Source organism: Natranaerobius trueperi, assembly GCF_002216005.1.
Classification (GTDB): Bacteria; Bacillota; Natranaerobiia; order Natranaerobiales; family Natranaerobiaceae; genus Natranaerobius_A; species Natranaerobius_A trueperi.
This window is the reverse complement of record NZ_NIQC01000002.1, coordinates 1-57,671: the sequence shown is the minus strand read 5'-3', so window position 1 is coordinate 57,671 and position 57,671 is coordinate 1. Positions and strand designations below refer to the sequence as shown.

Below are 57,671 nucleotides of genomic sequence, written 5' to 3'. Positions count from 1 at the left end.
ATCGGTGATAAAGTTATAATACAAAAAGCAGGAGATATTATACCTGAAGTTGTTTCAGTAAAAAAACAAGAGAGACAAGGAACAGAAGAAAAGTTTCAATATCCAAAATCGTGTCCTGTGTGTGAATCCACAGCAAAAAGAATTGATGATGAAGCCGTTCTTAGATGTGTAAACCCTACATGTCCTGCACAAGCAAAAGAAAAAATTATTCATTTTTGTTCTAGGGATGCTATGGATATTGAAGGACTTGGAACCAAAGTAGTCGAAAAGTTATATTCTGAAGGTATAATAAAAGATGTAGCTGATCTTTACTTTATTGAATCAAAAGACCTTTTGCAACTTGAGAGGTTTGGTGAAAAGTCAGCTAACAATTTGATTATTGCTATTCAATTGAGTAAACAAAACCCATTAAATAGGTTACTTTATGGTCTAGGTATAAGATTAGTTGGTAAACGTGCAGCACAGATATTAGCAAGTGAATTTAAAGATCTAGAAGTTATCAAAAATGCTACTAAAGAAGAACTTGTATCTATTAGAGATATCGGAGAAAAAATGGCAGAGAGTATTGTAGAATTTTTCAATTTAAAGAATACAGAAGTTTTGCTAGCTAGATTGAAAGAGGCTAGTGTAAACTTTACAGAATTAAATGAAGCACACGAGCAAATAGATGATAATGAATTTACCGATAGAACGGTAGTTATTACTGGAAACTTCGAAAAACACAGTAGAAAAGAATTAACTAGTATGTTAGAGCAAAGGGGTGCAAAAGTTACTGGGTCAGTAAGTAAAAACACTGACTTTTTATTGGTTGGTAATAACCCTGGTTCTAAGTATGATAAAGCAAGAGAGCTAGGTGTAGATATTTTAGATGAAGAGAAGTTATTAGAAAAATTAGAGAGAGAGTAATTTAGTCAGGAGGTGACCTTTTTGAAAGTTACTAAGGAAGATGTATATCATGTAGCTAAATTAAGTCAGCTAGAAATTGATGAAAACGAAGTGGAGATGTTTAAAGATCAGCTTTCTCAGATTCTAGACTGGCAAGGTAAGCTTGATGAGCTAGAGTTAGAAGGGCTTTTCCCTACAGTCCATGCTCTAAATATGAAAAATGTAACAAGAGAAGATAAAGAACGTCCTTCCTTATCTAATGAGAAAGCTCTAGAAAATGCTCCTGAAAAGGAAGGAAACTACTTTAAAGTTCCAAGAATAATCGAATGAGTTGGAGGAGTGATGCCATGAAACTCTATCAATTAACTTTACAAGAAGCAAAGAAAGGTTTAGAGCAAGGAGAGTTTACTTCAGAAGAATTAGTTTCTTCAGTATTTGAAAGAATCGAAGAAACAGATAGTGATATTAAAGCTTTTGTAACATTGACTAAAGAAAAAGCATTAGAAAAAGCTAGAGAGATTGATAAAAAAAGAAAAAATGGTGAAAAAGTAGGACCATTAGCAGGGATACCTGTAGCAATAAAAGATAATATGTGTACAGAAGAGGTTCTTACAACATGCTCTTCTAAAATATTAGAAAACTATGTTCCACCATATAATGCCACAGTAGTTAACAAATTATCTGAAGCAGGTGCTATAATGGTAGGGAAAACTAATATGGATGAGTTTGCTATGGGGTCATCTACTGAAAACTCTGCTTTTTACACCACTAAAAACCCTTGGGATCTAAAGAAAGTACCTGGTGGTTCGAGTGGAGGTTCATCTGCTAGTGTTGCCACAGCTCAAGTGCCTTTAGCTTTAGGCTCTGATACAGGAGGTTCTATTAGACAACCAGCATCGTTTTGTGGTGTAGTTGGTATGAAACCCACATATGGTCGAGTATCAAGGTATGGTCTAGTAGCTTTTGCTTCCTCACTAGATCAAATTGGTCCTTTTACTAGAACTGTAGCTGATACAGCAGAGGTACTAGATGTTATTTCTGGTAACGATCCTATGGATTCAACTTCTGTAGACTTAGAGGTACCAAAGCACACTGATTACTTAGATAAAGATATTTCTGAATTAAAAATTGGCTTACCTAAAGAATATTTTGAACTTGTTGATGATGAGGTAAGAACATTAGTTAATTCTGGTATAGATAAGCTTCGAGATGACGGAAGTGAGTTTAGTGAGGTATCTTTACCTACTACAGAGCAAGCTTTAAATGCATATTATTTGATAGCACCAGCTGAAGCTTCAAGTAATTTAGCACGTTATGATGGCGTGCGTTATGGAAATCGATTTGCTACTTCTGACTTAAAAACAATGTATACTGAGTCTAGAAAAGAAGGACTTGGAGATGAAGTTAAGAGAAGAATTATGCTCGGAACTTATGCTTTAAGTGCAGGGTATCATGATGCTCTTTATTTAAAGGCTCTTAAGGTTAGAAGTTTAATTAAAGAAGAGTTTGATAAGGTGTTCTCAGAGTGTGATGTTTTAATAGCACCAACCACACCAACACCTTCTTTTGAAGAAGGTGCTAATGATGATGATCCTTTAACAATGTACAAAAATGATATTTGTACTGCTCCGATTAACTTAGCAGGACTTCCTGCAGTTTCTATACCTTGTGGCTTTATTGAAGGACTGCCTATTGGAATTCAGGTGATCGGAAAACCATTTGATGAAGGAACAGTAATCCAAGTTGCAGATCGTTTAGAAAAACTATTGCAAGTCACACCAAAAACACCCCAACAGGGTTCTAATAGCTAAGGGGGGAAGATAGTATGAGTAAATATGAAACTGTCATAGGTCTAGAAGTACACGCAGAATTGTCAACTGAAACAAAAATCTTTTGTGGCTGTTCAACTAAGTTTGGTGAAGAGCCTAACTCAAATGTATGTCCGATATGTCTAGGTATGCCTGGAACATTACCAGTATTAAATAAAAGAGCTTTAGAGCTTGCTATGAAAGCTGGGCTTGCTCTTAACTGTGAAATAGCCGACTATAGTAAATTTGATAGGAAAAATTATTTTTATCCTGATTTACCAAAAGCTTATCAAATTTCTCAATTTGATTTACCAATTTGTAAGGATGGTTATTTAGATATCACTGTAAATGGTGAACAAAAACGTGTTAGGATTAACAGGATTCACATGGAAGAAGATGCCGGAAAGTTAGTGCATTCTGGAGGTGAAGGTTCACTAGTTGATATCAATAGAGCAGGAGTTCCATTAATAGAGATCGTTACAGAACCTGATATTAGTTCTCCAGAAGAGGCTAAAGCTTATTTAGAAGCGCTAAAAGCCATTTTACAATATACAGATGTATCAGATTGTAAAATGGAAGAAGGAAGCTTACGCTGTGATGCAAATGTTTCAATTAGAGAGAAAGGCTCAACAGAGTTTGGAACAAAGACAGAAGTGAAAAACATGAATTCTTTCAGAGCTGTAGAAAGAGCTTTGAAATTTGAGGTTGAGCGTCAAATTGACGAAGTTGAAGCTGGAGAGTCCATTGTACAAGAAACTAGAAGATGGGATGAAGGACGTGGAATTACTGTTTCTATGCGCTCAAAAGAAGAAGCTCATGACTATAGATATTTCCCGGACCCAGATCTAGTACCACTTGCTGTTACTGAAGAACATGTAGAGAAAGTACGTTCAGAGATCCCTGAACTACCTAATGAGAAAAAGCAAAGGTTTATGGATGAATTTCAGTTATCAGAATATGATGCTTCTGTAATTACAGGAGATAAATCGTTAGCTGAGTTTTTCGATAAATGTGTAGAAAGCTATAATGAACCTAAAAAAGTTGCTAACTGGGTTATGGGAGAAGTTTCTCGAGTTTTAAATGAAGATCAGTTAGATATTGAAGAAACTAATATTGATTCTGATAAGATGGTTGAGTTATTAAAATTAGAAAATGAAGGTACTATAAGTAGTAAGATTGCCAAAGAAGTTTTTGATGATATGTATCTAACTGGTAAATCTCCTAAAGCTATAGTTGAAGAAAAAGGTTTAGTTCAAATCAGTGATACTTCTGAACTAGAAGGGATCATTGATGAGGTGATCAGTGAAAATCCTGGAGCTGTGGAAGACTATCACAGTGGTAAGAAAAAAGCTATGGGCTTTTTAGTAGGTCAAATTATGAAAAAGACTAAAGGTAAAGCAAATCCACAAAAAGTTAATGAATTACTACAAGTAAAGTTATAACTATGTATGTAATAGAAAGTTGATCTCTGTAAGTAGGGATCAACTTTTTTTTATAATTCTCATAAAGTTACAAAACATTATTTACCCATATTCAAAATAAATCGAGTGTCAAAATATGACATAATATCTGAAAATTAAAACTTTTTATTAATGTTAAGAAAATTTTTACTTAATATTTTCTTAAATTAATACCTTTGTTATAATTATGATGTAATAATAGTTGTTAATATCGTACGAGCTTTTCTAGTTTACAGAAATTAGAAAAAGCAATATTAATTCAAAAGGATGGTGTTTAAATGAAAAATTTTGGACTTATTCCTAGGTTAGTTGTTGCTATCATTTTAGGAACCCTGACAGGTTTTTTCTTACCAGATTGGGTTGGGAATACTCTTTTTACTTTATCTAGTATTTTCGGTGAACTTTTAGATTACGTAGTACCTTTGATCATCTTAGCTTTTATTATCCCAGGTATTGCTGAATTAGCAGAACGTCCTGGCAAAATGCTTGGCGCTGCAGCAGGCTTAGCTTATATATCTACTGTTGTAGCAGGAATTATAGCTTTTTTTGTAGCAGTTTTAATTATACCGAGCTTAGCACCTGATATTATTCAAGTTGAAGAAGATGCTGGTTTATCAACTTTTATTGATTTAGAAATTCCAGTAGCTATGGAAATTATGACTGCATTAGTAACAGCTTTTATATTTGGAATTGGTGTTAACTATATTAAAAATGTTAAAGGCAATAAAACAATCTATAATTTAGTGTTAGAGTTTCGAGAAATAGTACGCCTTTTCATAGAAAAGGTTATTATACCGTTTCTTCCACTCTTTATTGCAGGTATATTTGCTGATATGGCTGCTGAAGGAACAGTCTTTGAAACATTAGGGTTGTTTGCACCACTATTTTTATTGGTAATAGGATTACAAATTGTGTTTTTAATTTTACAATTTACAGTAGCTAATCGGCTAATGCCAGAAAACCGAATATTTCAGAGCTTAAAGAAGATGATCCCAGCATATACTACCGCTATAGGAACTGTTTCGAGTGCAGCTACTATGCCTATCACTTTAAAAAGTGCTAAGTCTTTAAAGGTGCCAGAAAAAGTAGCTGATTTCGTAGTACCTTTAGGAGCTACTATTCATCTATCTGGGAGTACAATTGCCATAACTATAAGTGCAGTTACCGTTCATGTACTTCATATTGGGACACCTGAATTTTTTTCTTTTTTACCTTTTATACTGATGTTAGGTGTAGTTATGATTGGAGCTCCGGGAGTTCCTGGAGGAGCTGTTATGGCAGCAATGGGTCTTTTAAGTAGTATGTTAGGATTTGGAGAGACAGAACAGGCACTTATGATTGCAATTTATATGGGACAAGATCCTTTTGGAACTGCTTGCAATATAACTGGTGATGGTGCTAATACAATTATTATTAGCTCTTTAACAAAAAACAAGGACAACTAAAATTAATATATTACACAAGAAGAGCCGTTATAGGCTCTTTTTGTGTATATAGGTTTAGTACATATTTTCGCAAAAAAAAGAACATTTATAATGTTAAAATTCGACAGAACATTCAACTAATTTGTGATATAAAGTACTAGAATATCATAAAAAGGAGGGTTTACATGAAAAAAATGGCTCTTATTCCCAGGTTAATTATCGCGATTATTGTAGGTACTATTATTGGACTTTATTTTCCAGAAGGTGTAGGTAATTTTCTGTATACTTTATCTAGTCTATTTGGAGAATTATTGTTTTATATTGTTCCATTAATCATTTTAGCTTTCATTATACCAGGTATAGCAGAGCTTGCTGAAAGTCCTGGAAAGATGCTTGGTGCTACAGCTGGGTTAGCATATTTGTCTACTATTGTAGCAGGTACTATAGCATTTTTTGTAGCTATGTTAATTATTCCAGGTCTTGCTCCAGATATTATGGAAGTTGAAGAAGGTGCTGGCTTATCAACATTTATTGATATTGAAGTACAGCCTATAATGGAAATTATGACCGCATTAGTTACGGCCTTTATATTTGGAATTGGAGTTAACTACCTTAAAAATGTTAAAGGCAATAGAACAATTTATAATTTTGTGATGGAGTTTAGAGAAGTGGTTAGGTTAGTTATTCAAAGAGTAATTATCCCTTTACTTCCACTTTATATAGCAGGAATTTTTGCAGATATGGCAGCAGAAGGTACAGTATTTACAACTTTAGGTCTATTTGCACCTTTATTTGCCCTTGTAATTGGACTTCAAATAGTATACTTGGTACTACAATTTACAATAGCAAATCGTTTAGTACCTGAGAACCCTATATTCGGTAGTTTGAAAAAAATGATTCCAGCTTATACAACAGCGTTAGGTACAATTTCAAGTGCTGCAACTCTTCCTGTTACTCTTAGAAGCGCTAAAACCTTAAAAGTACCTGAAAAAGTGGCAGATTTAGTAGTACCTTTAGGAGCAACTATTCACTTAGCTGGGAGTACAATTGCACTAACAATTAGTGCTGTTACAGTATACCTGTTACACATCGGTACACCAGACTTTTTAACATTCCTTCCGTTTATAATGATGTTAGGAGTTGTTATGATTGGTGCACCAGGGGTTCCTGGTGGTGCAGTAATGGCAGCATTGGGTCTTTTATCAACTATGTTAGGTTTTGGTGAAACAGAACAAGCTCTTATGATTGCAATTTATATGGGTCAAGATGCTTTCGGTACTGCCTGTAATGTAACAGGTGATGGTGCTAACTCTATAATCATTAGTGCTCTTGCTAGAAAAGTAGAAGGAAAAGAAACTACAAGTAGTGAAGAAACAACTTATGAAGCCTAAATGTTTATAGCTAAATTAGAGATAAAAAGCAGCTCATATACTAGGGCTGCTTTTTATCATGCTATGAATTTAATTTTATTAACTTTTTAAAATATGAAGTATAATTTTGATTCTAGTATAATTTTCATTCAAGGAAATGCCGAAGAGTTGCCTTATAAAGACGCATCTTTTGATGTAGTATATCATTTTGGGGGAATAAACTTCTTTAATAGCAAGAAGGCTATTCTTGAAAGGTTCGAGTAACTAAACCTAGAGCTAAGATTTATATAGGAGATGAAACAGAAGAAGTGGTTAAGAAACAACTGTCATTGTTAGATAGACTTTTTAAACTACCAGATCCTGATAAAAATCCAGATAAATATAAAGCACCTGTGGATATGATACCAGATGGCATGGAAAACGTGATTGGTCGAAAACTATGGAATAATAGAATATATCTTATTTCTTCAAAAGCCTAAGCAAATAAATTAAATATAAAATCACATCCTTGTTAGGCCAAAAATAAAAAGAGATGTAGCGCATTTATTCTGTTACACCATATGTGATCCTTTAGATTTTTATATAAATAGAATAAATAAAAGCATTGAAAACACAGTTTATTCTTTAGTTTTTTTATCTTCTTCTATATCCTTTATTGTTTTTCCTGGCGGTACATTTAATAGTCTACTTTTTGGCTCATAAAGCTTTTGTGAAGGCCATACGCTATGTTGTCCTGCTAAAATATAACTAATAATGCAAGTCATAAAGAAATATGTAGCTCCTTGACCTTGAAAACTTTCAACACTAAATATAAAAGCAGTTATAGGAACATTAGTACCACCACAAAAAACTGATATTAAACCTAGTGCAGCTAAAAAAGAAGTAGGTAAACCTATAATAGGAGATAAAGTGTTTCCTAAGGTGGCACCTATAAAAAAAAGAGGTATTACTTCCCCTCCTCGAAATCCACTTCCCATAGTAATGGCAGTAAATAAAATTTTAGCTAAAAAAGCCAAAGGAGAGATTTGCCCAACAAAAGCCTCGTCTAAGAACGGTAATCCCCTTCCTAGATAATCTCTAGTTCCTATTATATAGACTAACGCAACTATTAGAGTTCCTCCGATAAAGCCTCGCAACATTAAGTTTTTTAAGTACTTACGAGAATATTTTTCGATTCCATGTCGCATCTGACTATATAAAATGCTAGCCAAAGCCAAAACAATCGACAATACTATTACTTTATCGAGAGTAATAGTATCGATAGGTGGAACACTTTTTATAACGTGATGTTCGTGTTGTACCCCCAAAGTAATTGTGACAAAATGCCCTGTAAAACTACCTATAAAACAAGGTATCAATCCCTCATATTTAAATTTTCCTTGGGATACTACTTCCATTCCCATAATTGTTCCTGCTAGCGGTGTTCCAAAAGCTGATCCAAAAGCTGCACTGATCCCTGTCATAAGAAAAATTTTACGGTCAATAAAATCAATATTAAAAAACCTAATAACTGATTCAGCTATGCTACCTCCCATTTGTATGGCCGCTCCTTCCCTTCCAGTCGACCCTCCTAGTAAGTGAGTAATGAAAGTTGATATAAAAACTATTGGCCCCATTCTAAGGGGTAATCCTCCCTGCCCATAATGAACATGTTCATAGACTAAATTATTCCCTTTTCCGGAACCTTGGCCAAGCTTTGTATATATAAATCCTATAATAAGCCCTCCTATGGGAAGTAACAGTATTAATTGTGGGTTTTCAAATCGCACCTCTGTCAACAAATCATTAACATTCAAAAGTAATGCTGATGTTGAACCTACAAAAACTCCTATAATACTTCCTAAAAAACCCCAGTTAATCAATATTATAACAAAACTTTTATAGCTTTTTTTAATTTCTGAGCTAATTAGGTTGTTTTTAGCTGCCAATTAATCTTAACCCCCTATTGCTAGATTTTATATTTTGTAATTGAAAGTCACTATCATGTTGTATTTATTATCCCTATCTTGTTTTTTATTATGTTATTATTGATACCTTACTATTTTTGTAAGTAGTCTTTATAAGTAGTATTTAAAAGTTTCTAATATTTTCGTTATAGATATATTATAAAAATAACATTAATTAATCCGTTTGCATAAGTTAAAAATTAAGGTAATTTTATAACTATAAACTTTAAGGAGGAGAGAGAATGGTAGATACAAGAGGGCCAAGAAAAGTAATCATTAAAGTTTATGATGAGGTAGAAAATAAGCTGAAGTTAAATGTTAAGGTTCCTTTGAATATGGCTAGAATTTTCTATAACTATCTACATTACAATAAGATTTCAGATTATCTAGATTTAGATAAAAATGATTTAAACAATATTTTAGAGAGGATTCAAAACGAGTCAGCTGGAACTGTTATAGAAGTTAATAATAAAGAAAAGCAAGAACAAATAATCCTTTCATTAGAATAAGCCCTCAATTAGAGGGCTTATTCTAATGAAAGGATGTTCCATATTAATCCAGTTATCAAAGCTCCGAGTACCATTGCTCCGGCAGGAAGGACTAATTCTTTATATAATTTGTTAAATGATGTTTTAAAATACTCCTTAGTTAATAATAAACAAAGGTGAAAAGGAGATAGGTAATATCCAAAAACACTAGCTGTATAAAAAATACCGAGTAAAGCAAGATTTCCTTCATGTGGATTCATAATTGGCGCCATAATAGGATAGCTTATACCTAACGCAGCTGAATTGACACCAGTTAATCCAGCTGTAATAATTGGAACTAAAACGATTAATATAGGTATAGGAATACCCGAAGTAATTAGATAATTAGTTAGTTGCTCTACTACACCTGAAGTTTCAATAAAATCTTTAAAAATCATAATTCCTAGGATGGTTAAAGTCATACTATATTTGGTGTTTTTTAACGCACTACCTACCCCCGAAATAACTGACTTCATGGGGTGTTTACTATCTATATAGTTAAAAGAAGCCAGTAGAATTCCAATAAGAAGAGCTGGAGGTATATTAAGTGGTGTAAATATTGCTGTTCCAACAGCTGTGAACAAAGGAAATGTACTTTTAATAAATGTAAATACATCATCCGAAGACCTTTCAGTTTCTACTAATGATATATCGATATTAGTTGTTCGAAATAACCATTTATAACCTATAATAAAAGTGATTATAAATACAGGTAAATTAAACACTATAAAGAATCTTAATGGTACCTGACTTAATTCTGAGATTATTATTATACTAGGGATAAGAGGAAATATTAGATGCCAAACATGTCTGTAAAACAAGTTAGTAGCAGCTAATTTCTCACTAGGTAGATTGATTTTGTCCCCAGCTTCCTTTATCATAGGAGCTGACATAACAGCCCCTCCTGGTACTGTTAACATACCAATTAAAGAGGGAAGTATAGCTAGTAATACCTTTTTATTAGGTATTATTTTAGTTAAACTAGTTACCATTGTTTCTAAACAATTTGTTTGTTTTAATATAGTACCAAAAATACTAATACATAAAACTATTAAAAGAAGATTTACAGTAGTAGGGTCAGTTAAACTATTGTAAGTGGTTTTTAACATTTTACTAAAATTCATACCAGAAAAAATACCAAGAATTAAAGCACCTAGAGTCATCGAAAGCCCTAGAGGTTTTTTATTTTGAAGCATAACAATAATTAATACGAGGGCAATAAATAAACCTAATAATTGCATATTATCATTCTCCTAACTTTTGTATTCTATTAAAATAGTGTAACAAAAGTTTTACCTTAATTAAACTGGTAGACAAGGAGAAATTTTGAAGAACGAAATATTTATTGTGATGTAGGAGGCTAAAAATGATACAAAAGCCAGTAGAAAAAAAGGATATCCTAACATTAGATATTCATGATTTAAATCATCAAGGGGAAGGTGTTGGAAAGTATAATAATTTTACTATATTTGTCCCATTTGCTTTACCAGGAGAGCAAGTAACGGTAGAGATTGATACCTTAAAAAAGAATTATGCTAAGGCTAGTGTTAAAGAGTACCATACCTTATCTGAAGAACGTGTAGAACCACCTTGTCCATATTATTATGATTGTGGTGGCTGTCAACTTCAGCATCTTTCTTATAAAGGACAGTTAGCTTATAAAGAAAAACTTATAGAAAATCAATTGATAAAAATTGCTCAAATAGAAAAACCAATAATCGAACCTATTATAGGTATGGAAAACCCTTGGTATTACAGAAATAAACTACAATCTCCTGTGCGAGTTAAAAATAGGAGTGAAAAAACTGGGGTGCTAGGTTTTTTCCGTAAAAATAGTCATCAACTTGTTGAAATTGACCATTGCATGATTCAAAAAAAAGCTAATAATCATATTTTAGAGATCCTTAAAAATCTACTAGAAGAATTAAAAATACCTAGTTATCAGGTTTTACGGACGAAGGGAAGAAAAGACAAGGGAATTGGATCACTACGTCACATTGTTTCTCGGACTGGGCATAAAACTGGTGAAACCCACTTAACTTTAGTGACTAGAACAAAAGAGCTTCCTAATAAAAAGAAATTAATTAATAGGTTACAAAAGGATATTCCCAACCTAGTAGGAATTACTCAGAACATCAATAATCGTCCAACTAGTCAGGTATTTGGTGATGAATTTATAGAACTATGGGGACAACAATATATCAAAGACGAACTAATTAACAAACAATACCGCATTTCACCAGCTGCTTTTTATCAAGTAAACCCAGAGCAAACTGAGAAACTATACAATAAGTTGTTTGAGATATGTGCTATAGATGAACATGATCGTGTACTAGATGCTTATTCTGGAATAGGAACAATCACACTTTTAGCAGCAGATAAAGTGGCAAGTATTTTAGGAGTGGAAGAAGTAGAAGAAGCAGTACAAGATTCTTTTGAAAATAAAGATATTAATCAAAAAGGTAATGTGTCTTTTTTAACAGGAAAAGTAGAAGAGAAGCAAGTTTTAAAAGAAATTGTTGATTTTTCTCCTAATACGGTATTTGTTGACCCGCCAAGGAAAGGATGTGACGAAGATTTTTTACAAATCGTTTCAGAAATAAAACCCCAAAAAATCGGATATGTATCGTGTGATCCCTCAACACTCGCTAGAGATATTGGAAGACTAAAAGCTAAAGGTTATAAATTGACTAAAGTGGTTCCTATTGATCTTTTTCCTCAAACAGTTCATGTTGAAGCTGTTGCATTAATTGAACTGGAATAAAAGTTGGTTTATTTAATTATTTTGTGAATATAATTCAATAAAATTTTTTAGTATTCGGGCAGTGAACCCCCAGATTACTTTGTCTTGGTATAAATAAAAGTAGGAGGGATAGGTGCCATTTCTAAATTTATATTCTGATTCATTAGGTATTAAATGATAAGGGAAATTTTCTTCTGGAATTGGCTCAACTTTAGTATTGTAGCATTGTGGTTTGTTGTTTATAAAGTAATTAATAGGAATAGAAAAAACTTCTTCTACTTCTGTCTTATTAACTTTCATGTTATTAATATCAGTATCTAAAAAACCTATATAAGGAATAATTATCATATTAAAAGGTGTTAGTAGATAGTCTAATTCTCCAAAAACCTCTATATCATTTTCAATTACCCCAAGCTCTTCCTTAGTCTCACGAACAGAAGCTTCTTTAGGAGTTTCTGTTTTTTCAATTCTTCCTCCTGGAAACGAAATTTCGCCTGGTTGAGTATTCATTTTTTTAGACCTAACTTGAAACAAAATGTGCAGTGAATTTTCTACTATAATAATAGGTAGTAACACTGCATTTTCTTCAGTAATACCAAGTAAACTCCCTTTTCTCTTAAGAAATGAACTTTTTATACTTGTTAGTTATCTATTTCCATTCAAAATCACCTCAAAAGTATTTAAATGTTTCATGTTATTATACAATATATATTAAACTTTATGAAATTAGCAAAAAATAGATTTTATGTAGGAGGACTTAAAATGTTGCGTGATAACAAATTGTATGTAAGTTACGGAGAATTTCCTAAAGAAATAATCAAAGACATGTTAACAGAAATAAAACCCTTTGCTAATCTAGGTTTAGACAAGCGTATTGCTTTAAAGCCTAATTTAGTTCTACCTAAAATCTCAGAATCAGGTGCAACTACATCACCTGAACTTGTTTCTGGTATTATTGAACACTTTCAAGAACGGGGGTTTAAGAATCTAGCCATAATGGAAAGTTCATGGTTAGGAGCAAGGACTGAAGAGTCTTTTGATGAATGTGGCTTTACTAAATTATCAAGAAAGTATAATGTACCTTTGATTGATTTAGAAAAAGATCGTATTAAAAAAGTTACAGTTGAAAAACAGAAAATCGATGTAGCTGAAAGTATTTTAGAAGTTGAAAAATTAATTAACATCCCAGTATTGAAAGCTCATTGTCAGACACAAGTGACCTGTTCACTAAAAAATTTAAAAGGATGTATACCAGATAAAGAAAAAAGAAATTTTCATACTAAAGGACTTGATAGAAGCATTGCAATTTTAAATAAAGTTGTTCCTACAGACTTAGTGATTGTTGATGGGTTTATTGGTGACCTTACTTTTGAAGAAGGGGGTAATCCAGTAAATATGGGTAGAATTATCATGGGGTATGATCGTGTTTTGGTGGATTCGTATTGTTCGCACTTATTAGGTTATACAAGTGAAGATTTACCTGAACATATTATAAAAGCTTCTAAACTAAACCTAGGTGATCTTTATGATAATCATAAAGTATTTGAGAAAAATGCTGAAGATAAAAAAGTTATTCAATCTGATGAACTACCTATGGAGTTTCTAGAAAAATATTTAAAAAGTTATAAAGCGTGTTCGCCCTGTGAAGCGACGGTAGTTCATGCACTAATGAGACTTAGAGATGAGGGACTATTAGAGCGTCTCGAAAAACCTATTCTATTAGGACAAGGCTATCAACACTTGAAAGAATTTTATGGTATAGGTATTGGAAAGTGCGCTTCTCGTGCTTCTAAACATCTACCAGGGTGTCCTCCACGAACGGATCTAGTAGTGAGATACTTAAAAGATCAAATTGAAAATAAAAATTAGTGTAGGGGCTTTAAAGAATGAAATAACTAAAAATTTTAAACTGTCAAACCATAAAAAAGGTATTTATTACATATACATATATTAAAATTAACGAAAAATCTAACAATTAAAGAACTGAAAAAAGGAGAGGGCAAAGGTTTCTACTATTTTTTGAAAGGAGCTGATAATTATGTCTACAAATCCACAAGCAAGCACGGGTTCTCAAACTCAACAAAAAGGCATACTTGATAAACTACTTGATTTTATTGAAAAATACGGAAATAAATTACCTCACCCAATTACCATTTTCGCAATTTTAGCAATACTAACCATCTTTGTTTCAGCAGTTGCAGAAATGGGTGGCTTAAGTGCTGAGTTTGAGAGGGTTGTAGATGGCGAAGTAGTTACAGATGATGTAGAAGTTCAGAGCTTACTTTCAACAGAAGGAATCAGGATGATTTTTTCGGATGCTGTTGATAACTTCACATCTTTTGCACCACTTGGTACAGTTTTAGTAGCAATGATTGGTGTAGGTGTAGCTGATAATTCCGGATTAATCCAAACTGTACTTAGAAAAATCGTTATGAGTGCACCTAATAAACTGATTACTATGGCAATTGTTTTTACTGGAATTCTATCTAATATTGCTTCTAATGCAGGATATGTTATTTTGATACCACTAGGTGCGATGATTTTCCTAAGTTTAGGAAGACATCCTTTAGCAGGAATAACTGCTGCTTTTGCAGGGGTAAGTGGTGGTTTTAGTGCTAACTTAATTATTGGTACATTAGACCCTCTTTTGGCCGGAATCAGTCAAGAAGCAGCACAAATGTATCAAGAAGGATATACGGTTGACCCAACCGCTAACTGGTATTTTATGATAGCTTCAACATTTGTAGTTACCTTTTTAGGTACTTATGTAACAGAGAAAATTATAGAGCCTAGATTAGGAGAATATAAGGGAAGTTCAGAAGAGTCTATTGATGAAATAACGGAAAATGAATCTAAAGGTATGAAATGGGCGGGTCTATCTTTAATTGTATATCTTATAATTGTTTTAGCATTAGTCTTACCTAGTAATGGAGTACTTAGAGCTGATGATGGTGATATAATTGATGGATCAGCGTTTATGGCAGGAATTGTACCTATAATAGCTGTGGCATTTTTAATACCTGGTATCTTTTTTGGGATAGCAACTGGTACAGTTACTAATGATAAAGATGTAGCAAAACAAATGGGCAAATCAATGTCGACACTGGGAACATATATATGTTTAGTGTTTGTTGCTGCTCAATTTATTGAGTATTTTAATTGGTCAAACCTAGGTGAAATTATAGCTGTATATGGAGGAAATTTCCTAGAGACTATAGGGTTGACAGGAATTCCTTTAGCTATAAGTTTTGTAATATTAGCCGGCTCAATGAACTTATTTATCACAAGTGGATCAGCACAATGGGGAGTAATGGCACCGATATTTATACCAATGTTGATGAGCATGGGATATTCTCCTGAATTTATACAGATTGGATTTAGAATTGGTGACTCAATATCTAACTTAATAACTCCACTTTTATCATTTTTCCCTTTCATTTTAGCTTATGCCCAGCGCTATGACGAAAAAATAGGTATAGGTACAATGATTTCTTCCATGTTACCTTACTCCATCACCTTTTTGATAGGCTGGAGCATTCTATTTATTATATGGTTTATTCTTGGATTACCAATTGGACCGGGGGCTTCCATATATCTTTGATTATATAGGGGTAAATAAACAGCATACCTAAATTTCATCAAAGTTACTCATTCCTTGTTGACTATAGGTAGTTTTATGTTATTATAGTTACAAAGGGGTGAGTAATTTTGTATTTATCAATCAAAGAAGCTGCTGCGTTTTTGGGAGTAGCAGAATCTACATTAAGAAGATGGGAGAATGAAGATAAACTAACACCAGAGAGAACTAGTGGTGGACATAGAAGGTATTCAAAAGATTCATTGATTGCTTTTAAAGATAAAAAAGACAATAACAAACTAACAATAGGTTATTGTAGAGTTTCGTCGTCTGATCAAAAAGAAGATTTAAAAAGACAGGTTGAAAACGTAACTAATTATTGTATAGCCAACGGTTATCAATTTAGAATAATTGAAGATTTGGGGTCAGGGTTAAACTATAAAAAGAAAGGCTTAAAAGAATTACTGGCTATAATAGAAAATAGAGATGTTGAACGTATAGTGGTTAATTACAAAGATCGATTAATGCGTTTTGGGTATGAAGTGCTAGAAGAAATTTGTAAATTAAATAATGTAGACATAGAAATTATAAACCATTCAGAAGACAAAACTTATGAAGAAGAGCTTGTTGATGATGTTTTATCTGTTATAACCGTTTTCTCTTCAAGATTATACGGTAGTAGAAGTCGAAAAACAAAGGAAATTTTAAAGACAAATAAGCAAATGTTTACTTAAAAGGTGGTGAGGCGGCTTGAAGTTCAATAGAAAAGTTGAAGTTGTTTTTTCATAAAAAGATAAACAGATATTAGATAGCCAAAGTAAAATTTGTAATTGGTTATATAACCCACCTTTTAGAAATGTGTACTTATGATTATTATGAAAACAACAATGAAAACAAACTTTTGTCTAGTAGAAATCTGAGAAACCAAGTGCCTAAACTAAAAGAGCAATATCCTTTTTTGAGTACAGTACATTCGTCTGTTACAAAAAACGCTGCGCTCGTCTTAAAGGTGCTTTTAATAAATTTTTCAAGGAAGAAAAAGTGGTTTTCTTTATATTATGACGAACCAAAGAAAGGCTTTAGGGTTTTAGAGGATGGCAGCAGGGAGATAGATTTTATGCAGTATTTACGATTGAGCGTCAACCAGTCAAAGAACAATCTCAAAAAAGAGATAAATGGGTAGCATTAGACCCTAACCATAAAAACTTTTTTACATCAATCGATTATGAAGGAAACATTCTCGAGTTCAGCAAACTTCCGCAGTTAAAATATTGGGATAAAGTAATTGATGAATTAAAATCTAAACGAGATAAGGCGTTAAGAAAGTCAAAGAAGTGAGTATCTAAAGGTGGTAAGGTTTATTATCTACCGAGTAAGCGCTGGGAAAGATTGAATAAAGGTTTAGATAAAGCTTATCATCGCAGGCGATGTATGCTATAGCTAACGACCTGGCAAAGGAATATGATTATGTAGCTATTGGCGACTATACACCTTCAACCGATACAGCTATCTATAAAAATATGCACAGGAGTATCTTAAACCAAGAAGTAATTGATCAGTTTCGAAACATACTACTTTGGATATTTGAACGCAGTAATAACCACCGTACAGTTGTAGACGAAAAAAATACAACTAAAGAGTGCTGTATCTGCGGTCATGATGAAACGAAAGGTCCAAATGTAAGAGAGTTTATTTGTGCCGGGTGTGACACAACTCTTTCAAGAGATATTAACAGTGCAGTTAATATCGCAATAAAAGATAATTTATTGCCTGGCTCGGGCCATGCAAACTGGGATTTGTCCCAGCCTGCGTGTATTGCTGGATGGAGCTATCAGTCTTGTAAAATACACTTAACTGATTTTTCATCCATGGATATGAGTGTATAGGTTTATATCCCTGCAAAGGAATTAAATCAAAGAGATGATACTCTTTGAGCAAAACTTGCTTACCTGAATAAGTTTCGATGTTTTTAGGTAAGTTTTGTAGAGCCGTGGCTGTTTATGCTATATCACCACCCCTATATCATTATAAATATAGTTTGTAATCAAGTAATAATTTGCTGTTATGTACATATATTTATTAATGGAAAGAGTGAGTATAAAAAGCTTAATTGTAAAATCAAATTGAACTAAATAAAAACTCCATAGTGGACCCAACTGTAATATAATTAAATCACCACAAAATAACCAATTACAGGAAGGGTGCACACTATGGATTACCTTAATAATACACCAACTTCCCGCAAGAATAAACATCTAAATGATTTCGAACGGGACAGATTGAGTTACTACATAAGCAAGGCTACAGCCCATACGCCATTGGCAAAATTTTAAATAGAGCACCAAATACTATTCGTAATGAACTAAAAAGAGGTACAGTAACCCAGATCAAGGCCCTTAAACTATGCGAGGTCTATTATCCAGATGCCGCAAAAAGAATATACGAACAAAACCGTAAAAACTGTGGACCTAAATTTAAGTTTCTACAATGTGAAGAGTTCATAGCTCACGCTACAGACCTATTCTGGAACTCCAAGTTTTCTTTAGATGCTATTTGTGGGTCTCTCAAGAAGCAAAATAAATTCTCAAAAGAAGCTATGGTATCAACTAAAACGCTCTACAATTACGTTGATGCAGGTTTACTCAATATTAGAAACATCGATCTACCCCTAAATACTAGACGCAGAGTAAAGCCTAAACGAATCAGGAAACATAAAAAGAGATTAGGGACGAGTATTAGTGAACGTCCTAAAGACGTAAATGAACGTAAGGTCTTTGGCCACTGAGAAATTGACACTTTAATTGGAAAGAAAACAAAAACTGAACCAGTGTTACTCACTATTACTGAAAGACAAACCAGCAAAGAAATCATACGTAAAATTCCTGCCAAGACAGCTGAAGCTGTACAACAAGCTTTAGCAAACCTGGCTTATGAAATGGGTGACAGTTTTTCAAAAGTTTTCAAGAGCTTTACTGCTGATAATGGATTAGAGTTTGCAGAACTAGCATCTTTAGAGAAAACTAGTAATACCAAAGTTTACTTTGCACACCCTTACGCTTCTGGAGAAAGAGGAACTAATGAGCGTCATAACGGCCTTATTAGACGCTTTATCCCAAAAGGGAAGAGCCTACTTGATTTTTCAACAGAAGCAATTGCTAAAGTTCAAGTCTGGTGCAATACTTTGCCTAGGAAAATCCTTGATTACTTAACACCAGATGAAGCTTTTCTTGAACAGTGTGAGGCCTTACTTGAATGATTTTTATATTACAGTTGGAAACTAGTTCAATTTAATATTGCAATTTACGGTGAGTATAAAAAAATATTTTTTTATAATTTTTAGCAGGAATCCTAAGAAAAATGTTGAATATTAATTAATACGAAGAAATGTGAAACACATAACTACCTGAAAGTTATTTTAAGCTTGCATAATAAAACTAAGTTCAAAATTATACAACAACTAGATACGCTAGTGGGAAATGAAAACTACGGGAGAGATCTCCTATGAGGAGGCACCGACGGGGTAATCTATCAGTTTGCCGCTGGTAGAGAAACTTTCAGGTACCAGGACCGTAGTTGGATCCAGCTCTGGAGAGCCCGCATTTGCGGCACCGAAGGAGTAAGCCTTTTTTTGGTAAAAGGCGAATCTCTCAGGTCTATGTACAGAGTATCGATGGCAAAATAGAAACGATATTTTGTCCTTTTGATACTCTGTTTTTTTATGCATAAGATTATAAGTGAACTAAAAAAGTATTGGATATTAAAGGAGGTATTCCATGAGTCAGGTGTATGATTTATTGATTATTGGAGGAGGTCCAGCAGGGTTATCAGCTGCAATTTATGCTTCTCGTTCTAATCTGTCAACAGCAGTATTAGAAAAAGCAGCTGTTCCAGGAGGTCAGGTAAATACAACTTCTGAACTTGAAAACTACCCTGGTTTTTTTGACACTTCAGGTCCAGAAATCATGGAACAATTCACGAACCATAGTAAAAAATTTGGTACAGAATTTCATACTGGAGAAGTTACCGATGCACAGTTAGAAGGAAATATAAAGTCAATTAAAACTGATAAAGAGACTATTAAAGCAAAAGCAGTTATGGTTGCCACAGGAGCTGAACCTAGCAAATTAGGTGTGAAAGGTGAGGCTGAATTTGTAGGAAAAGGAGTTTCTTACTGTGGTACTTGTGACGCCGCTTTCTTTGAAGAATTAGAAGTAGCAGTTATTGGTGGAGGAGATACAGCAGTTGAAGAAGCTCTATACTTAACAAGGTTTGCTGACAAAGTAACTATTATTCACAGAAGAGAAAAGTTAAGAGCAAGTAGAGCGTTAAGAGAAAGAGCAATGGAAAACGAAAAGATATCCTTTATTTGGAACAGTGTTATTGAAGAAATAACAGGGGACGAATTAGTCACAGGATTGAATCTTAAAAATGTAGTAACGAACGAAAAGAGTCATTTTGAAGCAGATGGTGTATTTATATTTGTTGGTACAAAACCTAACACCGAGTTTCTACATGGGAAAATCGACCTTACCGACAGAGGGTATGTAATAGTAAATGATTTAATGGAAACATCATGTCCTGGAGTTTATTCTGTAGGTGATGTTAATGACAAATACTTAAGACAAGTTGTAACTGCAGCAGCGGATGGTGCAATAGGGGCAACTGCATGTGAAAAATATCTAGAAAGCATCAATGTGTTTGAAGAAAATGTAATAAATCCATCTCATGAAAAGCCTGTAATAGTTATTTATTGGGACCCATCAGAAGAAGAGAGCACAAAAATCAGAAAAGAACTAGAAGACAATGTTGATGAAAACAAAATGCGACTAGTTAATATTGACAGTACAGAATCACAAATACTTAAAGCAAATAAAGTAGAAACTATCCCAACTGTAGCTGTATACAAGAAAGGCGAGTTAGTAACTTCTTATAATGGAAGTTCTATTGATGTTCAAAAAATTATAAATGAGTAATTGTTTATTTATAATATAAGAGAGGAGGTGAAAAAAGAAATGCTAGAGTTGACTAAAGATAATTTTGAACAAGAAGTATTAAATGCTGAAGGCCTTGTTTTAGTAGATTTCTATACACCCACTTGTGCTCCATGTAAGGCAATTTTGCCAGAGATCGAAGAACTCGCAGAAAAATATGGTGATAAGGTCAAGTTTTGTAAACTTGATATCAGCAAAGCTAGAAGGCTAGCTATAAAACAAAAGGTAATGGGAGTACCAGCATTCAACATTTATAAAGATGGTGAAAAGCAAAAAACGCTTGCAGGTGATGATCTGAAGGCTGAGGATGTAGAAGAAGCTTTGAAAGCTTTTATTTAGGAGGTGAATAGTGTGAAGCTTGAACTTTCCAGAATTAAAATTCAAGACGTTTGTTTTGGTGAAAAGACAGATGTTCTTGACGGTGGCATTTTACAGGTGAATAAAGAGGAACTAAAACAAATTTTGATGGATTTCGATCAAAGGATTAAGGAATTAGATATCCACCTAGCAAAGCCTGGAGAATCTGTAAGGATCATTCCAGTTAAGGATGTAATCGAACCACGAGTTAAAGTAGAAGGAAATGGAGATATCTTCCCTGGTTTTATGGGAAAGGTTGACAAGGTTGGTTCAGGAAAGACACTTGTTTTAGACGGAGCTTGTGTCGTTACAACTGGTGATATTGTTGGATTCCAAGAAGGTATTATTGACATGAAAGGTACAGGAGCAGACTACACTCCATTTTCTAAGAAGTACAATGTCGTTGTAGATGCAACACCTATTGATGATCTACCACAGCATCAACATGAAGAAATGTTGCGTTTAATAGGACTTAAGGCAGCAACTTATCTAGCAGAAGCTACTGCTGAAAAAGAAGCTAATGAGAATAACACCTTTGAAACTAAACCGCTATTTAAGCAAGCAGAAACATACCCTGAGCTACCAAAAGTCGGTTATGTATATATGCTACAGAGTCAAGGACTACTTCATGACACATATGTTTATGGAGTGGACATTAAAAACTCACTTCCTACTTTACTCTATCCAACTGAAGTAATGGATGGAGCTATAATTAGCGGAAACTGTGTATCAGCGTGTGATAAAAATACAACTTATCATCATCTAAATAACCCAATTATTGAGGATCTTTATGAAAGACATGGTAAAGATATTAATTTCATGGGTGTTATTATCACCAATGAGAACGTAACTTTAGCAGATAAACAAAGATCTTCAGATTATGTAGCATCTTTAGCAGAAAATTTAGGTCTTGACGGTGTGGTTATATCAGAAGAAGGTTTTGGAAACCCTGATACAGACTTAATTATGAACTGCAAGAAAATTGAAGAAAAAGGTATCAAAACCGTACTAGTTACTGACGAGTATGCAGGAAGAGATGGATCTTCTCAATCACTTGCAGATGCTGATCCAAAAGCTGATGCTGTGGTAACCGGTGGGAATGCAAACGAAACGGTAGTTTTACCACAACTAGACAAAGTGATTGGGAATGTAGAGAAGGTTGATTTAATAGCTGGAGGTTTTGAAGGAAGTCTCAAAAAAGACCAAGGCATTGAAGTTGAACTACAAGCTATCATAGGAGCTACTAATGAACTTGGGTTTAACAAAATGGGAGCTATTGAATCTTAAAGTTTGTAGATAAAAAATCTTAAAATGGAGGTGCTAACCAATGTTTGAAGGTAAAAAAGTAGTTATTGTTGGTGACCGTGATGGTATTCCAGGCCCAGCAATTGAAGAGTGCATCAAAACTACTGGTGCTGAAATCGTTTATAGTACAACCGAATGTTTTGTCTGAACATCTGCAGGGGCAATGGACCTAGAGAATCAAAAGAGGGTTAAAGAGTTAGCTGATGAGCATGGAGCTGAGAATCTAATAGTTATCGTTGGCGGAGCTGACGCTGAAGGTTCTGGGCTAGCTATCGAAACTGTTACTAACGGAGACCCTACTTTTGCAGGTCCATTGGCTGGAGTCCAGTTAGGACTCAAAGCATATCATATTGTTGAGCCAGAAGTGAAAGAACATGTTGATTCTTCTGTTTATGAAGAACAGGTAGAAATGATGGAAATGGTTTTAGAAGTTGATGAAATTATCAACGAAGTGAAAGAAATCCGTGAAGAGTATTGTAAATTTTTATAATCTCCTGTAGAAAAAGGGGGGAAACCAATGACAAAAAGAGTTCTGCATTACATTAACCAATTTTTTGGTCAAATTGGTGGCGAAGAGAAAGCTGATATTGCGCCCATGGTACAAGAAGGACCTGTAGGTCCTGGGTTGGCCTTAAATGGGGCTCTTGGCGATACAGGTGAAATTGTTGCTACCATTATCTGTGGTGATGGATATTATTCTGAACATACAGAAGAGGCCAGAAAAGAAGTACGTGAAGCAATTGAAAAGTATCAACCAGATGTAGTGGTAACGGGTCCTGCTTTTAATGCAGGAAGATACGGAGCTGCAGCTGGTGGAGTAGCGGAACTAGTTGCTAATGAATACGAATTACCAGTTGTGTCAGGAATGTATCCTGAGAACCCTGGTGTTGATATGTTTAAGCAGTATGCTTATATTGTAGAAACTCGTGACTCTGCAGCAGGTATGAGAAAAGCTGTACCTACTATGGCAAATATCACGAAAAAACTTTTGGAGGGCGAAGAGATTGGAACTCCAAAAGTAGAAGGTTATATTCCAAGAGGAATTAGAAAAAATGTATTTCATGAAGAAAGAGGATCTAAAAGAGCAGTTGATATTTTAGTTAAAAAATTAGAAGATGAAGAATATGAGACTGAGTATCCTATGCCGAACTTCGACAATGTTGATCCTCAACCAGCAGTTAAAGATATGAAAAATAGTAAGATTGCTTTAGTGACTTCTGGGGGGATAGTACCTAAAGGTAACCCAGACAAGATCGAATCTTCTAGCGCATCAAAATATGGTAAATATGATATCGATGGAGTTAAAGAACTAACAGCTGAAACAGAAGAAACAGCTCATGGTGGCTATGATCCAACCTATGCAAATGAAAATCCAAATCGTGTGCTTCCAGTTGATGCACTAAGAGAATTAGAATCAAATGGAACTATTAAAGAACTACACAGATACTATTATTCAACAGTAGGTAATGGTACTGCAGTAGCAAATGCAAAGAAATATGCTACTGAAATTGCGAAGGAACTAAAAGAAGATGGAGTAGACGCAGTAATTCTAACATCTACCTGAGGTACTTGTACTCGTTGCGGAGCAACGATGGTTAAAGAAATTGAACGCGCTGGATTACCAGTAGTTCACTTAGCTACTATTGTTCCAATTTCCAAAACGGTTGGAGCTAATAGAATTGTTCCTGCTGTAGCAATACCATATCCATTAGGTAATCCAAAACTAAGTAGTGATGATGAGTATGCTATCAGAAAAGAAATTGTTGAAAATGGCTTAAATGCTTTACAAACAGAAGTTGAGGGGCAAATGGTTTTTGAAGGATAAGTTACAAGTTTAGTTTAATGTGACTCCTAAAAGTAGGGGATAAGTTAATAACAGAACTTATCCCCTTTCTTTACAATAATAAATTAAGTAGTTAAATTTTGGAGGTGACGTATATGACTTATTCAGTGATTGGAAACACAAGCTATGTTCTAGCTCATACCCCTGCTGCCATGCGTTATCATGGTTCAACCCTAGCAGCAGAAAGAAAAAAGAATGGAGAAAGTGATTATATCAAAAAAGCTGAAAATAAAAGCAGAAGCTTTGAAGAAGCAGTAAAATATCCTCCTAACCAAGCTTATATAGGCAATATTTCTCCAGATACACTTCAAGAAACTGAAAAACCTTGGTATGAGAATTTAGTTGATGGCGGAGAAAGGTTTAGTGACTGGGGAGAAATAATGCCTGAAGATGAGTTTTTAGGATTAATTCAAATTTCTGATGCTTTTGACCTAGTCATGTTAGAGGAAAATTTCGTGTCAAATGTTAAAGAAAAGTTAGCAAAAAATACTGTGATGACTGATGAATTAGTAGAAAAATTATCAGGAAAAGATCAGGAAACTATAAAAAAAGCTGTAGAAGAAGGTACAGCAGAACCTCTTTATTTTGAATCTAATTTAGTTGGTTGCGTTAAATCAGCTCATGAAACTGATCCTAACTTGAATGCTCACGTTATGTTAGAAAACTTAATGGCAAAGGCATCAGGTGTATTATCATTACTTCATTTAGGTAAACAACAAGATGTAAATCTTTCAGAGATTGATTATGTAATGGAAGTAAGTGAAGAAGCTTGTGGTGATGTTAACCAACGTGGAGGAGGTAACTTTGCTAAAGCTATTGCTGAAGTAGCTGGATGTACTAATGCTACTGGTGCAGATATTAGAAGCTTTTGTGCTGCACCTGCGCATGCAATGGTAAATGCTGCTGCTTTAGTTGAAGCAGGTATTTATGAAAAAGTTGCTATAGTTGCAGGTGGGGCAGTTGCTAAGCTAGGAATGAATTCTAAAGAGCATATGAATAAAGACATGCCAATTCTTGAAGATTGTATAGCAGGACTTACTATATTAGTTCAGAAAAATGATGGTAAAAATCCTGTAATTGTTACTGATGCAATAGGTAAACATAATGTTGGTACAGGATCTGCTCCTCAATCAGTTATCTCAGCTGTAACTACTGAACCATTAGAAAAGTTAGGATTATCTATAACTGATATTGATAAATATTCTGTTGAAATGCAGAACCCAGAATTAACTCAACCAGCAGGTGGTGGAGATGTACCTGCTTCAAATTATAAAATGATTGGTGCTCTTGGAGTTAAAAAAGGACAACTTGAAAAGAAAGAATTAGCTACTTTTGGAGCTAAACATGGAATGCCAGGTTTTGCACCTACACAAGGTCATATACCTTCAGGAGTTCCTTTTGTTGGTCATGCTAGAAGAATGCTTATGAATGGTGACATTTCAAAAGCAATGATTATTGGTAAAGGAAGTCTGTTTTTAGGACGCTTAACTAATCTTTTTGATGGTATTTCTTTTGTAATGGAACCTAATAAGGGAACAACTAGCGAACAAGATGGTGCTTCGGAAGATGAAATCAAGCGTATTGTAGCTAGTTCTTTAAGAGATTTAGCAGACTCTCTAGCCCATGAAGAAGACAAATCATAGGGGGTGGGGCAAAATTGGTTAATAAAACAGCAGAAGGTCAATTGTCGAAAATTTTCAATGAACTGGCTGATGCTTTAGAGTCAGGTGAATATGGATCTAAAACAGTTGTTTGTGTAACTACACTTGGAAGTGAACACGGCCCAGAAGAAGTAGTACGAGGTGCTGAAATTTTTAAACAACAAAACAAGAATACAGATGTTTTACTTATTGGGGAAAAAGTTGAGACTGAATTGCCCTATGCTTTAGAGACTACCAGTGAGAAAACTGCTCATGAACAAATGGAAAAACTTCTAAAATCAGGTGAAGCTCATGCTGCAGTTACAATGCATTATAACTTTCCTATTGGAGTCTCTACAGTAGGTAGAGTGATCACTCCTTCTACAGGGAAAGAGATGCTGATTGCTACTACAACAGGCTCATCAGGTATGCATAGAGTAGAAGCTATGGTTAAGAATGCTATATATGGTATTAGTGCAGCTAAAAGTTTAGGCATTGAAAAACCTAAACTAGGTATCTTAAATGTAGATGGAGCTAAACAGGTAGAAAAAGCATTAAATAATCTCAAAGATAATGGATATGAGATAAACTTTGCACAGTCTGGTCGTTCAGACGGCGGAGTTATAATGAGAGGAAATGATGTTCTAACAGGTACACCTGATATAATGGTTACTGACACATTAACTGGTAATATCTTGATGAAGATGTTCTCTGCATTTACAACTGGTGGAAGTTATGAATCTTTAGGATATGGTTATGGACCAGGAGTGGGAGAAAATCAAGATCAAGTTATTAATATTGTATCAAGAGCTTCAGGTGCTCCTGTAATTGCTGGAGCTATGAAATTCGCTGCAGAATCTAGAGAAGGTAATTTGATAGAAATATGTCAAGATGAATTGAAAAAAGCCGAAAAAGCAGGATTATCTGAGCTTCTAACTTCATTGAAAAAAGATACTAGTTCTTCAGAAGAAGAGGAAGTTACACCACCACCTAAAAAACCTGTTACTGAAGAAATATCAGGAATTGATATTATGGAGTTAGAAGATGCATGTAAAGTATTATGGAAAAAAGAAATTTATGCTGAATCAGGAATGGGATGTGCTGGTCCAGTTGTGATGGTTGCCAAAGAAGATTTTGAAGACGCTAAAAAGATTGTGACTGATGAAGGCTATTTAGCTTAATCCATAATAGACTTCCTGGATGACTACCAGGGAGTCTATTTTTTTGTGTGCTCGGCATGGATATAAGCTATAGGGTGAAAGTCCCGAACAGCGAAGGTAGTAGTAGCTGTAGCTCAAGACAAGGGTGGTGGAGGTGACTCTATCATCTGAAGGAAGTCAGCGGCAAATTTCCGCCCCGAGGGATACGAATCTCATACAAGGCTAGGCAATACTGGATTAGTCTGCACATCAAGACAAAGTCCTTACTACCGAAGGTGTTACCGAGTAAATGAGGCGGCGATATGGAAAGAAAGTTTATGCCCTTACCCGGGGAGAATTTGCATGTTACGGCAGAATCTAAACGAAGCTCTAAAGAGGGTAGAAAAGAATAAGGGTAGCCATGGTGTTGACAAGATGCCCGTCAAATCCCTTACCTAATACAATGGCTCCAGTTATAGTGCAGGTACTCTTGGTATAGCTCAAGCTATTATAATCGAAGCATCATTAAGTTATTTGGGAATGGGGGTTGAACTTCCCATTCCAACTTGGGGTAATATGATTAAAGCAGCGCAAGATATGTATGTAATAAAATAGATGGTGGTTATGGATTCCGTCTGGTATTTGCATTTCATTAGCTGTTATAAGCTTGAACCTTATAGGTGACGGATTAAGAGATGCGTTAGATCCCAGGTTAAAAGAGTAGATGTGGTATGAATAGTCAAGTATAAATTTTTCAAAGATCACTGTGTTCTTTGACAACCACATAAGGATTTTAGTTATTTATAATCTGGAGACCATTTGTAATCAGTTTGATAAGGGCGATTGTTTTTCCACAGAGAGAAAAGCGTATGTACTAATTTACGGGCCACAGCACCAGTTGCAACATTAGAATGCTTACCTTCTTGTTTCTTTTTTTCATAGAACTCTTTAAGTTCAGGATTAAATCGCCTAGCCGCTACAGCTGCCATCCACAAACTATGCCTTAAAACAGGTGACCCTCTTTTGGACATTTTGTTTTTAGAACCTTCAAACTCTCCAGAAGCGTATACACTAGCATCAATACCAGTAAAAGCTACAAGGGCTTTGGCATTCTTAAACCTGTTTATATCACCAACTTCGCCAATTGGCAGCAGCAAAAGTAGGGCCAATATCAGGCACAGTTTCTAAAACATGGCGATAATCAGTATCATCAGTAGGACGCATTTCTTCCATGACCTGGTCTACGGCTTTTTCAATAGTGTTTATCTGGTCTTCAACAAATTCAATTTGCTCCATAAGTAGCCTAAGCTCTAAAGCATAAGCATCAGCAGCCAGATTTATCCAAAGGTTCCCTTGGCTAGATCTTTAACCTGCTGGGCTTTATAACTGCCAAACATTCCCCTTGAATGTTTCTTTAAGAACTCTGTTAACTCAGAAAGATCCACATCAGCCAGTTCTTCAGGGGAAGAAAATTCTTGTAAGAGCTTTTTAGAACTGTTGATAAACACACCAGAAAAACATTCAGGGTACTCTGGGAAAACTCTGTCTAAAATAGCTAGCACCTTGTTTTTTAAATTGCCAACACTTCTAACAAGATCTTAAACGATGTCTGGATAGAGTTTGAAGCTTCATAACAGTTTCAGATGCAAGATCAGACTGCGGTAGCCTCCCAAAACGAACCAGCTAAGATAAAAGCATCTTTTAGATCTGTTTTGGTCTTTCTGATATATAAGTTTCTAATAGCGTGAGACTGGATAGGGTTAATCACATGAACCTCACTACCCAACTCTGTTAAATGATAATAAAGAGAGAGCCAATAGTGGCCTGTGGCCTCAAGGCAAAATTTGCAGTTGTCAGTTGTGATTCCTAGGCGCTCAAAGTTACTTAGAAGTTTATCAACACCCTTTTTTCTATTATCAATATTAATACTAAGAACTGAATTTCCTTCAGCATCAATGATGCAAACTTCGTGCTTATGTTTTGCAATATCAATACCGCCAAAAACATTGCTAGTGGTACCTTTTTTCCACAAAGTATTGACAGGGTCAGTCCCCAACACCTCACAAGTCTCAACATTGCTCGTTACTCGAGGCATACAGCAAGCTGCATCCACAGCGTGCTCATTCGAGAAATCTTATGAGGGCGGGGCTCCACTCTACTCGGCGGGATAGCTTAACTTCCCATGGAGGTAATCGAAGCCCCTGCCTCATTAGAGATATTAGCTACTTAAGGCCAAAATCCCTATGTGGTTGTCAAAGATCAGTGATTTCTTAACTATCAATAGCATGTCTAACTAACTCTATTGTACAAGGAGGTGTAAATAGTGGGAAAATTACTGCAGATTGAAAATTTAAAGACTTATTTTTATTTTACACAGAAGATGGTGTGTGAAAGCAGTTGATGGTGTTGATTTCTCTGTTAATAAAAAGCAATCAGTTGGAGTCGTAGGAGAATCAGGTTGTGGTAAAAGTATCACCTGTATGTCAATAATGAGATTTATTCCACAACCACCCGGAAGAATAGAAGAAGGTAATATTTACTTTTACGATGAAAATATATTGAATTATTCTGAACGTGACATGAGAGGAATAAGAGGCAATAATATCTCCATGATTTTCCAAGAACCTATAACCTCATTACCCCCTGTTTTTACTGTAGGCGACCAGATAATGGAATATTTATTACTACATCAAGGTATGAACCATAAAGAAGCCAAAGAACGAGCTATTAAAATGCTAGATACTGTTGGGATTCCCCGTGCAAATCAAGTAGTTGATGAATACCCTCACCAATTAAGTGGTGAGATGCGTCAAAGAGCAATGATTGTAATGGTATCCTGTGATCCTAAGCTGTTAATTGCTGATGAATCAACAACAGCTTTAGATGTTATAATACAAGCACAAATATTAGAACTTATGAATGATCTAAAAGAACGATATGAAACTAGAATTATACTAATAACTCATGATTTAGGAATAGTTGCAGAAAAGGCAGATGAAGTGGTTGTAATGTATGCTGGCCGAGTGGTTGAGCATGCAAGTGTATATGATATCTTTGATGATCCAAAGCACCCATATACAATAATATGAATATGCCTGAAGGATGTTCTTTTAATCTATGTTGTGATCAAGTGACTGATATTTGTAGAGAAAAGATGCCATCTCTACAAGACCTAGGTGAGGATAGAAAAGTAGCTGCTGGCTCTATGCTAAAGAAGAGGAGGTGGAATAGATGGCTTAAACTACGTTAAAAGAAGATATGACTGCAATGTCACAAGGTGTTGTTAAACATATTAGTGATAGGATTGGAGTTATGTATCTGGGAATTTAGTTGAAGTCGCAAATAAACATAAATTATTCGAAAACCCATCACATCCTTATACACGAGCACTTTTATCAGCTATTCCTGTCCCTGATCCAAAGCATAAGGTAGATCGTATAATACTGAAAGGTAGCAAAACCACCAAATGGGTGTAAATTCCATAATAGATGTCCAGAAGCAAAAGAGTTCTGTAAAGAAGAAGAGCCTCAACTTAAAGTAATTGATGATGATTATCAGGTGCTTGTCACTTAGCATAATTTTTTTCTAAGCAGAGAGGGGGAGAAATATGTTTTTTGAGAAAGATAAAAAAAATAGAAAATCAAGAAAAAATGTATAAGCAGCCTGATGTTAAAGAAATAATGAAAGAAAATGCTGAGGAAATATATTTTGGGGATGTATTGGCTTTAACAATAGCAGGGTTACAAGTTCTTGCACCAAGAGTATTATTATTTTTCCTCAGTTATTTATTCGTGATTGTGTTTTTTATAATGTTATGGAATTAAAAGTTCGATCAGAAGGGCTGTACTATTAATGGTATAGTCCTTTTGATCTAGAAAATACTTATGATCCTCCACCGATGGGTGGAAATAATTCAATAATATTGTCTGATTGGATATATGATTTCATATTAGTGATTTGTTTTCCATTCATTAAAATAATATTTATTTGTTTTTGATGTTTTAAACCTAATAAATTTAATAAGTCTTCTATATTATTTATTTTTTTAGTGTGGATATCAACTTTATATCTATTAGGTTCTTTTTCAATTTCTATATAGTCTGAATTTTCTATTTTATTTTGAAGAGTAGTGTGTACAATAAGAGATACATATTTCATATGAATCCTCCTCTCGTTTAGGAATAGTATAACATTTTTGATAAGATGATAAAGAATAGGGAGCTTAAAATATGTAATTTAAATATAAAGTATATTTGTTATTCATTCAATAATTTTTAATATAAAAAAGGATTGAATCTGAGATAAAAGACTCAATCCTTTAAAAGGTTTCTTTTAATATGCAAAAACGTGTTGTCCGATTTGAGTTATGGTTGTCCTAGAAAAAATCCAATTTGAAGTGGAAGTAACTGGGTTATAGAAAAACACAGCTTCCTGACTAGGGTCCCAACCATTTAAAGCATCATCTACAGCGTCATATGCAGTTTGGTTAGGTTGTAACCAAAAAGTACCATCATGAACTGGTGAAAAAGCCCAAGGTTCAAAGATTACTCCCTCCACATTATTAGGCCATCTGTCATCTCGAACTCTATTAATAATTACAGATGCTACAGCTACTTGGCCTTCATAAGGTTCACTTCTTGCTTCACTATAAACTGCGTGTGCCATCAATTGTCTTTCATAGTCAGATACTGAAATTCGCTGATCAGAAGAGCTTTTTCGTGTTACTGTTTTAGTAGTACTGACTGACTTTTCTAATTTAGTTGGAATGCACATGGTATCTTCAGCATAAATCAAATCAGAATCCAAATTATTAGCCTTTTTTAATTCTGTCACTGTTGTATCGTAGTTTTGTGCAATTCTCCAGAGAGTTTCACCCTTTTCTATTGTATGTTTATTTGGTGAATTAGGTATAGTCAACTCTTGTTCAGGTTCAATATGTTCCCAGACGTGATTTAGACTCCTTAATTCATCTAATTGAACATTAAATTCATTAGATATTTTCCATAATGAGTCTCCTGGATTAACAGTGTAAGTTTGACTTGAAGCGCTAGCCTCTTGGACTATTAGAGGTGATAGCATCAAACCTCCGACTGCCATCATAATTGCAAGTACTTTTTTTACACTTTTCATTTTTTCTTCCTCCCCCTTAAGTTAACATAATGTATAGACGCTAAGGATTATAGCAGTATAAAATAAATAATTCAAATCAATAAAGAGACTAGAACACCAGTTTATGAATATTTTCTTCTATGTAGAAATAATATTAAACTTTGTTAACATAATGCTTAATAATGGGTTAAATTGGACAAAAAAAGACCGCCTTTAATTTGGCGGCCTGAAATATCAAAGTTAAACCTGTTCACGTTCTCTTACTAATAAAGAAATTGAGTAAAGTCCAGCTAAACCAACAATTCCATATATTATTCTACTTAAAAGAGCTGTTTGTCCTCCAAAGATACTAGCAACTAAATCAAATCCAAAAAAACCTATGAGCCCCCAGTTAAGTGCGCCAACTATCATTAAAATAAGCGCTAACCTATCCATAGTACTACCACTCCTTTATTTAATAGTAGAGTTCCCTTATTCCTATTATTCCCATTCAACAGTAATTAATACAAAAGTTGTAATATTATATAATAAGTACTTAACTGTTGGCTGATTTTTTGATATTATCAAATTAAGTATAACAAAAAGTAAAGGAGACTAGATTATGAAAGCAAAAACAACAACAGGTACACCAGATAGTGCTAGTCTATTTCCAGAAGACAAAAAAGTATATGAACCTAGGGGTTCTATTGGTTGGGTGTTTTTATTACTTATGTCTATTGTTTTTGGAGTTATGGCTTGGTTTTCATTTATAGCTTATAGCGACTACACTGGACATTTTGGTGCAATGATTTCAATTATTTTGTTAGCACTCTTAGCAATTATTAGTTTTTTGATGTTTATTTGGTTTTTTAGAATAAGATATGAATTAACAGGCGATAAATTATTAATTTATTATGGACCATTAAAATACAATGTTGATTTATATTTAGTAGATGATATCGAAGTGAAAACACTTATTCCAAAACTATCTATCGCACTAATATTACCAGGTTTTTCTAAATGGGTCGTTTCATATAAAAATGAAGGTAAACTATTTATGTGTGCGACAAGGTCTATGAATAATATAACTATTGTTCGGACTAAAATTGGCAATATTGGGTTAACCCCAGCTAGAGAAGCTGATTTTATAGAAGAAGTAAATAAAAGAATACAGTTTTTTAAAGCTCTCGAATCAAGATAAGAGGAGTTTGTTCATCTTTTTGCCCAGCTGGATTATCTTTGATTATTTCTTTTATAGTGTCATCATCTAATTCTATATCAGCTGATTTTCCCATTATATCAATGTTTAAATCATTGGCATCCGCTACAACAGCGTTTATACCAGTTTCTTGTTTTATATGATCACAAACTTGTTGAGGATTTTTGGGTGACAAAATTCCTTTATCTCCATAATAATCATATGCTAAATCATTAAATCCATCTAAAGCCCAAACATCATTGCCAACTATCTTATAGAATAAACCTTTTATACCAAAAGGACGAGTAATAGCTGCAACAAATGAAGCTATTAGTATTCTAAATATACCTGCTCTATTTATAGCAACTTGCATTTTATGAGGGTTACCGACAGATTGCCCTGCAGAAGAAACATGTACAAATCGAGACAAAAACTTGGCAAATGGGATAACCTTCATTTCTTCTTTTTTTATTATTCTTTCCTGAGTTACTGCGATAACTTTCTCACTTATAGCTAGTATATCTCCTTTTTCATAAATTGGTTTTGCATATTCTGATATAACATCAATGTAATTGTCTTCTGTTGTAACAAAATGAGTTTTAATTGGATATCTTGCGTACTGTTTCTTTGAGATTGTAACATTAATTGGTTTACTCGGATTTGTTTTCACATTATTATAAGAATTATAAGACATTAAAGAACTCCTCTCTAAAAATTTCTGGTGTGATTATAAACTTTCAAAAGATTTTGTAGAAGTAAAAAATTTACATAGAAGAACTGAAATTTGCAGAAAATGAACGAATTTCAATGAATCCTTACTTGTATTATGCCCTATTTTTAATGAAGTATCAGTAAAAAGGGTGACAGATACTTCGTACTTATGTTATCATTAGGTCCTGCTACTCAAATTTGTCGTAAAAGATTGTTTTAAGAAGGATTTTTTTAAAAAAGATCGAAATTATATTTACCGTTTAATGAAAGGAGTGAGGTCAGCTTGGCAGTATCTTGTCAATCTATAGGGAAAGTTTATTTGCGACCTCCGAAGATGACAGATCTTGTCTACTATCAAAAATGGTGGAAAGATTCTCTAGCAAATTATTTAGATCTTGGAAGAATGAATGCAAGAATATCGACTCAAGCAATTACTGATTTTAAAAAACAAGTAAAAAATCGATATGTACCTGGTTGGTTTACAATAGTCCTTTGGGAGGACTTTTTTGATGAAGTGCCAGTTGGCTATATCAGATATAGACAAATTGAATGGAAAAAACGACGAGCTGAAATAGCTGTTCGTTTAGGTCAAGAACATTGGGGCCAAGAAATAGGACAAGCTGCTGTTGGTGAATTGTTAGCATACTTATTTTTTGAAAAAGGTTTAGAAGAAGCTTGGTTAAAGGTAGCTTCATTTAATCAACGTGCAATTCGTCTTTATGAAAAATGTGGTTTTATAGAAACAGATCGTATAATGGATGAAGAACACCCTGAATTGACTTGGAAGGTTATGAGTATTCATAAGACAAAGTTTGCAAGAATTAGTCCTTAATAATATATATAATAAATTAAACAGGAAGGTAGAAATCCTTCCTGTTTTTTTGTATGATTTAATCTGAAGGAATATGTAACTCTTTTTTTATTAGCTCCCAAATATCTTTTTTTTTCAAAACCCCGTCTCCAAGAAGCAACTCCTGCTAGATCATATTCTTCTATTAGTTCTAGTCTATTTTTAATTGATTCTTCTGTTTCTAACCAAGTTCTTTAACGACTATTTTTAACGACTATTATTTTTTTTATGTTCTGCATAATATTGTTTGTTATCTTCTTCAAAAGTGATTTCTGCTTCATTTTTTCTAAAATTTCTTTTATTCCTTTCATCCCATATGCAGTTTAATATATTTATTTAACATGTGAGATAAATTTTAATTTTCTGTTTCCAACGAATATTACCCTCCTAAATAAAATTACGAATTATGGCAATTATAGCATAAATGCAACTGATTTTGAGCATCTTATAGAAAAACGCTTTATAGTTAATATTTTGTTAAAGGAGGAGCATTTAATGAGAGTAGAAGTTGATCAAGATCTTTGCATTAGCTGTGGATTATGTGTAAATGAATGTCCTGAAGTATTTGAATGGAACGATGCAGGAAAAGCAGAAGAAAAAGCTAAAGAAGTTCCAGAGGACCAACAGTCAGCAGCTGATGAATCAGTAGAGGGTTGCCCTACAGATGCTATAAAAAAGCTTTAGTACTTTAACAGACATCCTTTTTAGGGTGTCTGTTTTTTTTTGGTCGGTATCTTAGTGTAATTGTTCTGTGATATTGTCACCCTAAGAATGTTCTGTAAAAATGTCACTATGACTAAAAAGGTGACATTTTCAAAGAACATTGACATTTGGTCGGTATCTTAGTTGCTCTATATTGCATAATCTAGTATTATGACAGTAGGTATCAAATTTAATTTGTAAGGGGCGTATGTTTATGGTCCATAGTTCACATAAAAATGTTGCTTCTCATAGAGTATCTCTTGTTACATTGGTTACAAATACTTTATTAGCTATCTTAAAAGGTGTTTTTGGAGTAATATTTGGAAGTGCGGCACTTGTTGCTGATGCTTTTCATTCTGTGAGTGATATTCTTTCTAGTGGAATTGTCTATTTTGGTATTATAGTTGCTAAAAGACCACCTGATAGTACTCATCATTATGGTCACGGAAAATTAGAATCAGTAGCTTCTAAAGTTGTAGCACTAATATTGATACTAACCGCAATAGCTTTAGGTTATAATGCCATTTCAATATTTTTTGAAACGCACTATGTCCCCGGAAGAGGAGCTATAATAGGTGCAGTTATATCAATTGTAGTAAAAGAAATTTTGTTTAGATATAATTATAGTATGGGAGTAAAAAATAATAGTAGTGCTCTAAAAGCAGACGCTTTGCATAATCGATCAGATGCCATTTCCTCATTAGCTGCTTTACTTGGAATTTTAGGTGCTCGATTTGGATTTTTAATTTTAGATCCGATAGGTGCTTTACTTGTTTCTGTATTGATATTACGTATGGGTATTAAACTTTATCTAAGTTCTATTCGTGAACTGATCGATACAGCACCAAGTAATGAAACTCTAGAACTTATATCAGATATTGTAAAAAACACTAAGGGGATACAAAATGTACATGACATAAAAGCTAGGTACCATGGTCCTAAGATCCTAGTAGATATGAAAGTATGTGTAAATCGAAATAGTACAGTTGCTGAAGGCCATCATTTTGCGGGAACAGCTAAACACCATATACTTAAAGATATACCTGAGATTGAAAATGTTCTAATTCATGTAAACCCTTGTCAATTTGATAAACAAAACTGTAAAGAGTGTCAAAAAAGAGAAAGGGTAGATAAAAATGAACAATAATGATGCTAAAAAAATAATTGATATATTAACAAAAACCTATCCCGATGCACAAACTGCATTAAATTTTAATACACCCTTTGAACTATTAATTGCAACTATTTTATCAGCCCAATGTACAGATGAAAGGGTGAACTTGATAACTGATAAATTATTTAAAAAAGCCAATACACCAAATCAAATGTTAGAAATTGGTGTAGAACGACTTATAGAATATATTCAAGGTGCTGGTTTATATAAAAATAAGAGTAAAAATATTATTAAAACATGTGAACTATTAGTTTCAGAACATGGAGGGTGTGTCCCTGATAATAGAAAAGACCTTGAAAATCTACCAGGAGTAGGTAGGAAAACTGCTAATGTAGTTCTTGCAAATGCTTTCAATCAACCTACGTTAGCTGTTGATACTCATGTTTTTCGAGTAGCTAGGCGTATGGGATTATCTAAAGGAGATACAGTATTAGATGTTGAAAAAGATCTGATGGAAATTCTTCCAAAAACTTATTGGATTGATGCACATCATACTTTGATTTTTCATGGACGTAATAGATGTAAAGCAAGGTCACCTCAATGTAAAACATGTGAAGTACAAAAACTGTGTTTACAAGGAGAGGGAAAATGAATCTACACCAAAAGATAACACAACTAGCAAAAAAAACAGGTTTTCCTCTAGTCTCAGTTATACCAACAGATAGATATGAATGCGGATACAACAGGTTAGCAACCATTCAAAAAAACCTTGGGGAGTATCCATTTGTTAAAAATGATCCCGATTATAGAACTACACCTAACAAATATACTACTTGGGCAAAATCATTGATTATAGGGCTATATCCCTATGGATGTGCACCAGAAAAAACATCACCCAAACCAAATGATCAGTTTATACGTGGACGATTTGCTAGAGTAGCTTGGGGTAGAGATTATCATTTAGTTGTAAAAGAGGCATTAGTTGATTTAGCTCAAAAATTGAAAAAACATAGTATCATATCATCTAATTTTTTACCTATAGTAGATACAAGCCCTCTAGCAGAAAGAGAACTAGCATTTAGAGGGGAACTTGGAATTAAAGGAAATCATAATTGTTTAATGGTTCCTGGACTGGGTTCATTTTTTTTTATAGGTGGCTTGTTAATAGATACAGAATTACCACAGATGAATAACTTAAACTTAACTACTAGTAAATGTCTAAACTGTGAAAGGTGTATTAATTCATGCCCGGGGTCTGCTTTAGACTCAAAGAGCTATCTTGATTTAAATAATTGTGCTGCGTACCTTACTGTAAAAAAAGGATTTTTAACTAGAAAACAACGAAATATCATAGGAGATTATTTATATGGCTGTGACAAATGCCAAGTGGTATGCCCAGAAAATAGAAATAATGACGATTATAGCCCAGATTGTATGCCTGAATGGGGAGAAGAAGTATTAAATATAGATGATATTTATCCGAAAATTTCAGATATATTAAAGTTAAGTAATAAACAATTTAAGAACCGATTTAAAGATAATGCTATTTTCTGGCGAGGCAAAAAGGTGCTACAAAGAAACGCACTAATAGTTCTTGGAAACTTAAAAGATCCACGTAGTACACAGCTAGTTTTAGATAGTTTTCATGATCAACGTGAAATCATAAGAACAATGTCCGTTTGGGCTAGTGAAAAAATATATGAAAATTTGAATAACAAAGAAAGAGAACAAGTGTTAAAAGAATTAAATGTATTATATAACAATGAAAAATCAGAAATGGTTTTAAATGAGTTAAAACAAACATTAAACAATATTTCGTAAAGGAGGCCAACTATGCATGTAGTGTTAGTTGAACCTGAAATTCCACCTAATACAGGTAATGTATCTAGAACTTGTGCAATAAGTAATAGTACTTTACATTTAGTAGAACCTTTGGGTTTTTCAATATCGGATAGAGATTTAAAAAGAGCTGGCTTAGATTATTGGGATCAATTGTCATATTATGTTCACAAAGATTTTAATTCTGTAGAAAATATGTTAGGAGATAAACCTTTCTATTTAGCTACTACAAAAGGAAAACATTACTATCACGAAATTTCTTATCCAAAAGATAGTGTCTTAGTATTTGGAAAAGAAACTGCCGGGTTATCTGACGAACTATTAGAAAAATATCAATCTAATACTATAAAAATACCTATGTCACCTGAATTTAGGTCCCTAAATTTAAGTAACTCGGTTGCAATCACTTTATTTGAGGCTTTGCGTCAACAAAACTTTCCTGGTCTTTTGACATAAAAGTTATTTCAGTAATTCATGAAGGAGATCTAAAAAAAGTATAGAGTTATTTTTAGAGACTTAATTTAAAGGAGATTATAATATGTATAAAGTTATTTTATTTGACCTGGATGGGACTCTTCTACCAGTGGATACTAATATGTTTTTGCATCAGTATTTAAAACTTATTAAAGAAAATGTTAAAGAATTATATAATCCTGATTTGTTCGTTAACCATGTTTTAGAAGGTAGTAAGTATATGATTAAAAATAAAGAGTCAGAAAAAAGTAATGAAGAAGTTTTTTTTGATTACTTTTTAGAGGTAGTTGATCTTTCTAAAAATGAGTTAAACTCATTCTTTGAATATTTCTATGATAAGGAGTTTCCAAAACTAGAAACGTATATTGGACAAACAAATGATATTCCGTTAGAGATAATAAAATATTTAAGAAAAAAAGGGTATCAAATAGTGATAGCAACAAACCCTGTTTTTCCAAGAAAAGCGATAGAACATAGGTTATCATGGATAAATATTTCTCCTGACGAGTGTGATCTGATCACCTCTTATGAAAATATGCATCATGCAAAACCTAATCCAAAATATTACAGCGAAATATCTTCTAAATTGAATGTAAGACAAGAGAACTGTTTAATGATAGGAAACGATACAAAAGAAGATTTAGTTGCTAAAAAAGTTGGTATGGAAGTATTTTTGGTTACAGATTACTTAATAGATCAAGGTGAAGGATATATTGAAGAACTATCACCAGATCAAAAAGGAACTCTAAACGAAATGTCAAACCTTTTAAAACAAAACTTGTGAAATTAGCACTAATGGTCTATAATTAATAATAGATACTAATAGAAATAGTAACTCATGGGAAGGGAGAACCTAAAATGACTGATGTTAAACGAAGTAAGAAAAGAATGACTAAACAAAGAAAAATTATATTAGAGGTTTTGAAAAACACTACATGTCACCCTACAGCAGATTGGGTATATGATCAAGTAAGAGAAGAGTTACCGAATATTAGTTTAGGTACTGTATATCGTAACTTAAAAGTTCTTAAGGAAATGGGAGAAATAATGGAACTTGATTATGGAAGTACCTATAGTCGTTTTGATGGAAATCCTAAAAATCATTATCACTTTGTTTGTAATAACTGTGAACGTGTTTATGATATAGATATGCCTGTAAAAAATGACTTAACAGACATTGCAAATGATCATACTGATCATTTAATTGAATATCATCGTTTAGAATTCTATGGAATGTGTAGTAAATGCAATTCTAATAATATAAAATATGAATAAAAAAGTCTCGTTGAGTTAATCAACGAGACTTTTTTTATCTTTGTTAACCCTATCAAGATAATAATAATTCAAGAGTACTTTTAATACAGCAGCAAGTGGTATTGAAATGAGAACTCCTATAATTCCATACAAGGCTCCACCAATTGTAATTGCTAATATAGTTGAAAAAGGACTTAGATCAACTGCTTTTCCAAGTAAAATAGGAGTTAGAATAAAAGCATCAATACTTTGGATTAAAATATACATAATTGATACAATTATTGCAGTTTCGAAAGAGTATGATAAAGCGACAAGTATTGCCGGAAAAGCAGCAATATATGGTCCAATATATACAATGATATTTAAAAGTGCTGCAAGTAACCCTAATAAGAAGAAAAACCTGATTTCTAAAACAAACAATCCAAAGCTAGTAAAAATACCTACTAATAAGCAGCGACTCAAATTACCTCGTAAATATTGTCCAACTTTTAAATCTATTACATCTATGACTTGGTTAGCTTCATTTTGATACTTTTTTGGAAAGAAAGAAATAACATTGTTTTTTATATCCTTAATATCTCTTAAAAGGTAAAATACTAAAAACATTATTATTAAGAATTCAAAAAAACCACTTATTAATCCAATAGAAAACTGGGTAAAATGTTGAAACAAATCCTGTATTCCATCAAGAGCTCTTGGAAGTGAATCGAATGCCCCGCTTAAATACTCTGTGAATTCTGGCCCTTCTATTACTTTATTTAACTGATTTAAATAAGTTTCAAGATTAAGAGTTTGATATAAGACTGGAGCATGATTAGCAAGTTCTTTTATTTCACTATACATCCTGGGTATAGTGAGAAATAAAAATCCTATAATCATTAGAATAAAGATTAAAAATGTTATAGCGGCTGCACTTGTTCGGGATAACTTTTGTTTTTCTAATAAATCAGTAAGTGGACTTATAGCATAGACAATTAAAATACTAACTAATAACAAAGAAATAACCCATGATATTTCTTTAACGAACCAGAGAAAACCAATGATTGAAACTATTAGGACAATTATTTTAATAGCAAGATGCCAATATGATTTATAAGTTTGCTCGTCCATTTAAATTCACCTCTTTTTAGTCCTTTCATTAATTAATTATAACAGATAATTAAAGACAATTACAGTTAGTAGACAAACACCACCTTGTTTCATATAATTGGAGTAAATAAGCAAAAGGGGTGTATTAATTGGAAGTTATTGACCTAAGAAGTGACACTGTCACTAAGCCCACAAAGCGGATGCGCCAATCTATGGCAGATGCTGAGGTTGGAGATGATGTCTATGAAGATGATCCTACAGTACAGGCTTTAGAAGAAAAAAGTTCAGAACTTTTTTCTAAAGAAGCAGCTTTATTTTTTCCAACAGGTACAATGGCTAATCAAGCCGCCTTAATGGCACATACTAAACCAGGAGATGAAATTATACTTGAACAAGATATGCATATATATATGTATGAAGTAGGAGGCTTGTCCATTTTATCTGGCTTACAAGCAAGACAACTACCAAGTGAAAATGGACAATTACAACCTATGCAAGTACAACAAGCTATTAGACCAGAAAATATTCATTTTCCTGAAACTACTTTGATATGCCTAGAAAATACACATAACTTACATGGTGGAACAGTTCTATCTAAAGACTCAATTGATCGAATAGCTAAAATAGCAAAAAAAAATAATATACCTTTACATCTAGATGGAGCACGAATATTTAATGCAGCAACTTATTTAAATACTACAGTTAAAGAGTTGGTTCACGGTTGTGACTCAGTCATGTTTTGTTTATCAAAGGGATTATCAGCCCCCGTCGGATCTGTTTTAGTTGGAACAAAAAGCTTTATAGAAAAAGCTAGAAAGTGTAGAAAACTATTAGGTGGTGGTATGAGACAAGTTGGGGTTATGGCAGCAGCTGGATTAGTAGCTTTAGAAGATATGGTTACTAGATTACAAGAAGACCATGATAATGCTAGATTATTAGCTCAAGGATTAGATGAATTTTCATGGATCAATGTAGAATTAGAAAAGGTGCAAACAAATATTGTCAGGTTTAGTTTTGATAATACGTATATTTTTGACGGGGACTTTCAATTAGAGTTACAAAAACATAATATAAAGGTAAATTTTAGCGGTGATGGTAGAGTTCGTATGGTTACACATAAGGATATAACTACTTCACAAATAAACAAAACATTAGATATTATAGCAAAACTATAATTAGTTTTTGGGATAATATTCAATTTCGAAATTAATTTGACCTTTAAATGCTATTCGATTTCTTAAGGTTTTGCCTTCTACCTGTTTTATCTTAGGAACTACTTTTTGGATTTTTTTAATGGATGGGTTATTTTCAGGTATTTTTTCGATAATTTTAGCTTCAACGTCAAGTTTTTGTGGAGGGATCACATCTAAAGTTTTTTTCCAACTAACATTAACTTTTGTATTTTTATTAGATATTTGCCTCACAGATTTAGTAGTAAGTAATAAATCAGCATTAAGTAATACCTTGTTTGGAGAAACTGTTTTATAAGTTATTCTTTTAATTTGGTATTCAGTTGGAATTTTTAGCTGTGGTTTAACCCCCTCTATATATAAAACTTTTGCAAACTCTTTTGTAAGAGTGATTTTATTGGCGGGACTGTTAGTATTTTGTTTAGAAATTTTAATTTGCATGTTATCCCCTCCTTTTACTGTTGTTAATATCAGATTATGAATAAAAAATACTATTGTCACTAATTTATAATGATTAACGTAAAAACTTTATAATAGTAATATTTATAGAAGAGATTTAAAACTTAGGGAGGGGTTTCATGCAATTTTCTGTGAAAGTATCTTATCTAATCAGTATCATATTGTGCTTAACTATATTTTTAGTTTTACCAGAACTTCCTTCTATTGGTACTGAAAGCACAGAATCTCTGTTTACTTTGTCGTGGTTAATATTATCAGTTCTAGTGTTAACAGCTCATATTAGACACTTTTTATCTAATATGAAAAAGGATAGAAAGAAGCAGCTTGATAGGCCAAAAACATCTTTAACAGATTACAAAAGAAAAAATAAGCGCTTGAGACAGTAGTATTTTGTTCTTTAAAGCGATGTGCTAAAATATTAAATAGACTATAAAGCGGGAGAATGATAAATATGACAAAACATCAAGAGTTAATAAAATATATTACAGACTTACCTGTTGGTACAAAGATATCTGTAAGAAAAACTGCCCACGAATTATCTGTAAGTGATGGTACAGCTTATAGAGCGATAAAAGATGCCGAGAATAAAGGATTAGTAACAACAATTCCTAAAACAGGTACTATAAGAATAAAAAATAACAAAAAGGAATATAGCCAAACTGTAACTTTTGCTGAATTAATTAAAGTTGTTAATGGTACTGTTTTAGGTGGGAATGAAGGACTATATAAACCACTAGATAAATTTATCATTGGTGCAATGGAACTTAAGGAAATGTCTGAATATATAAATGAGGGTTCTTTATTAATAGTAGGAAATAGAGAAAAAGCACACGAACTAGCATTAAAAAAGGGTGCAGCAGTATTAATATCAGGTGGGTTTGACACTAATATGGTAAATAGAGAGCTTGCGGATAAATGTGCGCTACCTATAATTACAAGTCCATATGATACTTATAGGATAGCTACTCTTATAAATAAAGCATTAACAAATAAGAATATGGAAAATGAAATACTACATGTAGAGGATATAATGAGCGATTATGTTTACTACCTAAAAGAAACAGATACTTATGATGATTGGAAAAGCTTGTTAGACCAAACAAAACATAGTAGGTTCCCTGTGGTTGATTTGAACAATATAGTAAAGGGTGTTGTTACTTCTAAGGATATAACTGGTAAAAAACAGGGGACTCCTGTATATAAAATGATGACAAAAAATCCAATAACTGTTTCTCCGGAAACCCTTATAGCGTCTGTTGCTTATATTATGATTTGGGAAGGTATAGAAATGATTCCAGTAGTAGCTGGTGGTGGTTGTTTAAAAGGAGTAGTTAGCCGGCAGGATGTAATGGAAGCAATGCAATTTGGTAATGGTCAAGATGAAAATTCAGGAGTAGCTTTTAAAAAGTTAATTGAGAAAAACTTTTCTAAAGTACGAACTGATATAGGTGTTGAATTGACTGGGTATGTAACACCAGCCATGACAAATCAAATGGGTGGAATGGAACCAGCCATTTTAACAACACTTTTGATGCAAGCAAGTTTTTCTGCTTTAGGCCATGATAGAGATTATAATGTAGTATTAGAAAACTTTTCATTTAACTACTTAGCACCTATTCAGTTACAACAAAAAATAACTGTTGTAGCACGTACTTTAGAAAACTCTCGTAAATATGGGAAAGTTGACCTAGAAATTAGGTATAAAGACCAGATATTGGTTAAGGGCTTTGTGTCTAGTCAGATCTTAAAAAAATAGGCTAATCTAATTCTTTTGGAGTAACCCAAACAGTAAGTTCTTCTGTGATTATTAAGCTATCAACTTCAATTTTATATTTACTATCATTAATACTAACTTCCCTTTTATCGAATAACTGATAGATTAAATTGGGTTCTAATTGTGATACTTGATGTCCGATTACTTCACTTGCTATTTCTTGACAGAACTCTTCGATTGCTAATTCAACTTGGGTATTATCATAATCTACAACGATATCAGTTTTTTTTACCTTACTTTGTGGAGGGTATTGACTCCATTGTTCTTCCATATTTCTGAGTTCTTCTTCTAACTTTGAGACTCGTTCTTCTGTTTGTGTTAGTTCTTGATCAAGCTCTGTTTTTTCCCAATACAAGGATTCTAGTTCTTGACTAAAATAATGAAAACTAATATAAGCACCAATTAAAATACCTATGAGAAACCAGCCTAATCTGATTTTCCATAAGTATTTATGGTCTGTTGTCATGAGTTTTGCCCTCCGATTAATAATGTTATAATTATAACACCAATATGAGCACCCAAAAAAGCAGCAAAAATAAATATTAACTGTTTAATAACAGTGTGTAGCTGACCACCTAAAAAGCCCATTTCTAATTCTTTAATAGTAGTGAAAGTACCTCCGAGGGCAGCTACTAAAGCCCATATTTTTAAACGTTCAGCAATGTTCATCATAGTTTGTAATGGAGGTTTTCCTCCAATACCGGCTCCTAAACTTCCAATTAATGAGCCACCGATAACAACTCCTAAAGCAATAAAAAAATTCAGAATCAAAGTACTAAAAAATGTAGTCATAAACAGACATCAACTCCTATGCTAAACTTATGTCAGGGGGAAGTATATTATGCCAAAACCTTTTGTTCATCTACACAATCACAGTCATCATAGTTTGTTAGATGGAAAATGTAGAATCGAAGATCTAGTAGAAAAAGCTAAGCAATTGGACATGCCTGCCCTTGCTCTTACAGATCATGGGGTGATGTATGGAGTAGTGGAATTCTACAAAAAGGCTAAAGAAGCTGGTATTAAACCAATTCTAGGCTGTGAAGTCTATGTTGCTCCTAGAAGTAGGTTCGATAAAGATCCAGCTAAAGATAAAGAACAATATCATCTAGTACTATTAGCACGAAATCAAACAGGATATAAAAACCTAATGAAACTTGTTTCTTTAGCATATCAAGAAGGTTTTTATTATAAGCCCCGTGTTGATTATGAGTTATTAGAACAATATAGTGAAGGTATTATTGCCCTAAGTGCATGTCTAGGTGGAGAGATACCTTCATTAATTTTACAAGGGCAATATCAAAAGGCAAAAGATAAAGCAAATAAACTAAAGGAAATCTTTGGCCCTCACAATTTTTATCTAGAACTACAAGACCATGGTTTGATTGAAGAGAGAAAAGTTAACACTCATTTATTAGAATTATCAAGAGAGCTTTCAATTGAATTAGTAGCTACAAATGATATTCATTATATAAATAAAGAAGATGCGACTATTCACGATGTTCTATTATGTATACAAACTGGTAAAAAAGTATCTGATGATGATAGGATGAAATTTCCCAATGAAGAGTTCTACATGAAAGATGGCGACAATATGAATCAACTTTTCTCTGAGTTTCCCAGAGCTATAGAAAATACATTGAAAATAGCCGATAAATGTAATGTAGAATTAGATTTTGATACATTACACTTGCCTTACTTTGAAGTACCAAAGGATCATGATGAGAACAGTTATCTTCGTGAACTATGTATGAAAGGGTTAAATAAACGCTACCAGGATATCACACCTGAAATACGAGAAAGGCTCGAATATGAATTAGACATAATCCAACGAATGGGTTATGCTTCATATTTTTTAATAGTTTGGGATTTTGTTAGATTTGCTCATGAAAATAATATTTTAGTTGGTCCAGGTAGAGGTTCAGCAGCGGGGAGTCTAGTAGCGTATTGTCTAGAAATTACAAATATAGATCCTATTAGATATGGTTTATTATTTGAACGATTTTTAAATCCAGAACGAGTTAATATGCCAGATATTGATATTGATTTCTGCTATGAAAAAAGAGAACAAGTTATCGACTATGTTGTTAAAAAATATGGCAGTGATAAAGTGGCGCAAATAATCACCTTTGGTACAATGCAGGCTAGAGCAGCTGTTAGAGACGTTGGGCGTGTTCTTGGGATGGGTTATGGTGATGTGGATAAAGTAGCAAAGATGATCCCACATGAACTTGGAATAACTATAGATAAAGCTTTAGAATTAAATAAGGACTTAAAAAACCTGTATCAAGAAGATCCTCAAGTTAAAAGATTACTTGATATATCAAAATCTATCGAAGGTTTACACAGACATGCTTCAACTCATGCTGCAGGTATAGTGATAGCTAAAGAACCTTTGACTGAATATGTTCCATTACAAAGTAATGAAGGACAAATAATGACTCAACTACCCATGGGAACTTTAGAAGAACTCGGTCTATTAAAAATGGACTTTTTAGGACTAAAGACTTTAACAATGATGAATAGAGCTGTAGGTATTATTGAAAAAACTACTGGTAAGCCTATAAAATTGGATGAAATTTCACTAGATGATAATACTACTTATGAATTGATTCGATCAGGAAATACTCTTGGAATTTTTCAGCTAGAGTCTAGTGGTATGAGAAATGTTTTAAAAGAGTTAAAGCCAACAAGTTTTGAAGATATTATTGCAACTTCTGCTTTATATCGCCCAGGTCCTATGGAGCAAATTCCAACCTTTATCGAAAGTAAACATGGAAAACGTGAAATTTCTTATCCACATCCAGATCTAAAATCAATACTAGAAGAAACATATGGTATTATGGTTTATCAAGAGCAAATAATGCAAGTAGCAAGTGAAATGGCAGGATTTTCATTGGGTGAAGCGGATTTATTAAGGCGTGCTATTGGGAAAAAGAAAAAAGATATATTAAATGAACAAAAGGTTAAGTTTGTAGAAGGTTGTGTAAATAAAGGTTATGACAGAAAAGTAGGAGAACATGTTTATAATTTAATTGTTAAGTTTGCAGACTATGGATTTAATAAATCACATTCAGCTGCTTATGCCTATATTGCATATCAGTCAGCCTATCTAAAAGCCAATTATCCCACTCAGTTTATGGCAGCACTATTAACTAATAGTATGAATGATACAGAAAAACTAGCACTATATATCGATGATGCTAATTCACAAGGTATAGAAATATTACCACCGGATATTAATGAATCTTTAGTTGATTTTACAGTAGTTAGTGATAAACGAATTCGATTTGGTTTAGCCGCTATAAAAAATGTAGGCCGTGCTGCTGTACATGAAATAATAAAATCCAAATATAAGAATGGTGGTTTTAATTCTTTTGATGAATTTTGTTCACAAATTGATTTAAGAGTTTGTAACCGTAAAGTTATTGAAAGTCTTGTAAAAGTAGGTGCCTTTGACGAGTTAGGATATAATAGAAAACAATTGTTACAAGTGGTAGATGAAGCAATCAAAAAGGCTCAAATGTTTTCAAAGAGTTCTAATAATGGCCAAGTTACAATGTGGGAAATTGTATCAGATGGTCTGCCTAAGATAGAAGTTAACTATCCTAATGTGACTGAATTTAATTTAAAAGATAGACTTGATATGGAAAAAGAATTATTAGGTTTTTATGTTAGTGGTCATCCTTTAGATGACTATAAGAAGAAGATGCAAAGTTTTCATACCGTTCCAATAAACAAATTAGTTGAATTACAAGATGGTGCACAAATTTATGTTGGAGGAATTCCTTATGGAATTAAAGAAATACTAACTAAAAAAGGACAAAAAATGGCGTTTTGTTCTCTAGAAGATCAGACAGGTTCTGTAGAACTAGTGATTTTTCCTAATCAATATGGTTTAGCACGACCACTTTTATATGATAGTCAACCATTACTTATAAAAGGTAAGTTGGATAAAAAAGAAGAAGGCGAAACAAAATTAATTGTACAACAGATTAATTCTTTGAGCCAAGTAGAGCTACCTAAAAAAAAGATTTATATAAAAGTATTAAAAACTAAAAATCCTCAATTAGAAAAATTGAAACATTTACTAATTGAACAAAAAAGTGATTTACCAGTTTTACTATATTTCCCTGAAAATAAAAAACTAGTTGAAGTAGATCCATCTTGTTATGCTTCAGACAATCAAGAGTTTATTAAACAAGTAGAAAAGTTAATGGGTGAAGGTTCCATTAAAGTAAAGATTAAGGAGGGAACCAAATAATGAGAAAAACTAAAATAGTATGTACAATAGGGCCAGCTTGTGAAAAGAAAGAAACTTTGGCTACTATGATTCAAAAAGGAATGGATGTTTGTCGTTTAAACTTTTCACACGGTGATTATGATGAACATCAAGTCCGTATTGATACCATAAAAGAAGTTTTTTGGGACACGAATCGCCTAGCAAGTGTATTGTTGGACACCAAAGGTCCAGAGATAAGACTTGGTAATTTCGAAGGTGGTCAGATAAATTTAGAACAGGGTCAAGAGTTTATTTTAACAACAGAAAATATAGAAGGTAATAAAGATAAAGGGTCTGTAACATATCAGGATATTACCCAAGATGTGAAACCCGGTGATCGAGTGTTACTTGATGATGGTTTAGTAGAGCTATTAGTAAATGAAGTAAGTAATACTGAAGTGAAAACAGTTGTTAAAAACAATGGAGTAATAAAGAACAAAAAAGGTGTGAATCTTCCGGGAGTTAAATTATCATTACCAGCAATGACAGAGAAAGATAAAAGTGATATTTTATTTGGAATAAAAAATAATGTGGATTTTATTGCTGCTTCTTTTATTAGAAAAGCCCAAGATGTATTAGAAATAAGAAGATTTTTAGAAGATAATAATGCAGATATTCCTATAATTTCTAAAATTGAAAATAAAGAAGGTGTAGAAAACTTAAACGAGATTTTAGATGTTTCTGATGGTCTAATGGTAGCTAGAGGTGATTTAGGTGTAGATATTCCACCTGAAGAAGTTCCTCTTGTACAAAAACGTATGATAAAAAGATGTAATCAAGAAGGTAAACCTGTAATAACTGCCACACAGATGTTAGAATCTATGACAGAAAATCCAAGACCCACTCGTGCAGAAGCAAGTGATGTAGCTAATGCAATTTTTGATGGGACAGATGCTATCATGTTAAGTGGCGAAACAGCAGCGGGAGATTATCCTGTAGAAGCTGTCAGTACTATGGCTAATATTGCAATAACCACTGAAAAAGAACATGCACAAACAGATTCTCGCACTGATGCAGGAACTGGAATAACGGAATCAATAGGATTTTCTACATGTAATATAGCAGGTCAATTAAGCGCTAATGCAATATTAACTTCAACTCAGTCAGGTTATACTTCTAGAATGGTGGCTAAATTCAGACCCAATGCACCAATCATTGCAATTACACCTAAAGAAAATATTGTAAGAAGGTTAGTACTAACTTGGGGAGTCTATCCTGTTAAAGCTAGCCCTACTGATTCCACAGATGAAATGTTCCAAGAAGCAATTCGAGCTTCATTAGCTTCAAACTATATAAATGAAGGGGATCTTGTGGTAATAACAGCAGGTATTCCAGTTGGAGTTTCAGGCACTACTAACTTAATCAGAGTACATACAGTTGGAGATATTATTGTTTCTGGTTCTGGTATTGGTAAAAAACCAGTTACAGGTCGTGTTGTTAAAGTAGAAAGTAACGAAGACTTTAATAAAATTTCAGAAGGAGACATAGTAGTTTTAAAAGGAACCACCAAAGATACAGTCCCATATTTAGCTAAAGCAGCTGGTTTAGTTGCAGAAGAGGGAGGATATACGTCTCCTAGTGCTATTGTCGGACTGGAATTAGGTGTACCTGTTATAGTAGGTGCAGGTGGAGCTTTAGAAAAGCTAAATGATGGAGAAGAGGTTACAATAGATTCACTGCGTGGCTTTGTGTATCGGGGGCAAGCTACAATTCTATAGTGTCGATTGGGGTGAATACTTTTGATTTCTAATACAAATATTAGGGTGCGTTATCAAGAAACAGATCAAATGGGAGTTGTATATTACGCTAATTACCTAGCTTGGTTTGAAGTAGGTAGAAATGAATTTTTTAGAGAAGTAGATTTTCCATATGGCAGACTGGAAGATAAAGGGGTTTATCTTCCAGTTGCCAGTGCTAGCTGTAATTATAAAAGTCCTGCTCGTTATGATGATTTAATAACTGTAAGCACTAAAATCTTAAAATTGACTCCTGCGCGCATTATCTTTAATTATAGAGTTTTTAGAGAAAGTGATGGAAAAGAGTTAGCAACAGGAGAAACTTCTCATGCATTTGTTTCTGAAAGAGGTAATCCTATATCTATGAAAAAACACTTTCCAGATTTATATGAAAGGATTCAAGAATATGTAAGTTAAATTGGATTACCTGGGAGGTTAATTTATGTTGGTTAAAGCATTATTAATTTTTACTTTAATTCCTTTACTAGAAGTATGGGTTCTAGCTAGATTAGGTCAAAGTATCGGTCCACTACCAACAATAGTTTTGGTTGCTATCACTGGGTTTGTGGGTGTATTTCTAGCTAAAAGTCAAGGTTTAATAGTTATCACAAAACTCCAAAAAAGATTATCAACAGGCCAACTTCCAACTGATGAACTCTTTAGTGGAGCATGTATATTAGTTGGAGGTGCCTTATTACTTACACCTGGAGTTGTAACTGACATTTTTGGGTTAACTTTATTAATTCCATTTACTAGACCTATTTGGAAGAAGCTATTTCATAGAATAATTAAAGCAATGACCAAAAAAGGAAATTTAAACATTTATTATTCTGGAAATTTTAATAATGAACCAAATTACTATGATGTAGACTATGAAGTTGATTATGATGAAGACAAAATCGATTAACACTAAAATCCCTTCTTTCGAATATTTTTTTAATTACTATAATAAGATTTAGTAATGATAATTCGAAGGAAGGGGTAATGGTTATGGAATATGAAGCGTATGATGTGGTGTTAATTCCCTTTGTTATGGGATTAATTCAAGTACTAAAAAAACTAGGTATGCCAAAGAAACTATCACCTATAGTTGCTTTAGTTATAGGAAACGTTATGGGTTTTGTTTATCTTGCTCCTGGAGAGCCTGAAAAAGCAATTATTTGGGGTACTTCTATTGGTCTTGCTTCCATTGGAGTCTATTCGGGGACTAAAAACACTGTTGAAATGAATAAGTATAAATAAATATTTTATATTTAGATTGGATCGATTCGTTCCAATCTTTTTTATTTTTAATTATTTGATTTACATTTATTTTTTTATATAATTAATATAGAAATATAAAAATTGATGTGTATTGGTATACCTATCAAAATCGTTTGAAGTTGAGAAAATATCGGAGGTATTATAATGAGGGCTTTCACCATTTCTAGACATGGTTTTAGTACAATTGGGTTCTTTTTGTTAGGCGCTATAGTTTCATGGCTTTTCTATTTTATTGAACTATCTATTGTTTTTTTGGCTCTTGCTACTTTTACAGCAATCTTTTTTCGAAATCCAAAACGATACCCCCCTAAGAGTGATAATTTAGTTGTTTCACCTGCTGATGGTAAAGTTATGGATATAGAAACTATTACTGAACCAAACTTTACAAATCAAGAGATGAAAAGAGTAAGGATTTTTCTGTCACTATTAGATGTTCATATTAATCGTATGCCATTAACAGGACAAGTTGTAAATACTAAGTATTATCCTGGAAAATATCTTGTTGCTTGGAATGATAAGGCTTCAGAAGAAAACGAACGAAATGCAATAATGATCAATGGTCGAGGAGTTAATTATGTAGTTGTTCAAATTGCTGGATTTGTTGCAAGACGTATTGTTTCAGAGGCAAAGACAGGAACTGTTCTTTCTATAGGTGATAGTTTTGGGATGATAAAATTTGGATCTTGTACAGAATTATACCTTCCCCAAAATACAGATGTTAAAGTGAAATCAGGTGATAAAGTACGTGCTGGAGAGACTATTATGGCTGTTACAAAAGAAGAAAATTAAAATATAAGGGGTAAAACAATGATATATATCATTGTTTTACCCCCCCCTTTTTTTGTAGCAGAGGATAAGTAGAACATTGCTAGTTGTGCTTTTTATTCCATAATTTATCTGCCATTTTGGCCCATTCATTAGCAGTATTTTTACATTTACTTGTTAAGTGTTCAACTGATTCTTCTTCAAAAAGATGTGTGGAATATGCGTTTGAATTATAAACCATTTCTTCTAGCATTTCTGGTTTATCTAGAAGCGGACAAGGACGTAATGGGTTTTCATCAAAAGGCTGTTTGTCTTTGTACTCTTTAAAAAGTGGAGATTTTAGAGCTTCTAGTAGTGTGGTATCTTTTATATTTACATTTGCATAATGAATAAATGCACAAGGTTCTACATCTCCGTTAGCATTTATATGAATATAATTTCTACCACCAGCGATGCATCCACCAGAAAATTCCCCGTCATTCCAAAAGTCTATTAAAAAAATTGGTTTCTCTTTTCTAAATCTATTTATTTGTTTATACATTGTAGCTCTTTGTTTAGGACTTGCTAACATATTTGAAGTTTCATTTTTACCTATCGGCATATAGGTAAAGTACCATCCAAACAAACAACCAGAATCAATCATTTCATTAATGTAGTCTTCAGATGCAACAATATCAGTATTATAAGCATGGTATGTTGTAGAGAAGCCAAAAGGTACACTATAACTTTTTAGAATCTCCATAGCTTTTCTAATTTGACCATAAGTACCTAAACCACGTCTCTTATCAGAGATAGCTTCAAATCCGTCAATACTAATAGCAAGAGCAATATTACCAACTTCCCTTAACTTACTTGCTAACTCTTTATTAATTAAAGTTCCATTAGTAAAAGATAAAAAAGCACAATCATTATGTTTTTTTGCAAGATCTATTATTTCGTTGTTTTTTAACATTGGCTCGCCACCAGAAAATATATACATATAGATGCCAAGTTCTTTACCTTCTGTAATGATTCTGTTCATTGTATCGTAACCTAAAGTAGACTTATGATAATCACCTGCCCAACATCCTTCACATTTGAGATTACAAGCTGCAGTTGGGTCCATCAAGATTGCCCATGGAATATTACAATCATGTGTTTTACTTAAATCTTCGTTTACTTTTTTACCTAAAATAACAGAATTCAAGATAAAATTAGAGATAAATTTTTTTATTATTTCAAAATCATAATTGTCTAAAACCTTTTTAGTAAGTTGAAACCAGTTACTTGTAGGATCTTTAAATGATCTTTCAAAACTTTTAAGAGCTTTTTTGTGATGATCAAAAGCAGCAAATTTTCTCATAAAAGCCAAAAGTTTAGGAATATTGTTCAGGGGGTCTTTATCAATATATTTTAATCCTTGATCTATTACAGTAGAACCAATCAGCTGCTTATAATTCATGTTAACCCCTCCCCCTTTAATGAAATTTCACTTTATAATATTATTAAATCAAAAAAATAGTTACTTTATATTAATACTATGATTATTAATCTTTAAATATTTCAGTAACTCTTCGTAAGGAGAGGTCTACATTACGATTATGTTTCCTATCACTATTCCAATAAAAACTCCAATGTTAGCAAAGGTCTTTGAAAACTCTTGTGCATTTGGAATTAATTCATTTATAGCTAGATAAATCATAGCACCTGCAGCAAAAGAAAGACTACTTCCAACTAAATTAGGTGTTATACCAATTGATATCATCCCAATTATTGTACCAAGAGGTGTCATAAGACCTGCCAAAGTAACCAATCCAATGATAGAAAGCTTTGACATATTAGCTCCTTGAAGTGGTCCTGCAGATGCCATACCTTCAGGTATATTATGTAACCCAAGGCTAATAGCGATGGCTAAACTAACTGCAGGAGAAGCTTCAATTCCTGTTCCGATAGCTAAACCTTCAGGTAAGTTGTGTAAACCAATACCAAGAACAACTAAATAACCTGTTTTAAGTAATTGTTCTTGTTCGGTTGCTACAATAGAAATAATTTGATTAATTAATTTATCGATAATCCACATCACAGAACCACCAAGTAAAAAACCTGGAATAGTTAAAACTATACTACTAAGTTTTAAAGATTCAGGTAGTAATTCAAAAGTACTTACAGATAACATGACTCCACCAGCAAACCCTAACAAAATAGATAGTACTCTATTACTAGGGATACCAGATATTAAAACTATTAAAGTACCGAGTAAAGTAGAAAGCCCTGCAATTGTACTATATATGACAGTCTGCAAATTATCGCCACCTTATATAGGTAATCTTTTCAATACAACATATTAATTTTATAACTAAAAAATACTTGTGATTTAGTATATAAGGAGTAAAAGGTTGCATAATTTTTAATAGAAAAGTAGAATGGTATAAGTATACAATGAGGTTTGGAGAGGAATATAATGAAAACAACAACAGGTAAATATATACCTAATTTAAAATCTAACTCAGTACCTTTCACTATCCCATATTATTATGGCTGGGTAATAGTTCTTATAGGTGCATTAGGCCTTTTCTTTTCAGGGCCAGGTCAAACATACTCCGTATTAATATTTATTAACTACTACGTATCAGAACTAGGATGGAGTAGATCGTTAGTATCTGGTTTTTACTCAACTGCTACCTTTATTTCAGGGATGACTATACCTTTCATAGGGAAATCAATAGATAAATATGGACATAGAAAAATGACACTATAGCACCAATTTTACTAGCCCTTACAACTATAAGGATGAGCTTTGTGGATATACCTTTTATGCTTATATTTGGATTCTTTTTTCTAAGACTGTTTGGTCAGGGTTCAATGACCCTTATACCGAATACATTAATTCCACAGTGGTTTGTTTCTAGGCGGGGGATAGCGTTAAGTTTAATGGCAATAGGAGGGGCATTAGCTTCTGCTTCATTTCCACCTATAAATGATTTTTTAATTACCAACTTAGGAATAGAACATGCATGGAGGGTTTGGGCTTTATTATTAGTAGGAGTTATGGTACCTTTAGGTCTAATCTTTGTTCGGGATAAGCCTGAACAAATAGGTGAAGTTCCCGATGGAGAGAAAGGTGAAATACAAGAAAATAACGAAAAGTTAAGTGCAGAAATATCATGGAGTCTATCTGAAGCTAAAACAACTAAAGTCTTTTGGGTAATGTTATTTATAATGGCTGTACCAGCTATGGTAAACACAGGACTTGTTTTTCATATGGTTTCAATAATAGAAGGAAAAGGGCATTCCTCAAGTTTTGGAGCTTTTATTTTAAGTGTCTTTGCAATAGCTCAGCTTATAACTACGTTTTTAGCAGGCTATATTTTAGATCGGACCCGTGTTAATGTAGCTAAAGGTGTAAACTTTATTGTTTCTTATCACTATGAACCTAATATTACTAGCACAAACTCCATGGCTTCTAGTTTTATATAGTGTATTACATGGGTCTTTTGATGCATTTGATAGGGTTAGTACTAATGTGATGTGGCCGAATTATTTTGGAAGAAAATACCTAGGTAGCATACGTGGAGTATCAACTACCGCGATGGTAATAGGTTCCTCACTTGGTCCGCTACCTTTTGGAGCTTTTTTTGACCTTTTTGGTAGTTTCTTTGAAATTATATTATTAATGATGATCTTTCCATTAGTAGCTGGTATTGCTTGCTTTTTATCACCACCACCTAAAAAAGAGGTTACTTAATAGCAGGTCCTAAATCATTTGATATAGAAGGGTAATTAAAATTGCTATAAAAAAGGAGGACTAACTTTGTTAAAGTTTTATTGTGTTTCTGGATGAAAAACATGTCAAAAAGCGAAAGCGTGGCTTTCTGAAAAAAGTGTAGAGATTGAAAATTATGATTTAGTTAAAAAACCATTATCTATTGATGATATAGAAAAGTTAGCTAATCTAACAGAATTAGGAACTAAGGAATTATTAAATAAAAAAAGTCAAGCTTATAAAAAAGCTCAACTTAATGAATCTGATATGACTGATAGAGAAATAGCACAATTTTTATCTGAAAATCCTAGAGGAATAAAACGACCAATAGTAACTAATGGTGAAGATATAGTGGTAGGATTTGATGAAGAAAAATTACAAAAGTTAATCTAGCCCTTTACTGGGCTAGATTTTTTTGTAAATCCTCTAACTCTCTTAGCATATTTTTACGGGTTTCGATATTTTTTTCAGTTTCTTCATATTCTTTAACTTCATTATTTAACTTATCTAGCTCTTTTTGTGGAAGTGATCTTTTAGCATATGGAAAGAGAGTATTATCTTCTTTGTCTATATGTCTATGGAGTAAATATACATAGGCCATGGTGTTAGCATAATATCTAATTTTGCTTCTTTACTACCATTATCGTATTCATTTAAAGCCTCTTCTAATTGTGAAATATATAATCTTCCTAAATTATGTTCTGATTCCATTCCATCAATTAATGTTTTTTCTAGACTACCTCCATTTTCAATTAACATACCAAATAACATATCTTCTTCCTTACCATGATGGTATTTGTCAGCAAAATATCGAATAAAATCTAAAGCCCTTGTAAAAAAGTCAGTATTAACTTTTTCATCAGGGTTATTTAAAATGTTAAGACATTTTTTTCGTAACACATCAAGCATTTTTTTGATATGAGTATGTTCTTCTGTCATTAACTCTAAAGCATCCATACAGCTTCCTCCTTTTTAATTTAAAAGTTCTGTTAAGTTATATGATATTTGAATCAGTCTCCCGCCCGGAGTTATGATGTTTTTAGGCAGAAAACAAACCCTCCGGGAGAAAGGAGACTGATCCATGACTAAAGTTGTATGTCCTAGATGCTATTCAAACGACCTTTGC

General features: G+C 33.2%; 60 protein-coding genes, 5 pseudogenes and 2 riboswitches (1 of these 67 running past the window's edge). Of the genes and pseudogenes, 49 read left to right on the top strand and 16 right to left on the bottom strand.

Annotated features, from left to right (window positions below; translation table 11 throughout):
* From ligA to CDO51_RS14115, 8 genes are all read left to right on the top strand, one after another.
* Positions 1 to 906 carry the 3' portion of an NAD-dependent DNA ligase LigA gene (gene ligA, locus CDO51_RS01565; protein ID WP_089022539.1) on the top strand. Its footprint begins 1,101 nt before the window's first position, so 906 of the gene's 2,007 nt are visible here — the last part of the coding sequence; its start codon lies beyond the left edge, outside the window; its stop codon occupies positions 904 to 906.
* Between the two features lie 21 nt (positions 907 to 927).
* Positions 928 to 1,215, top strand: coding sequence for an Asp-tRNA(Asn)/Glu-tRNA(Gln) amidotransferase subunit GatC (gene gatC / locus CDO51_RS01560; RefSeq protein ID WP_089022538.1), 288 nt, complete (start codon positions 928 to 930; stop codon positions 1,213 to 1,215).
* Positions 1,216 to 1,232: 17 nt separating this feature from the next.
* Positions 1,233 to 2,696 carry an Asp-tRNA(Asn)/Glu-tRNA(Gln) amidotransferase subunit GatA gene (gene gatA, locus CDO51_RS01555; protein WP_089022537.1) on the top strand — a complete coding sequence of 488 codons (1,464 nt, stop codon included), beginning with the start codon at positions 1,233 to 1,235 and terminating at the stop codon, positions 2,694 to 2,696.
* Between the two features lie 14 nt (positions 2,697 to 2,710).
* Positions 2,711 to 4,135: an Asp-tRNA(Asn)/Glu-tRNA(Gln) amidotransferase subunit GatB gene (gatB, locus tag CDO51_RS01550; protein ID WP_089022536.1), complete on the top strand. Its 1,425-nt coding sequence runs from the start codon at positions 2,711 to 2,713 to the stop codon at positions 4,133 to 4,135.
* A gap of 296 nt (positions 4,136 to 4,431) precedes the next feature.
* Positions 4,432 to 5,598 carry a dicarboxylate/amino acid:cation symporter gene (locus CDO51_RS01545; protein WP_089022535.1) on the top strand — a complete coding sequence of 389 codons (1,167 nt, stop codon included), beginning with the start codon at positions 4,432 to 4,434 and terminating at the stop codon, positions 5,596 to 5,598.
* Positions 5,599 to 5,762: 164 nt separating this feature from the next.
* Positions 5,763 to 6,968 carry a dicarboxylate/amino acid:cation symporter gene (locus CDO51_RS01540; RefSeq protein WP_205842063.1) on the top strand — a complete coding sequence of 402 codons (1,206 nt, stop codon included), beginning with the start codon at positions 5,763 to 5,765 and terminating at the stop codon, positions 6,966 to 6,968.
* 93 nt (positions 6,969 to 7,061) lie between these two features.
* Positions 7,062 to 7,211: a class I SAM-dependent methyltransferase gene (locus CDO51_RS15255; RefSeq protein ID WP_205842062.1), complete on the top strand. Its 150-nt coding sequence runs from the start codon at positions 7,062 to 7,064 to the stop codon at positions 7,209 to 7,211.
* 44 nt (positions 7,212 to 7,255) lie between these two features.
* Positions 7,256 to 7,426, top strand: coding sequence for a hypothetical protein (locus CDO51_RS14115; protein ID WP_205842061.1), 171 nt, complete (start codon positions 7,256 to 7,258; stop codon positions 7,424 to 7,426).
* A gap of 138 nt (positions 7,427 to 7,564) precedes the next feature.
* On the opposite strand, the gene CDO51_RS01530 is transcribed toward CDO51_RS14115, so the two are convergent.
* Entirely contained in the window at positions 7,565 to 8,875 is a 1,311-nt protein-coding gene (locus tag CDO51_RS01530) for a chloride channel protein (RefSeq protein WP_205842060.1), read from the bottom strand.
* Positions 8,876 to 9,135: 260 nt separating this feature from the next.
* Between CDO51_RS01530 and CDO51_RS01525 the strand changes: the two genes are divergently transcribed.
* Complete coding sequence (locus CDO51_RS01525) at positions 9,136 to 9,402, top strand: hypothetical protein (protein WP_089022534.1); 267 nt, start codon at positions 9,136 to 9,138, stop codon at positions 9,400 to 9,402.
* A 17-nt stretch (positions 9,403 to 9,419) separates the two neighbouring features.
* On the opposite strand, the gene CDO51_RS01520 is transcribed toward CDO51_RS01525, so the two are convergent.
* Positions 9,420 to 10,661 (bottom strand): DUF401 family protein, encoded by a 1,242-nt coding sequence (locus CDO51_RS01520; protein WP_089022533.1) that lies wholly within the window; start codon positions 10,659 to 10,661, stop codon positions 9,420 to 9,422.
* Between the two features lie 125 nt (positions 10,662 to 10,786).
* Here CDO51_RS01520 and rlmD point away from each other — a divergent pair, with 125 nt between their 5' ends.
* Positions 10,787 to 12,184, top strand: coding sequence for a 23S rRNA (uracil(1939)-C(5))-methyltransferase RlmD (gene rlmD / locus CDO51_RS01515; protein WP_089022532.1), 1,398 nt, complete (start codon positions 10,787 to 10,789; stop codon positions 12,182 to 12,184).
* A gap of 12 nt (positions 12,185 to 12,196) precedes the next feature.
* Here the strand turns inward: rlmD and CDO51_RS01510 are convergent, their stop codons facing one another.
* On the bottom strand, positions 12,197 to 12,739 hold the full coding sequence (locus CDO51_RS01510; RefSeq protein ID WP_205842059.1) for an NUDIX hydrolase: 543 nt from the start codon (positions 12,737 to 12,739) through the stop codon (positions 12,197 to 12,199).
* A 186-nt stretch (positions 12,740 to 12,925) separates the two neighbouring features.
* Between CDO51_RS01510 and CDO51_RS01505 the strand changes: the two genes are divergently transcribed.
* The 13 genes and pseudogenes from CDO51_RS01505 to CDO51_RS15250 all read left to right on the top strand — a co-directional run.
* Positions 12,926 to 14,032, top strand: a complete 1,107-nt coding sequence (locus tag CDO51_RS01505) for a DUF362 domain-containing protein (protein ID WP_089022530.1) — start codon at positions 12,926 to 12,928, stop codon at positions 14,030 to 14,032.
* Positions 14,033 to 14,201: 169 nt separating this feature from the next.
* Positions 14,202 to 15,764: an AbgT family transporter gene (locus CDO51_RS01500; RefSeq protein WP_089022529.1), complete on the top strand. Its 1,563-nt coding sequence runs from the start codon at positions 14,202 to 14,204 to the stop codon at positions 15,762 to 15,764.
* 107 nt (positions 15,765 to 15,871) lie between these two features.
* Positions 15,872 to 16,474, top strand: a complete 603-nt coding sequence (locus CDO51_RS01495) for an IS607 family transposase (protein WP_420811477.1) — start codon at positions 15,872 to 15,874, stop codon at positions 16,472 to 16,474.
* 786 nt (positions 16,475 to 17,260) lie between these two features.
* Positions 17,261 to 17,626: a zinc ribbon domain-containing protein gene (locus CDO51_RS14110; RefSeq protein ID WP_205842058.1), complete on the top strand. Its 366-nt coding sequence runs from the start codon at positions 17,261 to 17,263 to the stop codon at positions 17,624 to 17,626.
* 324 nt (positions 17,627 to 17,950) lie between these two features.
* Positions 17,951 to 18,996 (top strand): annotated as a pseudogene (locus CDO51_RS01485) (IS30 family transposase).
* A 220-nt stretch (positions 18,997 to 19,216) separates the two neighbouring features.
* Positions 19,217 to 19,320, top strand: a riboswitch (glycine riboswitch).
* Positions 19,321 to 19,323: 3 nt separating this feature from the next.
* A riboswitch (glycine riboswitch) is annotated at positions 19,324 to 19,405 on the top strand.
* A 108-nt stretch (positions 19,406 to 19,513) separates the two neighbouring features.
* Complete coding sequence (gene trxB / locus CDO51_RS01480) at positions 19,514 to 20,713, top strand: thioredoxin-disulfide reductase (protein ID WP_089022527.1); 1,200 nt, start codon at positions 19,514 to 19,516, stop codon at positions 20,711 to 20,713.
* Positions 20,714 to 20,752: 39 nt separating this feature from the next.
* The gene (trxA, locus tag CDO51_RS01475; protein ID WP_089022526.1) at positions 20,753 to 21,070 is read left to right on the top strand and encodes a thioredoxin TrxA; all 318 of its coding nucleotides are present in this window, start codon (positions 20,753 to 20,755) and stop codon (positions 21,068 to 21,070) included.
* A 12-nt stretch (positions 21,071 to 21,082) separates the two neighbouring features.
* Positions 21,083 to 22,375 (top strand): glycine/sarcosine/betaine reductase component B subunit, encoded by a 1,293-nt coding sequence (locus tag CDO51_RS01470; protein ID WP_089022525.1) that lies wholly within the window; start codon positions 21,083 to 21,085, stop codon positions 22,373 to 22,375.
* 40 nt (positions 22,376 to 22,415) lie between these two features.
* The gene (gene grdA, locus CDO51_RS01465; protein WP_089022524.1) at positions 22,416 to 22,883 is read left to right on the top strand and encodes a glycine/sarcosine/betaine reductase complex selenoprotein A; all 468 of its coding nucleotides are present in this window, start codon (positions 22,416 to 22,418) and stop codon (positions 22,881 to 22,883) included.
* Between the two features lie 27 nt (positions 22,884 to 22,910).
* Entirely contained in the window at positions 22,911 to 24,218 is a 1,308-nt protein-coding gene (grdB, locus tag CDO51_RS01460; RefSeq protein WP_089022523.1) for a glycine reductase complex selenoprotein B, read from the top strand.
* A gap of 113 nt (positions 24,219 to 24,331) precedes the next feature.
* Entirely contained in the window at positions 24,332 to 25,879 is a 1,548-nt protein-coding gene (gene grdC / locus CDO51_RS01455) for a glycine/sarcosine/betaine reductase complex component C subunit beta (protein ID WP_089022522.1), read from the top strand.
* Between the two features lie 14 nt (positions 25,880 to 25,893).
* Positions 25,894 to 27,057 carry a glycine/sarcosine/betaine reductase complex component C subunit alpha gene (gene grdD / locus CDO51_RS01450; RefSeq protein WP_089022521.1) on the top strand — a complete coding sequence of 388 codons (1,164 nt, stop codon included), beginning with the start codon at positions 25,894 to 25,896 and terminating at the stop codon, positions 27,055 to 27,057.
* 409 nt (positions 27,058 to 27,466) lie between these two features.
* A pseudogene (locus CDO51_RS15250) lies at positions 27,467 to 27,739 on the top strand (ABC transporter permease); the annotation flags it as partial.
* Between the two features lie 73 nt (positions 27,740 to 27,812).
* Here CDO51_RS15250 and CDO51_RS01445 read toward each other — a convergent pair.
* A pseudogene (locus tag CDO51_RS01445) lies at positions 27,813 to 29,047 on the bottom strand (IS110 family RNA-guided transposase).
* 355 nt (positions 29,048 to 29,402) lie between these two features.
* Between CDO51_RS01445 and CDO51_RS01440 the strand changes: the two are divergent.
* The 4 genes and pseudogenes from CDO51_RS01440 to CDO51_RS01430 all read left to right on the top strand — a co-directional run bounded on the left by CDO51_RS01440 (position 29,403) and on the right by CDO51_RS01430 (position 30,839).
* On the top strand, positions 29,403 to 30,104 hold the full coding sequence (locus tag CDO51_RS01440; protein ID WP_240503452.1) for an ABC transporter ATP-binding protein: 702 nt from the start codon (positions 29,403 to 29,405) through the stop codon (positions 30,102 to 30,104).
* Positions 30,101 to 30,265, top strand: a complete 165-nt coding sequence (locus CDO51_RS14005; protein ID WP_169710417.1) for a hypothetical protein — start codon at positions 30,101 to 30,103, stop codon at positions 30,263 to 30,265. Before CDO51_RS01440 ends, CDO51_RS14005 begins: the two co-directional genes overlap by 4 nt.
* 29 nt (positions 30,266 to 30,294) lie before the next feature.
* A pseudogene (locus CDO51_RS15245) lies at positions 30,295 to 30,588 on the top strand (oligopeptide/dipeptide ABC transporter ATP-binding protein); the annotation flags it as partial.
* 41 nt (positions 30,589 to 30,629) lie between these two features.
* A complete protein-coding gene (locus CDO51_RS01430; RefSeq protein WP_089022520.1) occupies positions 30,630 to 30,839 on the top strand; it encodes a hypothetical protein in 210 nt (69 codons plus the stop codon).
* A 58-nt stretch (positions 30,840 to 30,897) separates the two neighbouring features.
* Here CDO51_RS01430 and CDO51_RS01425 read toward each other — a convergent pair whose 3' ends face one another.
* The 3 genes from CDO51_RS01425 to CDO51_RS01415 form a co-directional block, all read right to left on the bottom strand.
* Positions 30,898 to 31,173: a MoaD/ThiS family protein gene (locus CDO51_RS01425; RefSeq protein ID WP_089022519.1), complete on the bottom strand. Its 276-nt coding sequence runs from the start codon at positions 31,171 to 31,173 to the stop codon at positions 30,898 to 30,900.
* Between the two features lie 174 nt (positions 31,174 to 31,347).
* Positions 31,348 to 32,145 carry a cell wall hydrolase gene (locus CDO51_RS01420; protein ID WP_089022518.1) on the bottom strand — a complete coding sequence of 266 codons (798 nt, stop codon included), beginning with the start codon at positions 32,143 to 32,145 and terminating at the stop codon, positions 31,348 to 31,350.
* 219 nt (positions 32,146 to 32,364) lie between these two features.
* Positions 32,365 to 32,559, bottom strand: a complete 195-nt coding sequence (locus CDO51_RS01415; RefSeq protein ID WP_089022517.1) for a DUF378 domain-containing protein — start codon at positions 32,557 to 32,559, stop codon at positions 32,365 to 32,367.
* Positions 32,560 to 32,725: 166 nt separating this feature from the next.
* Between CDO51_RS01415 and CDO51_RS01410 the strand changes: the two genes are divergently transcribed.
* Positions 32,726 to 33,304: a PH domain-containing protein gene (locus tag CDO51_RS01410; RefSeq protein WP_089022516.1), complete on the top strand. Its 579-nt coding sequence runs from the start codon at positions 32,726 to 32,728 to the stop codon at positions 33,302 to 33,304.
* Here CDO51_RS01410 and CDO51_RS01405 read toward each other — a convergent pair.
* Positions 33,282 to 33,995 (bottom strand): coenzyme F420-0:L-glutamate ligase, encoded by a 714-nt coding sequence (locus CDO51_RS01405; RefSeq protein WP_089022515.1) that lies wholly within the window; start codon positions 33,993 to 33,995, stop codon positions 33,282 to 33,284. The two genes, CDO51_RS01410 and CDO51_RS01405, sit on opposite strands and share 23 nt — an antisense overlap.
* A 300-nt stretch (positions 33,996 to 34,295) precedes the next feature.
* On the opposite strand from CDO51_RS01405, the gene CDO51_RS01400 reads away from it, so the two are divergent.
* The 8 genes from CDO51_RS01400 to CDO51_RS01365 all read left to right on the top strand — a co-directional run bounded on the left by CDO51_RS01400 (position 34,296) and on the right by CDO51_RS01365 (position 40,266).
* Positions 34,296 to 34,844, top strand: coding sequence for a GNAT family N-acetyltransferase (locus CDO51_RS01400; RefSeq protein WP_089022514.1), 549 nt, complete (start codon positions 34,296 to 34,298; stop codon positions 34,842 to 34,844).
* 513 nt (positions 34,845 to 35,357) lie between these two features.
* Positions 35,358 to 35,546, top strand: coding sequence for a ferredoxin (locus CDO51_RS01395; RefSeq protein ID WP_089022513.1), 189 nt, complete (start codon positions 35,358 to 35,360; stop codon positions 35,544 to 35,546).
* A 232-nt stretch (positions 35,547 to 35,778) separates the two neighbouring features.
* A complete protein-coding gene (locus CDO51_RS01390; RefSeq protein ID WP_158212264.1) occupies positions 35,779 to 36,711 on the top strand; it encodes a cation diffusion facilitator family transporter in 933 nt (310 codons plus the stop codon).
* On the top strand, positions 36,701 to 37,330 hold the full coding sequence (nth, locus tag CDO51_RS01385) for an endonuclease III (RefSeq protein ID WP_089022511.1): 630 nt from the start codon (positions 36,701 to 36,703) through the stop codon (positions 37,328 to 37,330). Before CDO51_RS01390 ends, nth begins: the two co-directional genes overlap by 11 nt.
* Positions 37,327 to 38,499, top strand: coding sequence for a tRNA epoxyqueuosine(34) reductase QueG (gene queG / locus CDO51_RS01380; protein WP_089022510.1), 1,173 nt, complete (start codon positions 37,327 to 37,329; stop codon positions 38,497 to 38,499). Before nth ends, queG begins: the two co-directional genes overlap by 4 nt.
* A 12-nt stretch (positions 38,500 to 38,511) precedes the next feature.
* The gene (locus CDO51_RS01375; protein WP_089022509.1) at positions 38,512 to 38,973 is read left to right on the top strand and encodes a tRNA (cytidine(34)-2'-O)-methyltransferase; all 462 of its coding nucleotides are present in this window, start codon (positions 38,512 to 38,514) and stop codon (positions 38,971 to 38,973) included.
* 82 nt (positions 38,974 to 39,055) lie between these two features.
* A complete protein-coding gene (locus CDO51_RS01370) occupies positions 39,056 to 39,775 on the top strand; it encodes an HAD family hydrolase (protein WP_089022508.1) in 720 nt (239 codons plus the stop codon).
* Positions 39,776 to 39,849: 74 nt separating this feature from the next.
* Positions 39,850 to 40,266, top strand: a complete 417-nt coding sequence (locus tag CDO51_RS01365; RefSeq protein ID WP_089022507.1) for a Fur family transcriptional regulator — start codon at positions 39,850 to 39,852, stop codon at positions 40,264 to 40,266.
* 15 nt (positions 40,267 to 40,281) lie between these two features.
* Here the strand turns inward: CDO51_RS01365 and CDO51_RS01360 are convergent, their stop codons facing one another.
* The gene (locus CDO51_RS01360; protein WP_089022506.1) at positions 40,282 to 41,355 is read right to left on the bottom strand and encodes an AI-2E family transporter; all 1,074 of its coding nucleotides are present in this window, start codon (positions 41,353 to 41,355) and stop codon (positions 40,282 to 40,284) included.
* A gap of 128 nt (positions 41,356 to 41,483) precedes the next feature.
* On the opposite strand from CDO51_RS01360, the gene ltaE reads away from it, so the two are divergent.
* Positions 41,484 to 42,509 (top strand): low-specificity L-threonine aldolase, encoded by a 1,026-nt coding sequence (gene ltaE / locus CDO51_RS01355; protein WP_089022505.1) that lies wholly within the window; start codon positions 41,484 to 41,486, stop codon positions 42,507 to 42,509.
* Here ltaE and CDO51_RS01350 read toward each other — a convergent pair whose 3' ends face one another.
* Positions 42,510 to 42,965: a hypothetical protein gene (locus tag CDO51_RS01350; protein WP_089022504.1), complete on the bottom strand. Its 456-nt coding sequence runs from the start codon at positions 42,963 to 42,965 to the stop codon at positions 42,510 to 42,512.
* A gap of 137 nt (positions 42,966 to 43,102) precedes the next feature.
* Here CDO51_RS01350 and CDO51_RS01345 point away from each other — a divergent pair, with 137 nt between their 5' ends.
* Both CDO51_RS01345 and CDO51_RS01340 read left to right on the top strand, forming a co-directional pair.
* On the top strand, positions 43,103 to 43,369 hold the full coding sequence (locus tag CDO51_RS01345) for a hypothetical protein (protein WP_089022503.1): 267 nt from the start codon (positions 43,103 to 43,105) through the stop codon (positions 43,367 to 43,369).
* 65 nt (positions 43,370 to 43,434) lie between these two features.
* Positions 43,435 to 44,739 (top strand): DRTGG domain-containing protein, encoded by a 1,305-nt coding sequence (locus tag CDO51_RS01340; RefSeq protein WP_158212263.1) that lies wholly within the window; start codon positions 43,435 to 43,437, stop codon positions 44,737 to 44,739.
* 1 nt (position 44,740) lies between these two features.
* On the opposite strand, the gene CDO51_RS01335 is transcribed toward CDO51_RS01340, so the two are convergent.
* Entirely contained in the window at positions 44,741 to 45,223 is a 483-nt protein-coding gene (locus CDO51_RS01335) for a sporulation membrane protein YtrI (RefSeq protein ID WP_089022501.1), read from the bottom strand.
* Positions 45,220 to 45,549 (bottom strand): YtrH family sporulation protein, encoded by a 330-nt coding sequence (locus tag CDO51_RS01330; protein WP_089022500.1) that lies wholly within the window; start codon positions 45,547 to 45,549, stop codon positions 45,220 to 45,222. The genes CDO51_RS01335 and CDO51_RS01330 overlap by 4 nt, the downstream gene beginning before the upstream one ends.
* A gap of 49 nt (positions 45,550 to 45,598) precedes the next feature.
* On the opposite strand from CDO51_RS01330, the gene CDO51_RS01325 reads away from it, so the two are divergent.
* The 6 genes from CDO51_RS01325 to CDO51_RS01300 all read left to right on the top strand — a co-directional run bounded on the left by CDO51_RS01325 (position 45,599) and on the right by CDO51_RS01300 (position 52,827).
* Positions 45,599 to 49,021, top strand: a complete 3,423-nt coding sequence (locus CDO51_RS01325) for a DNA polymerase III subunit alpha (RefSeq protein ID WP_089022499.1) — start codon at positions 45,599 to 45,601, stop codon at positions 49,019 to 49,021.
* Positions 49,021 to 50,757, top strand: a complete 1,737-nt coding sequence (pyk, locus tag CDO51_RS01320; RefSeq protein ID WP_089022498.1) for a pyruvate kinase — start codon at positions 49,021 to 49,023, stop codon at positions 50,755 to 50,757. The genes CDO51_RS01325 and pyk overlap by 1 nt, the downstream gene beginning before the upstream one ends.
* Positions 50,758 to 50,778: 21 nt before the next feature.
* Positions 50,779 to 51,192: an acyl-CoA thioesterase gene (locus tag CDO51_RS01315; protein WP_089022497.1), complete on the top strand. Its 414-nt coding sequence runs from the start codon at positions 50,779 to 50,781 to the stop codon at positions 51,190 to 51,192.
* Between the two features lie 25 nt (positions 51,193 to 51,217).
* Positions 51,218 to 51,682, top strand: coding sequence for an FxsA family protein (locus CDO51_RS01310; protein WP_089022496.1), 465 nt, complete (start codon positions 51,218 to 51,220; stop codon positions 51,680 to 51,682).
* Positions 51,683 to 51,765: 83 nt separating this feature from the next.
* Entirely contained in the window at positions 51,766 to 52,017 is a 252-nt protein-coding gene (locus CDO51_RS01305) for a hypothetical protein (protein WP_089022495.1), read from the top strand.
* A 165-nt stretch (positions 52,018 to 52,182) separates the two neighbouring features.
* Positions 52,183 to 52,827 (top strand): phosphatidylserine decarboxylase family protein, encoded by a 645-nt coding sequence (locus tag CDO51_RS01300; protein WP_089022494.1) that lies wholly within the window; start codon positions 52,183 to 52,185, stop codon positions 52,825 to 52,827.
* 79 nt (positions 52,828 to 52,906) lie between these two features.
* On the opposite strand, the gene CDO51_RS01295 is transcribed toward CDO51_RS01300, so the two are convergent.
* Positions 52,907 to 54,244 carry a radical SAM/SPASM domain-containing protein gene (locus CDO51_RS01295; RefSeq protein ID WP_089022493.1) on the bottom strand — a complete coding sequence of 446 codons (1,338 nt, stop codon included), beginning with the start codon at positions 54,242 to 54,244 and terminating at the stop codon, positions 52,907 to 52,909.
* A 126-nt stretch (positions 54,245 to 54,370) separates the two neighbouring features.
* Entirely contained in the window at positions 54,371 to 55,084 is a 714-nt protein-coding gene (locus CDO51_RS01290) for a ZIP family metal transporter (protein WP_089022492.1), read from the bottom strand.
* Between the two features lie 159 nt (positions 55,085 to 55,243).
* Between CDO51_RS01290 and CDO51_RS14095 the strand changes: the two genes are divergently transcribed.
* The 4 genes and pseudogenes from CDO51_RS14095 to CDO51_RS01280 form a co-directional block, all read left to right on the top strand.
* A complete protein-coding gene (locus CDO51_RS14095) occupies positions 55,244 to 55,540 on the top strand; it encodes a hypothetical protein (protein ID WP_205842053.1) in 297 nt (98 codons plus the stop codon).
* A gap of 32 nt (positions 55,541 to 55,572) precedes the next feature.
* On the top strand, positions 55,573 to 56,259 hold the full coding sequence (locus CDO51_RS14090) for an MFS transporter (protein ID WP_205842052.1): 687 nt from the start codon (positions 55,573 to 55,575) through the stop codon (positions 56,257 to 56,259).
* Entirely contained in the window at positions 56,210 to 56,527 is a 318-nt protein-coding gene (locus CDO51_RS14085; protein WP_205842051.1) for an MFS transporter, read from the top strand. The genes CDO51_RS14090 and CDO51_RS14085 overlap by 50 nt, the downstream gene beginning before the upstream one ends.
* 111 nt (positions 56,528 to 56,638) lie before the next feature.
* Positions 56,639 to 56,938, top strand: a pseudogene (locus CDO51_RS01280) (arsenate reductase family protein); the annotation flags it as partial.
* A gap of 4 nt (positions 56,939 to 56,942) precedes the next feature.
* Here CDO51_RS01280 and CDO51_RS01275 read toward each other — a convergent pair.
* Positions 56,943 to 57,146: a hypothetical protein gene (locus tag CDO51_RS01275; protein ID WP_089022490.1), complete on the bottom strand. Its 204-nt coding sequence runs from the start codon at positions 57,144 to 57,146 to the stop codon at positions 56,943 to 56,945.
* Complete coding sequence (locus CDO51_RS01270) at positions 57,113 to 57,502, bottom strand: hemerythrin domain-containing protein (protein ID WP_089022489.1); 390 nt, start codon at positions 57,500 to 57,502, stop codon at positions 57,113 to 57,115. The genes CDO51_RS01275 and CDO51_RS01270 overlap by 34 nt, the downstream gene beginning before the upstream one ends.
* Positions 57,503 to 57,671: the final 169 nt, after the last annotated feature.

Excerpts from the sequence above, each read along its gene's own strand:
- gatA (WP_089022537.1), top strand. The coding sequence starts at position 1,233 with ATGAAACTCTATCAATTAACTTTACAAGAAGCAAAGAAAGGTTTAGAG.
- gatB (WP_089022536.1), top strand. The coding sequence starts at position 2,711 with ATGAGTAAATATGAAACTGTCATAGGTCTAGAAGTACACGCAGAATTG.
- CDO51_RS01545 (WP_089022535.1), top strand. The coding sequence starts at position 4,432 with ATGAAAAATTTTGGACTTATTCCTAGGTTAGTTGTTGCTATCATTTTA.
- CDO51_RS01540 (WP_205842063.1), top strand. The coding sequence starts at position 5,763 with ATGAAAAAAATGGCTCTTATTCCCAGGTTAATTATCGCGATTATTGTA.
- CDO51_RS15255 (WP_205842062.1), top strand. The coding sequence starts at position 7,062 with ATGAAGTATAATTTTGATTCTAGTATAATTTTCATTCAAGGAAATGCC.
- CDO51_RS01525 (WP_089022534.1), top strand. The coding sequence starts at position 9,136 with ATGGTAGATACAAGAGGGCCAAGAAAAGTAATCATTAAAGTTTATGAT.
- CDO51_RS01520 (WP_089022533.1), bottom strand. The coding sequence starts at position 10,661 with ATGCAATTATTAGGTTTATTTATTGCCCTCGTATTAATTATTGTTATG.
- rlmD (WP_089022532.1), top strand. The coding sequence starts at position 10,787 with ATGATACAAAAGCCAGTAGAAAAAAAGGATATCCTAACATTAGATATT.
- CDO51_RS01505 (WP_089022530.1), top strand. The coding sequence starts at position 12,926 with ATGTTGCGTGATAACAAATTGTATGTAAGTTACGGAGAATTTCCTAAA.
- CDO51_RS01500 (WP_089022529.1), top strand. The coding sequence starts at position 14,202 with ATGTCTACAAATCCACAAGCAAGCACGGGTTCTCAAACTCAACAAAAA.
- CDO51_RS14110 (WP_205842058.1), top strand. The coding sequence starts at position 17,261 with ATGCACAGGAGTATCTTAAACCAAGAAGTAATTGATCAGTTTCGAAAC.
- trxB (WP_089022527.1), top strand. The coding sequence starts at position 19,514 with ATGAGTCAGGTGTATGATTTATTGATTATTGGAGGAGGTCCAGCAGGG.
- trxA (WP_089022526.1), top strand. The coding sequence starts at position 20,753 with ATGCTAGAGTTGACTAAAGATAATTTTGAACAAGAAGTATTAAATGCT.
- grdC (WP_089022522.1), top strand. The coding sequence starts at position 24,332 with ATGACTTATTCAGTGATTGGAAACACAAGCTATGTTCTAGCTCATACC.
- CDO51_RS14005 (WP_169710417.1), top strand. The coding sequence starts at position 30,101 with ATGAATATGCCTGAAGGATGTTCTTTTAATCTATGTTGTGATCAAGTG.
- CDO51_RS01425 (WP_089022519.1), bottom strand. The coding sequence starts at position 31,173 with ATGAAATATGTATCTCTTATTGTACACACTACTCTTCAAAATAAAATA.
- CDO51_RS01420 (WP_089022518.1), bottom strand. The coding sequence starts at position 32,145 with ATGAAAAGTGTAAAAAAAGTACTTGCAATTATGATGGCAGTCGGAGGT.
- CDO51_RS01415 (WP_089022517.1), bottom strand. The coding sequence starts at position 32,559 with ATGGATAGGTTAGCGCTTATTTTAATGATAGTTGGCGCACTTAACTGG.
- CDO51_RS01410 (WP_089022516.1), top strand. The coding sequence starts at position 32,726 with ATGAAAGCAAAAACAACAACAGGTACACCAGATAGTGCTAGTCTATTT.
- CDO51_RS01405 (WP_089022515.1), bottom strand. The coding sequence starts at position 33,995 with ATGTCTTATAATTCTTATAATAATGTGAAAACAAATCCGAGTAAACCA.
- CDO51_RS01395 (WP_089022513.1), top strand. The coding sequence starts at position 35,358 with ATGAGAGTAGAAGTTGATCAAGATCTTTGCATTAGCTGTGGATTATGT.
- CDO51_RS01390 (WP_158212264.1), top strand. The coding sequence starts at position 35,779 with ATGGTCCATAGTTCACATAAAAATGTTGCTTCTCATAGAGTATCTCTT.
- nth (WP_089022511.1), top strand. The coding sequence starts at position 36,701 with ATGAACAATAATGATGCTAAAAAAATAATTGATATATTAACAAAAACC.
- queG (WP_089022510.1), top strand. The coding sequence starts at position 37,327 with ATGAATCTACACCAAAAGATAACACAACTAGCAAAAAAAACAGGTTTT.
- CDO51_RS01375 (WP_089022509.1), top strand. The coding sequence starts at position 38,512 with ATGCATGTAGTGTTAGTTGAACCTGAAATTCCACCTAATACAGGTAAT.
- CDO51_RS01370 (WP_089022508.1), top strand. The coding sequence starts at position 39,056 with ATGTATAAAGTTATTTTATTTGACCTGGATGGGACTCTTCTACCAGTG.
- CDO51_RS01365 (WP_089022507.1), top strand. The coding sequence starts at position 39,850 with ATGACTGATGTTAAACGAAGTAAGAAAAGAATGACTAAACAAAGAAAA.
- CDO51_RS01360 (WP_089022506.1), bottom strand. The coding sequence starts at position 41,355 with ATGGACGAGCAAACTTATAAATCATATTGGCATCTTGCTATTAAAATA.
- CDO51_RS01350 (WP_089022504.1), bottom strand. The coding sequence starts at position 42,965 with ATGCAAATTAAAATTTCTAAACAAAATACTAACAGTCCCGCCAATAAA.
- CDO51_RS01345 (WP_089022503.1), top strand. The coding sequence starts at position 43,103 with ATGCAATTTTCTGTGAAAGTATCTTATCTAATCAGTATCATATTGTGC.
- CDO51_RS01340 (WP_158212263.1), top strand. The coding sequence starts at position 43,435 with ATGACAAAACATCAAGAGTTAATAAAATATATTACAGACTTACCTGTT.
- CDO51_RS01335 (WP_089022501.1), bottom strand. The coding sequence starts at position 45,223 with ATGACAACAGACCATAAATACTTATGGAAAATCAGATTAGGCTGGTTT.
- CDO51_RS01330 (WP_089022500.1), bottom strand. The coding sequence starts at position 45,549 with ATGACTACATTTTTTAGTACTTTGATTCTGAATTTTTTTATTGCTTTA.
- CDO51_RS01325 (WP_089022499.1), top strand. The coding sequence starts at position 45,599 with ATGCCAAAACCTTTTGTTCATCTACACAATCACAGTCATCATAGTTTG.
- pyk (WP_089022498.1), top strand. The coding sequence starts at position 49,021 with ATGAGAAAAACTAAAATAGTATGTACAATAGGGCCAGCTTGTGAAAAG.
- CDO51_RS01310 (WP_089022496.1), top strand. The coding sequence starts at position 51,218 with ATGTTGGTTAAAGCATTATTAATTTTTACTTTAATTCCTTTACTAGAA.
- CDO51_RS01305 (WP_089022495.1), top strand. The coding sequence starts at position 51,766 with ATGGAATATGAAGCGTATGATGTGGTGTTAATTCCCTTTGTTATGGGA.
- CDO51_RS01300 (WP_089022494.1), top strand. The coding sequence starts at position 52,183 with ATGAGGGCTTTCACCATTTCTAGACATGGTTTTAGTACAATTGGGTTC.
- CDO51_RS01295 (WP_089022493.1), bottom strand. The coding sequence starts at position 54,244 with ATGAATTATAAGCAGCTGATTGGTTCTACTGTAATAGATCAAGGATTA.
- CDO51_RS14095 (WP_205842053.1), top strand. The coding sequence starts at position 55,244 with ATGAAAACAACAACAGGTAAATATATACCTAATTTAAAATCTAACTCA.
- CDO51_RS14090 (WP_205842052.1), top strand. The coding sequence starts at position 55,573 with ATGAGCTTTGTGGATATACCTTTTATGCTTATATTTGGATTCTTTTTT.
- CDO51_RS14085 (WP_205842051.1), top strand. The coding sequence starts at position 56,210 with ATGAACCTAATATTACTAGCACAAACTCCATGGCTTCTAGTTTTATAT.
- CDO51_RS01275 (WP_089022490.1), bottom strand. The coding sequence starts at position 57,146 with ATGGCCTATGTATATTTACTCCATAGACATATAGACAAAGAAGATAAT.
- CDO51_RS01270 (WP_089022489.1), bottom strand. The coding sequence starts at position 57,502 with ATGGATGCTTTAGAGTTAATGACAGAAGAACATACTCATATCAAAAAA.